Raw genomic sequence first — 57,376 nt, 5'->3', positions numbered from 1 at the left:
TATCCCTGTTTCCTTATCTCATCAGAAAATGACATCTGCATACTCTGCATTGGATGCTTTTTTCAACCCCTCCGGTTCAAGCTTTAACTGCATCCCCAGTTTCCCGCCACTGACATACATGTATTCCAAACACTGTGCCGTTTCATTTATAATAGTAGGAAAAGCTTTTTTCATTCCCACCGCCGTACAGCCGCCCCTGACATATCCAGTCACAGTTGTGATTTCTCTTACCGGAAGCATTTCAAGCGACTTCTCTCCTACTGCTTTTGCCGCTTTCTTTAAATCCAGCTCTGCCTCGATTGGAATTACAAATACATAATGTCCACCGCTTTTCCCTGTTGTGACAAGTGTCTTATACACCTCTTCATGGGGTAAGCCTGCCTTGTCTGCGACCGTAATCCCATCGATGAACTGTTCACATTCATAAGTCTCATATTCATAAGGAATTTTCATCCGGTCGAGGATACGCATTGCATTCGTTTTTAACTCCTTTTTACTCATATGGTTCTCCTCCTTGATTCTTTTCCAGTGTAAAGTCTAAGCATTTTCAAATCAATCAAACAGGCTGAGCTGCTCTATTTGATAGGGACGTTTATAGCTTGAGATGATATCCTTCATATTATAAAGGATTCCTGCCTTCTGACATTCTTCTGAGAACATCTTCCAAAGCTGCCTGGCCCTTTGACTTCTGCATTCATACATCGTTCCAAATCTCTTCTGATATTTTTCAACAAGTCCTTCTCCCGGGAATATTTGATTTAGTTTTTCATAATACCATTCCCTCTGGTTTTCCCGTAATGTGACACCAAATGCAGGGTAAATAAATCTAGCTCCCGCCTCTTTCGCCTCATGGATGATTCCTCGTATATTTTCGTCGCTATCCTCGATATATGGAAGCACGGGCATCAAAAGGATTCCTGTATAAATCCCCTTTTTGGAAAGCTTTCGGATTAATTCAAAACGCTCAGATGATGGATTCACGCCCGGCTCCAGCTTCTTGGCAAGAGAATCGTCGCAGGTAGTAATTGTGACTTTACATAAAACGGGAGAATGCTCCTTGATATCACACAGTACATCGATATCCCGCTCTAAAAGTGTGCTTTTTGTTGCAATCGCAACCCCAAATTCAAATGCATTGCATAGTTCCAGCGCATGACGAGTCAGAAGCAGCTTTTCCTCAAAAGGATTATACGGGTCGCTCATTGCTCCTGTTGCAATCACTCCGCGTTTGGTCTTTCTGCGCAGCTCGTCCCGAATAATCTCCAATGCATTTTCTTTTGCCCGCACTGTATCGAACGCCTCCACACCATAACAATTCGAACGACTGTCACAATATATACATCCATGGCAGCATCCTTTATATATATTCATATTATACTCCGTTCCAAACCAATACTCTGGTCTCTTGGAACGTGTAATAATCGTCTTTGCCGGAATATATTCCATTGTACTAGATATCCTTTCTTTTTTTGAATTCCTTTTGAATTTCGCATCCTTCACTCTTTACCCAAAGGACTTTCTTTACTTTTACGATAGATATTATAGAATTCCTATGTGAAATATCATCTGTCAGAAGCAATTATAACACAGAAATAACACATAATTCATGATGTATACAATTATACAATATATTTTTTCTGTTTTCCATTACTTCCCACAGAGAAATAATAGCGTTTTTTACATTGTATACATATATACAATATTTCTTCTCTATCTTTTCTATTTCTCTGATTAAACCACATGTAATAACATAAATTGTATTATTGTATACAATATAAAATAAACAAAAAATATAAGCTTTTGGCAGAGTAATGCTGCTACTCTGCCAAGCTTTCATGTAAAGGTCTGCGCACCTTTTTCCGTGTCAGTTCAACTAACTGCAGTCCTGTCACATCCACCAGGGTAGACTGAATAGGATCTTTCGCAAGGAACTGGCGCAGTGCTTTTAATAATTCCTTTTCGGCCTCTTCATCGTCCAGATTGATAAAATCTACGATTACAATTCCAGACAGATTGCGAAGACGCATCTGTTTTGCAACCTCCTTTGCGGCCTCAAGGTTGATTTTAAGATAAGTATCCGTTGGATTTTTCTTTGCAATACATTTGCCGGAGTTGACATCGATCACCGTCAGAGCTTCAGTATACTGGATTACAAGATAAGCACCGTTCTTCAGCCATACTCTCTGCCCCAAAGCGCGGTCTAGCACCGTTTTGGTACTGTACAGCTTAGAAAGGGGAAGGTCAGCATTGGTGTAACACCTGAGCTTATCCAGATCTTCCGGCTGTTCCTTCTCATAGTAATCCCGAACCTGCTCATAAAGCTTTTGACCTTCTATCACAATCTCTGTCAATCCTTCAGTATACACGTTTTTCAAATCCGTAATATATGCAGGAGGTGCCTGCAGAAGACATGAAAAACAGGTTCTCGTACCTGCATTCTTACGAAGTTCATAGTAATTTTCTTCTAATTCTTTGATTTCCTTAAGAACAGCAGAAAAATCCGCATCTTTTGCATTTGTGCGGATGATCAGTCCGTATTCTTCATTTTTCAGCGGTTTTAAACGTTCCTTTAAGTCTTCCCGGACTGACTTAGGCAGCTTTCCAGATGTCCCTATCCGGGTGTTTCCTGTGGTCAGGATTGCATACCGCCCTGTAAAGCTTAGATTACTGCTTACCGTGGGGACTTTGGTCTTCACCGCCTCCTTGCTGATCTGAACGACCAGTTCATCTCCAATGCAAAGCGGTTTTTTCCCAATTTTATGCGTGAATACAGCATTTGCAGCCTGGCTCATATCATAGTAGCATTCGACGCCGCTCTCAATTTCAATGAAAGCGGCCCCAATATTAGCTACAATATTCTTTACTTTTCCAACATATATATTCCCCAGGACATGGCGGGTGGTTCGGCTTGTATCTGCAGGTTCACAATGGATTTCTACAATCTCATCATCTTCCATAAGAAACATCCAAATTTTGCTGTCCTCTTCCATCATAAGGATCTTCCGTGAAATCATGCTGGTTCCATCTCCGTTTCTGTTCCCGACATCTGTGTACATTGGGTACCTTTTTCAGGCGTTTGGGGTATCTCTGTTCCCAGATTCTCCAGGCTGACCAATTGACGTGTTCCATCTACACCTGTATCTGCATACATTTCCAGACGGTGACAGGCAAAAGAGACCTCTTCTGGATTGATTCCCATATACCCGCAAAGAGCCTCCATGACAAGTCCTGGTTTCAGATTCTCAACACTCCCGGATGCCACCTGCATATAGAAGGTGATCTGTCCTCCATTTTCCTCCACCGGTCTGAACTGATATATCATCGGTTTGATATCTACTTCCTTCTCACTGCGCTTTGTCTGCTTCATGATACGGATTTCAGGCTGTGCAATGAACTCCTTAGCTCTATCCAGCCAGTTTTCCGGAAATTCGCCTTTGACCAGAGTCGTCCGGTAATCGGCGGCGGCAACGATTGCCATGCCTGTCATCTTCTTTTCCTCCGCGATCTGGCGGAAGCTTAATACCTCGATTCCCTCCACCATGACCTGGTTCAACTGCCGCACAGCAGCCTCACTGGAAATCGGCTCTTTTAACTCAATATCAAAATATTCTCCATCGCTTGTGAGACCGATTCCAAGTGGATTAGCAAAAGACATAATCATATGAGGACTATACCCTCCCGTAAAGGCTATCGGTATCTCTGCCCGTCTCATAGCCTTCTGAAAGAAACGCATTACATCAAGATGTCCGATAAATTTTAATGCACCATATTTTCTGAATTTAATTCTTACCTTCATAACAGACACCTCCTCCAAATTGTGCGGCACCGCAGCCAGAACACTGAACTCTGCAGTTCGGCGTCACGGTCCCTTCCATCGCTCTCTCCCATTCTCGTTTGAGGAAATTCTTACTGACCCCAATATCAATAAAATCCCAAGGAAGCAGCTCGTCCAATTCTCTCTTGCGGGTCGTGTAGAATTCGATATCTACTCCTGTATTGGCGAATGCCTCCATCCATGGTTCGTTGTGGAAGGTCTCTGTCCATGCATCGTAGAGACAGCCTAACCTGTAGGCTTCTTCAATTACTTTTCCAACTCTTCTGTCTCCGCGGGCAAACACACCTTCCAATACCGTGACATCTGCTTCATGCCAGTTATATTTCAGACTTTTTCTATTCAGTTGTTCCTGGAATTCATGCTTCACAATGCAGGCGCGGCGGATATATTCCTCACATGTATACATGGATGCCCATTGGAAAGGGGTAAAAGGTTTCGGTACAAAAAAGGAGGAACTTGCTGTGATCTGGCATTTTCCATGTCGTTCTTCCTTCGGAATTTCATAATATCTTCTTGCAATCTTATCGGCAAGCCTCGCGATGTCCTTCATATCCTCCTCGGTCTCCGTAGGAAGTCCCAGCATGAAATACAATTTCACCTTAGACCAGCCGCCCTCGAAGGCCTGTCCTGCACCCTCAAGGATGATTTCCTCTGTCAAGCCTTTATTAATGACATCCCGCAGACGCTGTGAACCTGCTTCCGGTGCGAAGGTCAGACTGCTCTTGCGGATATCCTGCACCTGGCTCATCACATCCAGAGAAAACGCATCGATTCGCAGAGAAGGCAGAGAAATGTTAATTCCCTCCCCCTTAAATTCCTTGATCAAAAAGTCTACCAGCTCTTTCAGTTGAGAGTAATCACTAGAACTTAAGGAGCTTAGGGATATCTCTTCATGCCCCGTATTCTTCAGCATAGTCTTTGCATATTCCTTCAAGGTCTCAACATCTCGTTCTCTTGTCGGACGATACAACATTCCCGCCTGGCAGAACCTGCACCCACGGATACAGCCTCTTTGTATTTCTAAAACGACTCGGTCCTGTGTCGCCTTAATAAAAGGCACTACAGGTGCTTCTGGATAAACGGCATTCGTCACATCCTTTACGATTTGTTTCTTAATAGTAGAGGGAACTCCCTCCCGGACTGGTCCAAAAGACTTTAAAGTGCCGTCCTCATGATACTTCGGTTCATAGAACATCGGTACATAAAGCCCCTCAATGTTAGCGGCCTTGAGGAGGAATTCCTCTCTGCTTACGCCTTTTGCCCGGCTTGATTTATAAAGGTCAAGAAGCTCATCATAGACCTTCTCCCCTTCCCCAATATAAAAGATATCAAAGAATTCTGCCAAAGGCTCTGGGTTATAAGTACATGGCCCACCTCCGATCACGATTGGATCCTCCCAGGTCCGATTCTTTGCATACATTGGAATCTGTGACAGGTCCAAAAGCTGAAGAATATTTGTATAACACATCTCATATTGGATGGTGATTCCAAGAAAATCAAACGCCCGGACCGCCTCCTGCGATTCCAGGGCAAAGAGAGGAATCTTCTGCTCTCTCATCACCTTATCCAGATCTACCCAAGGGGAATATACCCTCTCGCACCAGACATCCTCACGACGGTTGAACATATCATATAAAATCTGGATTCCAAGATGCGACATACCGATCTCGTACACGTCCGGGAAAGCCATGGCAAAGCGAACTTCCACCTTATCCTTATCTTTCATCACCGAATTGAACTCATTCCCAATGTAACGGGCCGGTTTTTCAATACTTAATAATATTTCATCACTTAAAGCTAGTTTTCTCATATGATTCCTTTCGCTTTCTGTATATTCAGCAAATTCCGAAGGCCTTTCTGAAGTTAATAAGCTGTCTTTCCAACCTGCATGAGTGTTTACTTTCTTTGCAGACCTATCGGTCATATACAATCCTACATATTATATAACATTTCCTATGAGAACTTCAAGCATAAAAGGGAAGCTTAAACTTTTCCTTGACAAGTATCTTCTAAGTGCATAAAATGAAAGTAATCACTTGCATGGAGGATGTTAATTTGGACGATACAAGCCAGAAAATCGTTGATGCAACGATGTCCTTGATCCGCGACAAGGGCTATGTGGCAACAACAACGAAAGATATCGCGCATTTGGCCGGTGTCAATGAGTGTACCTTATTTCGAAAATTTAAAAATAAAAAGGATATCGTATTGCACGGTATGGAACAGGAAAAGTGGCGGGCAGATGTAACCCCTGAGATTTTTCAGAACGTGACCTGGAATCTCCGGTCTGATTTGGAGATGTATATGAATGCCTATATGGACAGGATCACCCCAGACTTTGTGAATCTTTCGATTGGTCTTCGGGCGCCGCAGTTATATGAAGAGACTGCCTCTTTGATTATGAAGATTCCACAGGCCTTCCTGGATTCGCTGATAGAATATTTCCATGAAATGGACCGGCGCGGAAAAATCAGTCACCCTGATTATGAGAGCCTGGCAATGCAGATTTTTTCATCCACGTTCGGATATACATTTTTAAGTGCATCTTTCCATCAAAATCTATCAAAAGTAACCCGTTTGGATTTCATCAAAAGTAGTGTAGACATTTTTGTGAAAGGGCTGTCAGATGGTACTGTATAAGCAGTGCCATTTCTTATAAAATCAATGCAAGTAAGTGCTTGCATGTAAGGAGGAAATTATGAAAATGAGTGGTGCAGAGCTTTTCGTAAAGGCTCTTAAGGAGGAACATGTCGATACACTATTCGCTTATCCAGGCGGACAGGCAATTGATCTTTTTGATGCTCTATATGGTGAGGAAGCAATCAACGTCATCCTGCCCCGGCATGAACAGGGATTAGTCCACGCCGCTGACGGCTATGCCCGTTCTACAGGAAAGACTGGTGTCTGTCTGGTCACCAGTGGCCCTGGGGCAACAAACCTGGTCACAGGAATTGCAACTGCCAATTATGACAGTGTCCCTCTTGTCTGTTTTACGGGTCAAGTACCGACTGCATTAATTGGAAAGGATGCTTTTCAGGAGGTGGACATTGTAGGTATCACCTCCAGTATCTGCAAATATGCGGTTACAGTCCGTGACCGGAACGATTTGGGCAGAATCATAAAAAATGCCTTTCATATTGCCCGCTCTGGCAAACCAGGAGTGGTGGTCATTGATCTTCCAAAGGATATTCAAAGAGCATATGGAGATGATGTTTATGTAGCGGCAGGTCGCAGAACTTATATACCATCCCCTTCTCTCTGTATGGAACAGATTCAGAAGGCTGTGAAAACCTTAATGCAAGCGCAAAGACCTGTTTTTCTTATTGGAGGCGGGATCAATATCTGCCATGCACAAAAGGAAATGCTCACCTTGGCAGAAAAAACCGGGATACCTGTCATTACCACGATCATGGGCAAAGGTGCAATCCCCAGCACACACAGCCTTTATGTCGGAAATCTTGGCATCCATGGTTCCTATGCTGCTAATACAGCCATCAGTCAATGCGATGTCCTCTTCTCCATCGGCACGCGATTTAATGACCGTATTACAGGGAAAACGGAGCAATTTGCCTCCCAGGCCACGGTAATCCACATTGATATTGAGCCTGCTTCTATCTCACGGAATATTGCTGCGGATATTCCCATTGTTGCAGATGCAAAGGAGGCCCTGCCTGTCATCATTGAAATGGTACATCCCCTTGCTATCGGTGAATGGATTGAAAAAATACGAAAAATGCAGGAGCAATATCCGATTTCCATGAAAACCCAGGGACTTACTCCTGAGAAAATCATGAAACAGATCAACCAGATTTTTGATGATGCTATTATTACAACAGATGTCGGACAGAACCAGCTATGGGCAACCCAATTTCTAAATCTTGATGGGAGCAGACAGAAGCTTCTGCTGACCTCCGGCGGTCTGGGCACAATGGGGTATGGCCTGCCTGCCGCCATCGGTGCCAAAATTGGAAATCCGCAGAAGGATGTGCTTGTCATTTCCGGCGATGGAGGAATACAGATGAATATCCAAGAACTGGCGACCGCGATTGTCTACGAACTGCCCGTCACGATCTGTATTTTGAATAATGGATATCTGGGAAATGTACGCCAGTGGCAGGAAATGTTTTTTTACAGGCGCTATTCCAGTACCTGTATGCGCTTCCGCAAGAGCTGCTCCCTCGATTGTAACAGACCTAACAAAAGCTGTCCTGAATATACTCCCGACTTTATCAGGCTGGCTAAAAGCTATGGGGCCAAAGGAATCCGGGTTACAGATGAATCGCAGATCAAGGCAGCCCTCACCACCGCTAAAAATACGCCGACGGTTCCCACCGTTATCGAATTCATCATTGACAGAGAAGCAAACGTCCTGCCGATCGTCCCGCCTGGAAATGCAATTGAAGATATGGTCATGGAAGACAATCTCTAAAGGCTCTTCCAGACCGCTTCTATATCTTTCATATCCATCTGCTTCTCAATCTGGTTCACGATCTGGTCACTGCTTACGTTCGCCACATTGATTTTTCCATAATCTACCCAGACATAGCAGATAAAGCATAGGATTCCAAGGGACAGCCGGAAGAAAAAACTTCCCTTTGACTGCTGTGTAGTTCCATCCTCATAAAGGTCATGATAAATATTGCCATACCTAGGATGGACTGCCGGGATGAAAGAATCCTCATTATATAACTTCTTTGTCTGGCGCAAGAGTTCACGGCGCCGGGCTTCTGAATCGTTCATACGATGTACCTCCTTTGGTTCTAAAAAGGGCATATGATACGCTTAACATATCATATGCCCTTTTAGGGTTCGCTAGAACTATCGATCCGCCAGTTCGTTCGTGATATCTTCCCATGTAATTCCACGTTCTACCATCAGCACCATGGCATGATACAAGAAATCTGACATCTCATATTTAATTTCTTCCGGGTTCGGATTCTTTGCGGCAATGACAATCTCTGTCGCCTCTTCTCCGACCTTCTTAAGAATCTTATCGATTCCCTTATCAAACAGATAATTCGTGTAAGAGCCCTCCTTTGGATTCTGTTTCCGGTCCATAATGGTCGCATATACGGACTCAAATACCTGGAGTGGGTTCTTCGCATCATAATCGCTTCCTACAATCGGCTGGAAAAAGCAGGTATGGTTTCCTGTGTGGCAGGCCGCACCCACCTGCTCTACCTTTGCAAGAAGAGTATCTTTATCGCAGTCAATGGTCAATGTCTTCACGTACTGGAAGTGCCCGGAAGTCTCTCCCTTGACCCACTGCTCTTTCCTGCTCCTGCTATAATAAGTCATCCTGCCGGACTTCACTGTATGTTCAAATGCTTCCTCATTCATATAAGCCATCATCAGAACTTCATTGGTCTTGTAATCCTGTACGATGACCGGAAGGAGTCCGTCTGAATTCAGCTTGAACTCTGAGAAATCCATCATACTTTCAAAAGAGGTCATCTTAATTCCTTCTGCCGTACAGATATCCTTAAAATAATTGAAATCCATATCCTTCTGACTGATGAACATACCGGAAACGCCCTTTACTCCATCACATTTCAGGATCTTCAATATCTCCTCCTGCTCCATGGTGTCTGTGACTACAACACAAGGAATCTGCGTCACATTCATAACAGAATTCAGATCCAGTCTATGCATGAAAATAATCTCAGTACTGTACTCTTCAATCAAATGCTGCTGCTTGAACAGCGCATCAAAATCATTGAGTGATACTGCAATCCGCTCTTTTCCAAAACGCTTGGACACTTCCTCGATCAGCTCAATGGACAAATGCTTGGAAAAATTCAGCATGGCCCTCTTTGCACCAGCATACAGGATCTTTTTGACATCCTCCTGTCTGCGGATATTACCACCGGCTACCATCGGGATGCTGATGACCCGGTTGATTTTCTTCATCAGGTCAATTGCCTCCTCATGCTCCTCATCGGAGTTGGACAGATCAAAGATGATCAATTCATCTGCCCCCATCTCCCCATATTGTTTTGCGAGGGTAACTACATCCTCCGCAATGACTTCTCTATCATCAAACCATTTTACAGCTTTCCCTCCATCGATCAGAATGCAGGGAGTCAATCTCTTATAGCTCATTTATCATCTCTCCTTTAAAGGCTGCCCTTCGTGGACCACACCTCTTTCATTCTCGGCTCCTCCATTGTCGCCATATCCAGTGCTTTTCCAAATGCCTTAAACAATGCCTCCGCCATATGGTGGTTGTTTCCTTCCTCCATAATCTTTAAATGAAGGTTCATTGCTGCGCTGTAAGACACGGCATAGAAGAATTCTCTGATCATCTCCGTATCCAGGCCGCCAAGACGTTCAACCGTAAAAGGAGCACTGTACTTTAGATACGGCCTTCCGGAAAGGTCTATGGCACTCAATGCCAGCGTCTCATCCATCGGGAGCATGAAATAACCGTATCTCTTGATTCCGGCCTTATCCCCCAATGCATTGGCGATTGCCTGACCGAGTACGATACCCGTATCCTCGACTGTATGATGGCAGTCTACATCCAGGTCCCCTTTTACTTTTACTTCCAGATCGAACAGCCCGTGTCTTGCAAAGCCATCCAGCATGTGATCAAAAAAGGCGATTCCTGTATCAATCTGATTCTTTCCTCTTCCATCCAGATTGATGGTCAGAGTAATCTCTGTTTCCTTCGTCTTCCGCATACAACTGCCTGTTCTGTCCATCATACATACCTCCTGTCTTTTGTCACTCTAACTACCTGTTCTATTCTGCCTTCTCAAACCGAACTTTGATCGAATTGGCATGGGCGGTCAATTGTTCCGCCTCTGCAAATCTCTCAATGTCCTGATGCACTGCCTCAAGTGCTTCTTTTGAATAAGCAATGATACTGGATTTCTTAATAAAATCATCCACAGATAATGGGGAGAAAAACTTCGCCGTCCCATTGGTCGGAAGGACGTGATTCGGTCCCGCAAAATAGTCGCCCAACGGTTCACTGGAATATTCTCCGATAAAAATAGCGCCCGCATTGCGAATCTTCATCATGACCTCATAAGGGTCTTTTGTTACAATCTCCAAATGTTCAGAAGCAATCTCATTCGCCGCATCAATCGCATCCTCCATCGTCTCTGCGACCAGGATATGTCCATAATTATCCAGAGACTTCTGGATAATCTCTCCTCTGGAGAGCTCCTTTACAAATGCATCGACCTGCTCAGATACTTTCTTAGCCAGCTCCTCGCTCGTCGTGACAAGAATGGCTGACGCCAGCTCATCATGCTCTGCCTGGGAAAGAAGGTCGGCTGCAACGAATCTAGGATTGGCCGTCTCATCGGCTAATACAAGAATTTCACTCGGCCCTGCTATGGAGTCAATGCTGACATGGCCATACACCGCCTTCTTGGCAAGGGCAACATAGATATTGCCTGGTCCTACGATCTTATCCACCTTCGGGATGCTCTGCGTACCATAAGCCAGAGCCGCGATTGCCTGCGCCCCGCCTACTTTATAGACTGCTGTCGCCCCGGCCTCTTTTGCGGCAACCAGTGTGGTCGGATTGACCTTCCCGTCTTTCCCTGGCGGAGTCGTCATGATAATCTCTTCCACCCCGGCCACTTTCGCAGGCATAATATTCATTAATACAGAGGATGGATAGACCGCCTTGCCTCCCGGCACATAAACACCGACCCGCTTAAGAGCCGTCACCTTCTGTCCCAGGAGCGTTCCGTCCGGCTTGCTGTCAAACCAACTGTACTGCATCTGTTTTGCATGATATGCCTCAATATTCTTTAAAGATTTCCGAATAATCTCCAACAGGGAATCCTCGACCTGCGCATAGGCCTCCTGAATCTCCTCCTGTGTTACAAGAATCGTGTCTGCATCCACCTTTGCCCCATCGAACTTCTCTGTATAGGCAAATACGGCCGCATCCCCTTTTTCCTTGACTTCATCCAGAATCCCACGGACGCTCGCCTCATACTGCCCATAGTTATTCGGGCTGCGCTTCAAAAGATCATCCAGAAGATTCTTTTTTGTACTTTCATCCAACTTCTCTATCCGCATTATTCTTCCTCCTGTAGTAATTTTCTCAGGTTCATGATCAATTCCCTGATTCTGTCATTCTCCATCCGCATACTTACCGGATTGACGATCATACGCGCAGAGAGCGGGCAGACCTCCTCCAATACGACCAGCCCATTTTCCTTAAGGGTAGAGCCGGTCTCCACGATGTCTACGATGACCTCGGAGAGTCCCACGATCGGAGCCAGCTCTATGGAGCCGTTCATCTTAATGATCTCTACAGTCTGATGCTTCTTATTATAAAAATAATCCTTCGCGATGTTCGGATATTTGGTCGCTACACGAATCAACTCATGGTGCCTTAACAGTTCTGCCGCATCCTCATGGCCGCAGACACACATCCGGCACTTCCCGAAGCCTAAGTCCAGGACTTCATGCACCTTGCGTCCTTCCTCGACGATCGTATCTTTTCCGACCACACCAATATCTGCTGCGCCATATTCTACATAAGTCGGCACATCCGGTCCTTTTGCCAGGAAAAATTTCAGCTTCAGTTCCTCATTTACAAAAATCAGTTTCCGGGAATTCTTATCCTTCATTTCCTCACAGGTAATTCCCAATTTTTCCAACATCTCCAATGTCTTGCTAGCCAGACGCCCTTTTGTCAGGGCAAATGTTAAATATCTCATACTCTGCATCCTCTATTTTCTCTTTCCAGCATTGATCAGCTTTTCTTCCCCTGTCCTTAGGTTGACCATCTCGATCGTTAAGTCCTCCTTGAGATACAGCATGCTCACGGCCTGAGTCCGCTTTCCGTACTCCAGATAGGAAGCCTTCTCGTCTTCTTCGCCGCGTTTATGCATCTCTACACATTTTCCTTTCCCACGGAAATTCTTTGCCAGGGAGATGGCCCATTTCTGGGTCGCTTCTGTATATACGATCAGGTGGGTATGAGTGACCTCCACCGCAATTTTCTGACGGCTCAGGGCATTCATCAGCTCATCCACGATAATTGCGAATCCGATAGAAGGGGTATTCTTTCCGAATTTCTCCAGAAGCTGATTGTAGCGTCCTCCACGTACGATTGCATCTCCTGTTCCATATGTATAAGCACGGAAAATAACTCCCGTATAATATCCATAGCTTCCGCTCATGCTCAAATCGAAACTGATATGGTCCTCCACCCCGTAAAGCGTGAGCAGCTCATGCATCTGTTTTAAATGGGTGATCGCCAACTTAGCACTGATCGTAGGAGCTGCCTCCAAGGCCTGATCCAGGATTTCCACCCCGCCCATCAATTCTGGTAACACCTGGAACGCCGCTTTGATGTGGTCCTCCACCTCCTGGTTGTCCAGTATTTCTTCCACACCAAAATAGTTCCGATTGGTAATCAGATGGTGGACCTCTGCCTTGCTCTCATCATCCAGTCCTGCAGCATCCATCAGGCTCTGTATAAAGTCTACATGTCCGATATTGACCTGAAATTCTTCCAGGCCGACTCGTTTGAGCCCGTCCACGACCATGGCGAGCATCTCCACATCCGCCTCCAGGGAATCCTCGCCGATCAACTCGGCCCCCATCTGCGTGTTCTCCTTGAGGCGTCCCTGATAACTGGAATGGTTGATGAAGGTATTGCCTACATAACATAACCGAATCGGAAAATCTTCTCCCTCAAAGAGGGTCGCCGCTGCTCTGGCCACAGAAGGTGTAATATCCGGGCGCAGTGCCAGGGTATTCCCTTCTCTGTCAAAAAATTTATAAAGCTCCCTGGAAGAAATCGTTCCGATCTCTTTTCTAAATACGTCAAAATATTCGAAAGTCGGTGTCTGGATGTCCTGATAGCCATAGCCGTGCAGCACATCCAAGAGCTTCTCCTGGGTCACGAGTTTCTTTTTGCATTCTGTATTGTAAATATCCCTGACTCCCTCAGGTGTATGTAATTTCTGTTCCATCATTCACTGCCCTTTCACTTTATCGTGCTAATACGTTAAATTCCTTTGTAAATTATACGCAGTTTCTCTCCCATTGTCAATCCCTGGCGTCCAAATCCTTCTGGATATAATCCAGATAGGGAACAAAACAGTTATTTTTCAGCTTCATAAAATAGGCCGGATCCAGCTCTTCATAGCGAAAACTCTTGCGTCCGCCCTCCAAAGCCCTGTCCCAAAATTTCTTAATTTCTTCAAAGCGCATGTAATATAATTCGTTATTGCTGCTGTAGTAAATGATCAGGAAGGAGATTCCCCCCTGCTTTTCAAACTTTTCCATAAAGACCATCTGGTGCTCATGGACATTCTGCAGCGGGAAGGTGTCCACACTGCATTCCTTTGCATCAAAACAGACCGGAATGCCCTGTACAGCACCGATATAGTCGACCGTACTGATCTTATCAAAATATGCCAGAGTGATGTGGCGCCGCTCCTTATCGATGCGGACCGGGGTAATGGGGGTCGGAATCTTCTGGATCAGTGCCAGCCCCATCTCCTCATACCGCTCATTCGTGCGGTTGATCAGGTCCTCTAAGGTCGAGCCTCTAAGCCCTCTGGAATTCCATGTTCCCATATTATAAAACTCCTTTATCCCTTGCGATTTTCTGGAATTCCTGCGGAAGCGCAGCCGTGAATTCCTTGTTGGACAGATTTGAAAGCGCCCCGTCCAGTGACGGAAAAACAAGCCTATATGCGTGCAGGAGCTGATGCTTTAACCCGTACGCCTCCCGATACCTAGCATTGACCCTTTTGTCTCCATACTTATGGTCTCCCACAATGGGATGTCCCACGGATGCCAGATGAGCACGAATCTGATGGGTCTTTCCTGTAATCAGATGTACCTCGATAAGAGTCACACCATCCCCGATCTTTTGCGGCCTGTATTCGGTCTCAATGGGGACACTTCCCGGCTCTTCCGTCTTAAGGATGCATACCTGATTTGTCTTCTCGTCCTTTTTCAGAAAGCCGCAGATTCGGGAAGACTCCTTTACCTGACCCTGCGTCAGGCATAAATAATATTTTCCTAATGTCCGGTCCTTGAAAAGACGGCTCAACTCCTGCAGACCTGCCAGACTCTTTCCTGCCGCAATCATACCGCTGGTATTCCGGTCCAGACGGTTACAGACGGAGGGCTTAAAGGTACGCATCTGTGCCTCTGTGAGCTGCCCCGATGACAACAGGTAAGAAATCAGGTGCTCTACCACAGACACATCCGTATCTGCCGCTTTCTGGGAAAGCATCCCGGCAGGTTTGTTGATCAGGAGAATATTGCTGTCCTCATAGATGATATCCAGCTTTTCTCCCTTCCCCTTATGTTCTACAGGCATCTTCACAGGGCTGCCTGAAAACTTTTCAATTGTCTCATCCGAAAGAAACAGCTTTACTTCATCCCCCGGATTCAATTTTTCATTTCCAGATGCTTTCTTTCCGTTGAGTGTGATATTTTTCTTGCGCAGCATCTTATAGAGAAAACTTTTCGGCGCCTCTCTCAGATACTTTGCGAGCAGCTTATCCAGCCGCTGTCCTGCTTCATTCGCATTGATGATGATCTGCTGCATAGATCTGATCCTTTCCCATAATTTACATAGAGATATTCAAGATGACTCGTGCCATCTTTTCCTCGAGATTTCTGGTGTCATTTTTTTCTACTGCGGCGATAGAATCAAGCCCCTCGGCTCTGGCAAGAAACGCAGTATAATTATTCAATATTTTCACGGAGGCATCCGGGAACTGGTTTTGATTCAGGATTCCCCGGATGTGAGCCGCCGCATATTTCAAATCTACCTTCTCACTGTCTGTGTAACCAAATATAGTATTGCCGGACAACACAATACAGTTGATCGGCATGACTTTCTCACGGCTTGTCACGATCATATCATAAATCACGGTAATGTGACTGGTCTTGCTTTGAATCTCCTCTGCCCGGATCGTCGCAATGGAGGGGTATGGGAACCGGGTAATTACGCCGACTAAGGCTTTGGACGCCGGGAGGCATCCGACCACCGCCACGATCGTCAGCAGATTTTTCTTTGAGTGCGTCTGGCTGTAGCCCAGGAAAAAGATTGCCGCTACCAGTGCAAAATAAATCACCGTTCGGATGATCTCCACTTTTTTCTTATATTCTAAAAACCCTGGATTCCCCTTCATTACCTTTTTCATGTCGTAATTCTCCTCAATTTTGTCTCTCGTTCTTTAGTGTTTATGAAAAATGAATTCTATGACCGCGCGATGCGGAAGAATCTTTGCTCCCAATCTGGCTGCCTTCATCACAGGTCCGTAGACGGAAACCTCTTTTTTCTTCCTGGTATCTAAAAGAGCTCTTTTTACGACCCTCTTCGGGTCCGCCATCACCGCATCCTTCCACATATTTGGAAGCCTGCCGGAGACATCAAAGAACTCCGTATCTACGGGACCCGGACAGACTGCTGTCACATAGATTCTCTGGCTTTTTAATTCCGCGCCAAGTGCCCTGGAAAAGCTTAGGACATAGGATTTTGTCGCCGCATAGACGGCAAAGGACGGCTGCGGGCAAAAAGCGGCTGCAGAGGCCAGATTGACGATACGCCCGCCGAACTTGATATAAGGCAGGCAAAGGAGTGTCATCCTCGTCAATGCCCGGCAGTTCAGGTCTATCATCTCGACCTGAGAATCCGGCTCCCTATATGCAATTTCCTTAACAGAGCCTGTTTTCCCAAATCCGGCTGCATTCACCAGCATCCGAATATCCGGTTTTTCTTCCTTTAAAGCCTGGTCAAGATCCTGATAGACCTGATCCTTTTGCAAATCTCCTTGGAAGATCCGGTAGGGCAGGACCCCATCCCCGCTCAATGATACCAGGCGTTCCCGTCTGCGGGCAATGACCCATATCTCATCTAGACCCTTGTAAAAATAAGGAATCTGGCGGGCAAATTCTCTCCCCATCCCTGCTGAAGCTCCGGTTACAATTGCAATCTTCATCCTTGATACCTTCCCTTCCTAAGACTTTCCTGACTTCTTTTTCTGAAGGCTGCGGATCGTCTTTTTTCTGCTTGTTTTCGGTCCTACATTCGTACCGGTCTGTTTTGGTCCTTTTTTCTTTGCCTCACTGGTAAAACGCCTCGGGCGAATCAGACACTTTTCCCCGAATCCCACAAGATCCATGCGCCCGGCTTTTTTCAGCGCTTCCATCACCAGATCATAATTGTCTGGATTCCGATACTGGATCAATGCCCTCTGCAATGCCTTTTCATGCGGATTCCTCGGCACATAGACCTTCTCCATTGTACGCGGGTCCAATCCTGTATAGTACATACAGGTGGAAATCGTGGACGGAGTCGGATAGAAATCCTGCACCTGCTCCGGCATGTATCCCAGGTCACGACAGTATTCTGCCAGTTGAACTGCCGCTTTCATGTCGGAACCTGGATGGGAGGACATCAGATACGGCACCAAATACTGCTCCCTGCCCAGTTTTTTATTCATCGCCTGGAACTGTCTTGTGAACTCTTCATAGACCCGGTTCGCAGGCTTTCCCATCTTACTTAAAACTTCATCCGCCACATGCTCCGGGGCGACCTTTAACTGCCCGCTGACATGATATTCACAGAGCTCCTTGAGAAATGTCTGCTTCTGATCTGCAAGCAGATAATCAAAACGGATTCCTGAACGGATGAATACTTTCTTCACTTTCGGTATCTTCCTCAGCTTTCGAAGCAGCTCCACATAATCCCTGTGGTCTGCATCCAAATTCTTACAGGGACGTGGATAGAGGCACTGCTTTTCTTTACAGACGCCATGTTCTAACTGCTTTTTACAGGAGGGATGTCGAAAGTTCGCCGTCGGGCCGCCCACATCATGAATATATCCTTTGAAATCCGCCTCCTTCGTCAGAAGCCTTGCCTCCTCAAGCAGTGATTCATGGCTGCGTGTCTGAATGATCCGGCCCTGATGAAAGGTCAGCGCACAGAAATTGCAGCCGCCAAAACAACCGCGGCAGCTAATCAGACTGAACTTGATCTCTGCGATTGCAGGAACTCCATCCGCTTTATAAGACGGATGATAGGTCCGCATATAAGGCAGCGCATAAATATCATCCATCTCTGTCTGGCTTAGAGGTCTGGATGGAGGATTCTGGACAACATACAGATGGTCTCCATACGGCTCTGCCAGCCGTTTTCCAGTAAACGGATCGGTATTTTGATATTGAGTATAGAAACTTTTTGCATAGACCTTCCGGTCCTTCTTAAGCTCCTCAAAAGAGGGGAGCACAAGTACATCATATACAGAATCCAGGCTTTTCGTCTTCACTACTGTTCCATCCAGATAGGTCAGGTCTTCCACCGCGATCCCGGAATCCAGTGCTTCTGCAATCTCCACGATGGAACGCTCTCCCATACCATAGGAGATGATATCTGCCCCGGAATCCAATAAAATCGAGCGCTTCAGCTTATCTGACCAGTAATCATAGTGGGCAAGTCTGCGCAGACTTGCCTCGATGCCTCCTAAAATAATCGGCGTATGCTTGTAAGTCTGACGAATCAGATTGCCATAGACCACCGCCGCATAATCGGGTCTTTTCCCCATCTCGCCGCCTGGTGTGTAAGCATCCTGCCGACGTTTTTTCTTTGACACAGAATAATGGTTCACCATGGAATCCATGTTGCCGGCAGACACAAGGAACCCTAGTCTTGGCTCGCCATATACCGCCACACTCTCTTTCTTCCGCCAGTCCGGCTGTGAGATGATTCCCACACGGAATCCATGTGCCTCAAGTACCCGGCTGATAATCGCGTGTCCAAAAGACGGATGGTCCACATACGCATCACCGATCACATAGACGAAATCCACCTGATCCCATCCGCGGTCAATCATATCCTGTTTACATAATGGTAAAAACCCGTTGTTCATCTTTTCTCCTTACCGTACGGCCTGCGCCGTTTTTCCTTCCATACCAATTGAATCTGCGCAACAATCACTGTGGTATCTCTTGCATATCTCATAAGTATGGTTCTTAATATCATAATAATCCCGGATGAAATAATCCGCTTTTCTTTTCTTCTCTGCTTCATCCGGCCTGGATAATTCATCATCCACTGCACAGACAGACATACCGGCATTCTTTCCTGCCTCGATGCCCTTTACCACGTCCTCAAAAACAAGGCAGTCTAAAGGATTCACCTTGAGGTCCTCTGCCACCTTCAGATAAACATCCGGTGCTGGTTTTCCAGCCGCCACCTCGCATGAAGTCCTGACAGCTGAAAAGTATTCCTCGATATGAAGTGCCTGTAAGACCGCATCCACCAATTCTCTTGCATTGCTGGTGGCAATCCCCAGCAGTATCCCGCGGGAACGCATCTCTTCTAAGAATTCGCCCGCTCCTGGCTTGAGAGGAACCCTTGTCGTATATAATTCCATCGTCATCTTGGTCCACTCTCTGCGCACATCATCGAGTGTACAGTCCAACGTCGGAAATGTGTCCAGAAAATATTGTGCGGTCTCTGTGTAGCTCATGCCTTCAATATCTTTATTGAAACTCTCCGGCGGGGTCAAATGGTACTTCTCCATATATTCCACATCCACAGCCGGCCAGATCCACATGGAATCTACCAGAGAGCCGTCCAAATCGAATATCACTGCTTTTTTATTCTCTAACATAACGTTTCAATCTCTTCCTTTGTCAATTCTCTGTATGCTCCACTCTCCAGACTTTCATCCAGAGAGAGACTTCCCATTCTAAGCCGCTTCAGATAAAGGACCTCTTTGCCAACTGCCTGGAACATCCGCTTTACCTGATGGAACTTTCCCTCCCGGATGTTAAGCTCTATCTCTGAGACCTCACCAGCCTTTAAGATACGAAGCTCTCCCGGCAGTGTATTCTTCTCTTCTCCGATGTCCAGTCCTTCTGCAAATGCGTTCACATCTGCCTCTGTCACCAGCCCTTTGATTTTTGCATAATACACCTTATCCACATGCTTTTTGGGTGACAAAAGCCTGTGGGCAAGAGCCCCGTCATTGGTAATCAAAAGCAGACCTTCCGTATCCTTGTCCAGCCTTCCCACCGGGAATAGGTCCTTTCGTTTTTTACTGTCAATCAGATCCACTACCGTTAAGTCCCGCTTATCTTCTGTGGCTGATACGACACCAGCCGGCTTGTTCAGCATATAATATTCATACTCTGTATAACAGACGGCCTGTCCCTGATAAACGACCTGGTCCGTCTGTGTATCGATCTTTGTCTCCGGCTTCTTCACAATCGTGTCATTGACACTGACCATGCCCTTTGTGACTGCCCTTTTCACTTCGCTCCGGGTCCCAAGCCCCATGTCAGCCAGATATTTATCTAATCTTAACTTCATCTTACTCTCCATATATACAGGACTTAATAGGTTCCCTGCCCCATCCACCGCCATCCCGGCAGATATTTATTCTTTAGCGTCTGGTTGGAAAGCTTTCCGAATCCAAGTGGATATCCGTCCACGCAGACCAGATACCAGCCCTTCGCTTTACGATCCACCAGATCCTCGACATCCAGCGTATCTCCCTTTAAATACTTCACGACACGTTCATCTTGAAGCGGCAGGTCCAAAATCTTTGCATATTCCTCTTTTTTTAGGCACATAGCAAGCGCCTGACTAGGCTCGAACCGGTTCTTTTTGAGTTCCCCCAGAAGTAGCCCGGAACGTAAGAACCGTACCCCTTTCAGGTCTGGAAGACCCTGAGGCATATAATAGACACGCTCTCCATGTATATCCAGGCAGGCTGCATCCAGCTCCCAGTCCACATCGTCAAAGAATTCCTCCAGCTCCTTAGGCAGCTTTTTCTTCTGTAATCCCTTTAACACTCTGTTTGATGCAGCCCTTTCCTCCAATTTTCCCTTTCGAAGGAGTGCCAGATAATGTCCCTCTCCCTTCATTTTGTGCGGGAAAATGCGGACTGTATTTAGAAGATCCGGATTTTTACTTACGGAAACCTCCGGCATCCCCTGTGCAAAGCCCTCATAGGATTCCATTCGGCAGATTTCAAATTCAGGATACTTTGAAAGTAGATATTCGATCGTCTGTTCATTCTCACTGGGGTCAAAGGTACAGGTGGAATACAATAGCATCCCGCCCGGCTTCAACATCGCTGCGGCCTGCGTGATGATGCTCCTTTGAAGCTTGGAAAAAAACTCTGGTCCATGTTCTTCCCATGCCTTTACCATCTTCTTATCCTTACGGAACATCCCTTCCCCGGAACAGGGGGCATCGATCAGAATCTTATCAAAATACTCCGGGAAATACTCTGTCAGCTTTCCCGGCTCTTCACTCAATACCATCATGTTCCCGATTCCGAATAACTCCAGATTTTTCAAAAGGCCCTTGGCCCTTGAACTGCTGATATCATTGGCAATCAGAACGCCCTCTCCCAACAGTCTGGCCCCCAATTCTGTGGCCTTTCCTCCTGGAGCGGCACAGACATCCAGCACCTTATCGCCCGGCTCTATGGGAAGACGGTCTGCCGGGGTCATAGCACTCGGCTCCTGCAGATAATACAGCCCAGCAAAATAATAGGGGTGCTTCGCCGGCTGTGCTGTCTCCCCGTCATAATAGAAGCCATTGTGTATCCATGGAATCGGTTCAAGCGGCCAGGGGGCAATCTTTAAAAATTCCTCGACCGTAATCTTGTTCGTATTCACTCGAAGCCCATAATGGCGCGCTTCATCGAAACATTTTATATAATCTTCATACTCATCCTTTAACAGGCTTTTCATCTTTTCTTCAAATGCTTTTGGTAAGTTCATATCATTTCCTCCACATGGAAATGATTATATCATACCTTGTTCGGCAGTACAAGTTAAGGTGCATAGACACATTTTATCTTTCTATTCTCGATAAAACGCAGTACCCAGTAAGGATCTACGCTGATTTCCTCATCCCCGTGGAACAGATAGATACCTACGTGGAGGTGCACTGGAAAATTCCCGGTCGTCCCCTCTTTCTTGCTATATCCGGTATCCCCCATATACCCCAGAAGATCCCCGGCACGTACCGTATCACCCTCCTTAATATCTGCATAAGAATCCAGATGTGCATAATAGAAATATGTTCCGCCCGGTGCCACGATTCCAAGCCGCCAGCCTCCTTGTTCCAGCCAGCCCTTATGGCGTACGACACCATCCGTCATACTGACCACCGGATACAGGCCGCGCACATTTTCATCCGCCATGATATCGGTTCCTTCATGTCCCCGCTTTCCTCCGTAATTTCGTTCAAACATCCAGGAATCCACATAAGAAACACCGTAATCCTTCCCTCTGGAGGGCTGGGGAATAGGAAAATACCGGACATCATTCCAGATTCCGCGGCACTGCTTAAGATAACTGTCCCAGCCGTCACGCCCTGCCCATTTGTCCTCCAGCCCTAAAAAGGTTTCTTTCTTAAGCCCTGCATCTAACCTGTCTCTTCCAAAATCTGTTTCCAACAAATAAAGACCCAGGTCCTTGCCCGGGTCTTTTGTATTCTGTATGTAACTTAACACTTCCTCATTCAAGGTCTGCCTTCGAAAGCCATCCTTTGTCACTGTATCCTCACTCAGCCTTGAAAATCCTCCCAAAAGAAGGACTTCATGTATACCAATGGAAAGAAACAATGCCAAAATCAGGTTCAGCAGCACCAGGTTGTGCAGTCTTCTCTGCCTCATGTCTGGAACAACCCCTTTTAAACTGATCATTCCAATATATGAGCCACTGTCTGTCCTACTTGCATTCTTTGAGAATTTCCTTCATCAGATTCCACATTCTGCCTGTAGAAGCAATATCCAGACGCTCATTCACGGAGTGGATATCAGCCATCTTCGGGCCGATGGAAACGCAGTCTAACTCTGGCTTCTTTCCAGAAAGCAGTCCGCACTCTAAGCCAGCATGGATTGTTGAGATATTCGGCTTTCTGCCATATACTCTCTCAAATACATCCGCAACGATCGGGCGGATCTTTGAATTCTCTTTGTACATCCAAGCCGGATATGCACCTGAAAGTTCATAGGTCCCGCCGAGGAACTCTGCCCAGCCGATGAATGCTTCTTTTAATTCTTCCAATTTAGAAGATACAGAGCTTCTGATCAACAGGACAAAGGAAACCTTTCCTTCCTCTGTCGTAACAACACCAAGGTTGTCAGAGGTCTCTACCAGTCCCTTTAAGGAACGGCTGAATCCATAGACTCCATTCTGGCAGTTATTGATAAAGAAAATAACTTTCTTCATATCCATATCCGTCATAACAGACTTTTCTGCGTTCTCTGTCTTATTCACGATCACATCCAGATCTGGCTCATCAGCACCAAATTCCTGCTTCCAGATATTCAGCATATTCTCGATGATCACTTCTGCCTTGATACTGTCATGTACTACAATTGTAAACTTACAGGAAGATGGGATGACATTATCCTTTGCTCCTCCCTGGATATCTGAAAGAGCAATATCCATGGTCTCGTTCAGACGGTTCAAAAGACGTCCTGCAAGCTTGTTCGCATTCCCTCTCTGCTGGTCGATCTCCTGCCCTGAATGTCCGCCCTTTAATCCTCTGATCACGACTTCCAGACAGTCACCTGTCATTGACTTTCTTCCGATCGGCAGATTCAGGCGGAAGCTTAATCCTCCGGCACATCCTGCAATGATCGTATCCTCATCCTCAGAATCCAGGTTGATCAGCATCTTTCCATTGATCGGTGACAAATCGATTCCTTCTGCACCGCCCATTCCCACTTCTTCGTCCACAGTAAAAATCGCTTCCAAAGGTGGATGTGGAATATCATCGCTGTCCAGCAGAGCCAGAGCCATCGCTACGGCGATACCATCGTCTGCCCCCAATGTAGTGTCCCTGGCCTTTACAAATCCATCCTCAACATACAGATCTAGTGGATCTTTTGTGAAATCGTGGTCAGAAAGCTCTGTCTTCTCACATACCATATCCAGATGTCCCTGAATGATGACCGGATCACTCTCCTCGTACCCTTCTGTACCCGGCTTTTTGATGATCACATTGTTGATCTCATCCTGGATCACTTCAAGACCTCTGTCATTCGCGAACTTCACACAGTAGTCACTGACTTCCTTTGTGTTGAATGTCCCCCTCGGAATCTGGCTGAGCTCCTCAAAATAATGAAATACTTCCTTTGGTTCTAAATTGTCTAAAATTGGCATTGTTTCATTCCCCTTCCTGTATAAATTCCTGCTACTATTTTGTCATAATATTCATAAAAAATCAACCAATTTCATATATCTTTACTAATATTTATTGTTAAAAATCACGGGAGGCCTTTCATGAAGCGTAACCTGCCTGGAATCGGGATCGTGGTGCTGTTTGCCGTCATGCTGATTTCTCCGAAGGCAGTATTCAATGGGGCGAGTGAAGGTCTTCTTCTCTGGTTCCAGATCATACTGCCGACCTTATTTCCATTTATCATCATTACCAATCTGCTTCTTAGCACAGACAGTATCCATTACATATCCAATGCCGTCGGAGCCGTCCTCTGCCGGCTTTTCAAAGTTTCCGAAAATGGGAGCTTTGCTGTCATCGTCGGTTTTCTTTGCGGCTACCCGATGGGAGCAAAGGTGACTGCCGATCTGATCACCTCCGGCTATGTTACCCGTGAAGAAGGGCGCTACCTGCTTTCCTTCTGTAATAATACAAGTCCTGTCTTCATTCTGAATTTCATTGTATGGAAAACACTCAGAAGGGAAGAACTGCTCGTGCCCTCCCTGCTCATTCTTCTTGGTACCCCCATGCTGATGAGCCTTATCTTCCGCAGGTTCTACTTAAAGGGACGACGACAGTTTGAATACCCAGATATGAAAAAAGAAGCGAAGGATGAGAAAACAGATTGGAATTTTCGAATCATGGACACCTGTATCATGGACAGCTTTGAGACCATTACGAAAGTAGGCGGATATATCATACTTTTTTCTGTCATCCTGGAACTTGTCCGATCCATTCCCTGGCAGATACCAGCAGTCACCTGGCTTCTTCCTTCCCTGGAAGTGACCAATGGAATCGTACTGATCGGAAAGTCTGCTCTCCCTCTGACCGTACAATATCCGGCGATTCTTGCCCTGACATCCTTTGGCGGCTTCTGTGCTGTGGCACAGACACAATGTATGATTCAAAAGACCAGCCTCTCGATTTTACCTTATACAATAGAAAAGCTGGCAACCGCTATGGTCACCAGCCTGTTTGCATTCCTCTATATTACATTCTGCTGATTACATCTCACCTGACATATCCTGTGGGATATACTCACCGCCGTTTTCATCTGGAACTTCCAGTTCTGCACGGTTCGTGCGTACGACGTCGTAGCACTCCTGAAGAGAATTGATCAGTCCGTCATACTTCGTTGTATAGCTGTCCAGTGTATGTCCGATGATACTCTCTGCATTCGCGAGCAGGTCATCTGTATACTGGATAGCACCGATCCGAATCGCATTGGCATCCTCTGTTGCATTATCGATGATCTCCTGTGCCTGGGCGGTTGCCTGTGTCACGATCTCATTCGCCTGCGCGTATGCCTGCTGCATGATCTCATGCTCACTTACCAGCTCTGTGGTCTGCACCTGTGCCTCTTCGATCATAGCGTCTGCCTTCGCCTGCGCATCTGCCAGGATTGCATCCCGGTTAGCGATGATCTTCTGATATCTCTTAATCTCATCTGGCGTCTTCATCCTGAGTTCCCGCAGCAACTCATCCAGATGTTCCTTATTCACGATGATCTTGGTCGTGGACAATGGCTGAAACTTACAGTCTCTGTCAATGTACTCCTCGATCTCTTCAATAATCTGCTCAATGCGGCTGCTCATAGTTACACTCTCCTTTTTACTTTCATCTTTTTCTCCAGTTCCACAGCAACAGCCTCCGGCACAAATTGTGATATATCTCCCCCAAAAGCTGCAATCTCCTTGACGGTGGTGGAACTTAAGTAAGAATATTCAATACTCGTTGTCAAGAACATCGTCTCGACACTTGGTTCCAGTTTATGATTCGTCTGGGACATCTGTAATTCATATTCAAAGTCCGTAATCGCTCTCAGTCCCCTGATCACGACATCAGCCCCCTGTTGTCTTGCAAAGTCAATCAATAACCCATTGAATAGGACAATCTTCACATTACCCAGATCTTTGGTTACTTCCTCTAACATTTTAACACGTTCTTCCGCAGAAAACAACGGCATTTTCGCATTATTGTTCAGTACTCCGACAATTAATTCATCCACGATTTTACAGGATCTTTTGATGACATCCAAGTGCCCGTATGTAACCGGGTCAAAGCTTCCCGGGTAAATTGCTCTTAACATATTTCTTCCTTTCCAGCCTTTTCCATGAAGACATGCTTATTCGTTTTATAGACTTTTTCCTTGAGAAGATGAAAACCAAGCTCCTCCAAATAAGAAAAATCAGTTTCTTTTGACGCTTCTACAATGATCAATGTATCCTCGTACACAAGCTGGGAATCCGCCAGGTACTCCAATACCGTCTTCTCAAATCCTCTGTCATAGGGCGGGTCCATGAAGATAAAATCAAACACCTTCTCGCCCTCCAACTGATACAGCGCCGTCATGACGTCCCTTGTCATCGTCACTGCTTTATGCTCCAGTCTTGTGAACTTTAAATTCTCCTTGATGCATGACATCGCCTTCGGGCTGTTCTCCACGAATACAGCTTCCCTCGCGCCTCGGCTCAACGCCTCTATCCCAATTCCGCCGCTTCCCGAGAATAGATCTAAAAAGATGCTGTCATAAATCTCTGGAGCGATCATATTGAATAATGTCTCTTTAATCCTGTCAGTTGTCGGTCTTGTATCCAGCCCATCTAATGTCTTAAGTTGTAATCTTTTGGCACTTCCTGCAATGACTCTCATTTGTTAACACCCTCATTCTTCTAACTATGCTGAATTTTAGCAGAAAAAAGCACCTAGGTCAATCCTAAGTGCTTTTTCTTACGAAATTTGCTTATTTACCAGCCATCTGTCTTTCCTGCTGTTCGATCATTTTCTTGACCATATATCCGCCAACTGATCCATTCTGCTTAGATGTTAAATCTCCGTTGTAACCGTCTGAAAGCGGTACTCCCAGCTCACTTGCTACCTCGTATTTGAATTTGTCCAGTGCGCTTTTAGCCTCTGGTACGGCTGCTCTGTTTGATGAACGACTTGCCATGATTATTTCCTCCTTCTCGTAACTTTTCTTCGTTACATTTTCAGATTTTTTAGTAACACTCTTGTGTGTTACAACCATAGTATATGGAGGATTCGTTGTTTTACTCTTGGAAGTTCCTGCCTGTTTTTACGTTTTTTGTAAAATGATCACAAGCAGCCTTTTATCTGACTTAAAGCGTTGTCTCCAACATGATTTCGGACATGTAGTGCTGAATATGTTCTTTCAATTTGATATGATCTTCCTGTTTCAATTCAGGGTCCTCAGCAAGAAGCCTCGACGCTGCCTCATTTGCTTTTTGAAGGATCTTTGCGTCCTGAAACACATCTCCCAGACGGAAATCCAGAAGACCGCTCTGTCGGATTCCGAACAGATCGCCCGGGCCTCTCAGACGCAGGTCCTCGGATGCAATAAAGAATCCGTCGTTTGATTTATTTAATATCTCCAAACGTTCTTTTGTCTCTTTTGCCTTGGAGGCACTCATAAAAATACAGTAGGACTGATGCTTTCCTCTTCCGACTCTTCCCCTGAGCTGATGGAGCTGTGCCAGACCGAAGCGTTCTGCATTTTCAATCATCATGACTGTGGCGTTGGGCACATCTATCCCCACCTCGATTACCGTTGTGGAGACAAGGATCTGAATCTCATTTCTGCCAAATGCTTCCATGATCTCATCCTTTTCTGCCTGCTTCATCTTTCCGTGCAGATATGCGATCTGAATACCGCTGCCAAGCGATTCCCGAAGGAGCTGGGTATAATCGATGACATTTTCTGCCTCCATATTCTCGCTTTCCTCCACCATCGGACAGATCACATAGCACTGTCGTCCGGCCTCGACCTGTTTCTGCATGAAATGATATGCCGTGTTCCGATATCCAGTATCTACCACACAATTTTTAATCGGCAGACGGTTCTTCGGAAGCTCATCAATCACAGAGATATCCAGATCACCGTACAGAATGATTGCTAATGTCCTCGGAATCGGTGTGGCACTCATGACCAGTATATGCGGCATCTGCCCCTTTCCAGCCAGCCTTTCCCGCTGCTTCACTCCAAAACGGTGCTGTTCATCTGTCACCACCAGGGCAAGATTTTTATATACGGCCTTCTCCTGAATCAGCGCATGCGTTCCAACAATGATGTCTGCCTCCCCGGAAGCAATCGTCTCATAGACACCGCGCTTTTCTTTCGCCGTCATAGATCCTGTCAGAAGAACTGTCTTGAGTGGAATTTTATACTGTGCGAACATCAAGCTGATATTTTCATAATGCTGCTTGGCAAGTACCTCCGTCGGAGCCATCAGGGCTCCCTGATATCCATTCAACCCTGCATACATCAGCCCTAAGAGTGCCACGATCGTCTTTCCAGATCCTACGTCTCCCTGAACGAGCCGTGACATAACATGGGGACCTGACATATCCCGTTTCATCTCCATCCATACTTTCTTCTGTGCACTGGTCAGCTCATATGGAAGGGCATTCAGGAACATTTCTATCTTTTCCTGCTCCTCGAACTGAAATCCATTGACCGCTTTATCTTCTCTGCTTTTTAAGAAGCGCAGAGACAGAATAAAGACCAGAAATTCCTCGAAGACAAGACGTTCCCTTGCATGGTAGAATTCTTCTTTATCCTCTGGAAAATGGATTCCCTTTACGGCATAATCGTACTCTGCCAGTCCGTATTGAATGCAGAGATCCGCAGGGAGAAATTCCTGTTTTGAATCCAAGAACTCCACTGCCTGTGACATCGCCTTTTTCACCGCATTATTCGTAAGTCCTGCCGTGAGCGGATAGACTGGCTGCATAGTATTACGCTTCTCCTCATACTTTACACTGGGATAAAAAATCTCAGGATGCTCCATCACAAGTCCATCCCGTTTTCTAACGATGCGTCCTCTTAAGGTGATCACACCGCCCCGTCCGAGCGTATTCCTAAGGAACGGCATTCGAAACCAGATCACCTTCAATGTGCCCGTGATATCCTTGAGATACAGGGTCGTGACCTGCATATTACGGTTTTTGCTCACCTGGACCTTACCGAAAATCGCTCCAGTGATCGTGACTGTCTTTCCCTCCTGCGCCTCTCCAATCGAAACAGGGTCATCATACACGTCATATCCACGCGGATAATAACGCAGAAGGTCACCAATCGTATATACACCGGCCTTACCAAATAATGCTTCTGTTTTTTCACCGATTCCTTTTAAGGAACTGATTTTAGAATTTTCATTCATCGGCTTTTTTATTCACCTGCCTGTTAAATTCTTTTTCATGAAACTGCTGTTTCTAACATTTTTCGATATATTAGATAAGGATAACATGCTGGTCATCCTAAAAGCTGGAAACGGGTCAGCGCCCTATAAGGGAACTGGCCCGTTTTATCTCCATCTTTCTGTGTATCTTCTTATTCTACGGATAATACGTAATAGTAGATCGGTTGGCCGCCTGAGTGAGCATCCACATCTGCATCAGGGTACAATTCCTCGATCTCCTGTGCAAAACGCATAGCATCCTCTTCCAGAATATCCTGACCATAGTACAGACTGATCAGCTCTGTATCATCATCTACCAACTGTGCCAGCATCTCTTTCGCGGTCGCCTCGACAGACTGTCCAACGGAAAGGATTCCTGCATCGCCGATTCCCATGATATCGCCTTCATGAATCTCCTTATCATCAATCTTAGTGTCTCTGACAGCATAGGTCACTTGTCCGGTCTTCACGTTCTTGATTTCCTCATTCATCGTCTCGAAGTTCGTGTCCACATCTGCCTCAGGCATGTAATTAATGATTGCTGTGATTCCCTGCGGCACCGTCTTAGTCGGAATGACGAGGATATCTTTGTCCTTCGTCAGCATCTGTGCCTGGTTTGCCGCCAGGATAATGTTCTTATTATTTGGAAGAATGAAGATATGATCTGCATTCACCTCATCGATTGCTGTCAGCATGTCCTCTGTGCTCGGATTCATTGTCTGGCCGCCTTCGATGATATAATCAACCCCCAGCTCTCTGAAGATTTCATTCATACCCTCACCGATGGATACAGCAATGAAACCAACAGATTTTCTCGGCTCCTCTTTTCTGCGCTCTTCCTTCTGCTTAGCTGCAAGCTTCTCGGAATCACGAATCAGCTTCTCCTGATGCTCTTCGCGCATATTATCAATCTTCATTCTGGAAAGCTGTCCATAAGTCAACGCCTTCTGGATCGCCAGACCCGGATCATTCGTATGCACATGTATCTTCACGATATCGTCATCTGCAACACAGACGATAGAATCACCGATTGATTCCAGATAAGCCTTAAATTCTGTCTCATCTTTATCATTAAATTCCTTCTCGACCATAATGATGAATTCTGTACAGTAACCGAACTTGATATCTGTCTCTGCCTGTGCTCCTGGCTTTACCATGGTCGTACCGGAACTAGCTTCGATTGCAGTGTAGTCGATCTCTTTTCCCTGGAATGCATCATATGCACCGTTGAGTACTTCTAATAACCCCTGTCCGCCAGAATCCACAACTCCTGCTTCTTTGAGAACCGGCAGCATCTCCGGTGTCTTGGACAATACATATTCTGCATGCTTGAGTACCTCCGGGATAAAGACTTCCAGGTCATCCGTTGTCTCTGCCATCTCGGCCGCCTTCTGTGCAACTCCCTTAGCCACTGTCAGGATGGTTCCCTCCTTTGGCTTCATGACCGCTTTATATGCCGTCGCGCGGGCACGCTCACAAGCTCTGGCCAGAATCGGTGCGTCAATCTCTTTATACTCCCGAATCTCCTTTGTGAATCCACGCAGAAGCTGGGACAGGATTACACCGGAGTTTCCTCTTGCCCCGCGCAGGGAACCAGAAGAAATCGCCTTGGACACAGTCATCATATCTGGATTCTCCAAGCCGCTGACTTCTTTCGCAGCAGACATGATGGTCAATGTCATATTCGTCCCTGTGTCTCCATCAGGAACAGGAAACACATTCAGTTCATTAATAAATTCCTTTTTTGCCTCCAGATTTGCTGCCCCCGCTAAAAACATCTTCGTAAGCAGCTCTGTATTTATCGTTTTTGTTGCCACGACAAGTATCCTCCTTAATCAATCACTCTGACACCTTCGACGAAGATGTTTATTTTCTCTACAGTCATACCGGTAAACTCTTCTACCTTATACTTTACATTGTTCATCAGATTGTCAGAAACTGAAAGAATATTCACTCCATATGCAACAATCACGTGAAAATCCAGCGTCAGGATGTTCTCGTCAGAAATCTCAACATGGATACCGTGGGACAGGCTCTCTTTCTTCAAAAGCCTAACCAGGCCATCCTTCATATTAACCGCAGCCATCCCGACGATTCCAAAACACTCTACCGCCACGGAGCCTGCATACTTGGAAATTACATCTGGATTGACTGTAATGATTCCAAGATCTGTACTCATGCTACCTTTCATCATATATTCCCTCCAATTCTTATATGGATTCCTGCAAATCTACACCAGCAGCGAAAAGCCGCTGACCCGCCCGTAATAAAAAAACGCGCAGTATGCCCCATTAGGCATAATCAACAGAAGTATTATACTCTCTTTATTCAAAATTTACAATATAGATTCGTAAAGTGCTGCTAAAACGTCAAGAATCTGCTCCTCTGAAATACTGCCGCTGTTCAGACAGAGGTCATATTGTGTCATATCTTCCCATCTAAGATCTGTAAAATAGTTATAATAATATCTCCGCTGTTTGTCAATCTTTTTGATCAAAAGTGAGGCTTCCCGCTCATCAATAGATGCTCTTTGCATGATTGTCTCCACACGCTTCTCAAAAGGTGCATGGATAAAAACGCTCCTGCAGCCTTCGCAGCCCTTTAAAATATCGTTCGCACATCGTCCTACGATAATGCAGTCTTCCTTTCTGGCCAGATCTTTGATAATCTCCATCTGTGTATAGAAAAGCACATCATTCATCGGTTCAAAACGGAACTGCTTCGACATCTGTACATCATCCTCGACTGGATAACGCCATGGGTTTGCACGTTTTTCATCCACTTTGAGAAGTTCTTCATAAGTAATGTTCTGCATCTCGCCCGCAATCTTGATCAATTCCTTGTCATAATAATGAATCCCGAGCCTTTCAGATAATTTCTTTGCAATCTCATGGCCGTTGCTTCCATACTGTCTTCCAATCGTAATCACCCGTCTGCCCATAGTCTTCCCCACTTTCCGCCCAGTTCAATGGCTGCTTATTCGTTTTTTTGTATACCTTAATTTTATCATGAAACCCAGGTTATGTGAACATCCAATTTACGAAGCTGGTTCTTATGCCTTGAAACTATTTTTCTTTACACTTGATTCCATAATTCCCTCTGCTGCCTGTTTCATAACCTCGGTAGATTTCATATTTGATACCATCTATTTCTACTTCATCGTCACCTGTAAATGTACAGGCAGACCCATTTTCCTCACAATATTTTGTGATGGCATCCATTGTTTTATCTAATGTTGGATAATTTGTACTATCTTCATAGGGAACCCAAAACGTCTTTTTAAACACAACTCTTCCTCCTTTAATCTTCTTTCTGAAATTCTTTTCTAAGCACCTCTTTCGGTGGTTCGATTTCATTGGCAATTGTATGCTCTGTCAATTCCGAAAGTAATTTAATCTTTTTATTGATCACCGGCCTCATGCAGTTCGGAACATGCTCCTGATGTGCCCTGTGTATTGCCACGCATTCCTTGCAGTTTCCATGATAACGGCAGGCTTTCTGGCAGGGGCAGTGATCCTTTTCCCGATACTCCTTACGAAAGGCGGCCGCAAACTCTTCCTGCAGTCTTAGCCCTTCCTGACGGTTTCCTTTATGGAACTGCTCCATCGCGTCCAATTCTTTCTGATTCCCTTCTATAACCATATATGTATACCCTCCATAAATGTTATTTCATTTCGGCTTTCTTATGCCTTTTGTTTCAACTCCAGCATGGCCGCATAGTGTCTGATAGTAAATTGCTCTGGTGCAATTTCAGTTCTTCTGTTGGCACATTAAGATATTCAACCTTCTGGTTCAGTTCCTCCGACATTTTCCTTGCTTGCATGATCTGATTCTCTGCAATATCTGTTCCTACCCACTTAGCACCATACTGATACATATTTCTTGGTAGGACAACCCGTTCCTGTCCCTAAGTCCAACACGTTCTGTCCTGCAATACATAGATTTCTGTCGAGAATCTTCTTATAGAATACATCTGGATAGATGTCCCTGTATTTCGCATAATCTGCGGATGTCTTTCCCCAGTCAAAGGCCTTCCCTGAATCAATGCTGCTGTTTTTAATTTCCATCCACGCCTTCTCCTATTCTTTTTTAAGTCTGATTGTACTGTATGATACAGCAGCTACACCAACGAGCATCATCAGTCCGTCAATCCTCACGATCATATCAGACAGAGGTGAGAAAAAGAAATGTACCCCCATTATCAATAACGTGAAAACTAAAACCATTGCACCTGCTATCTGGATTTTTTTCATCATTTTCTTCTCCCTCTCTCATCTATATTTTTCTACTTTAATTGTAACACAAAAATCTCAACATGTCCGTCTTATTATCCGTTTAACTCTCTACCTGCTCCAGAATATCACACGCTTCCCCATATCCTGCATTTCTGGCAAGCTGCTGCATCCCTTCGAGCACTTCCTCCTCCGAATAATTGTGCTGTTTTAAAAATTCTTGTCCTTTTTGACTTACGTATTGATAAAACAGAAGGGCCGCTGCAACTTCCTCATTGCTGTCATAATCAATTTCGTCCAGAAGAAGATTCTCCGCCTCATTGATCTCGCCCCGGTCGACCATGGCTTTATAATCACCTAATTTCTTACCTGAGACTTCATACTTATTCTCATCTTCCAGTTCGACCTGTACATATTTTTTACCCAACATTAAGGAAAAAAGAACTCTTGCAACCTCCTTGATCATCCTCATGATATAGTCTTTCTCATCACTATAAAGCATAACTGTCACCTTTCCTTTCTATAGCAGTCTCAGATCCCAATGCTTTAAACTCACAGATATCGCATTCTAAGCTTTTATATGCATATTAGTATCGTGATCCAGTAATTTCCGCAATTCCTGCAGGAGCGGATTCTCTGAAAAATACTGTTTCCCATAATCCAGGTTAAATTCATAATCAAAATCTGGTGGATTCTCCCCTTGATTATGCTGTATAATCGTCTCCGCCTTATCCAGTGCCTTCACAAGCCTTGCCTCGGTAGTTCTATTCTCATTATATTCCAACCAAAGCTTAAAGAGTTCCTCAGCCTGGCTTTCTGGCAGCAGGGATAGCACCCTTTTTGCATCCTTCTCTTCTGCCTCATGTTTTTCACCTTCATCTGGATTCGAGGCCGCTGAAATATCTCCTATATATAGTTCTCCTAAGTCATGTACTAAACACATCATCAACGTTTTGGAAAGATCAACTTCAAAGGATGGGGCCAGAAGCCCTGCCAACAAAGTCAGTCTCCAACAATGTTCTGCCGTACTCTCCCTGCGGCCAGAGCTCCCCCAGGCCTCGCGCAGAACTGATTTTAATCCCTCCACCTCTTTGATGAACATGATTTGTTTTTCTAATACAGCAAAATCACCATTCTTCTTATCTATTGTCATAAAACAATCTGCCTTTCTTCCTATTTTTCCCTAAATTTTATATATTCATAGAATACACCCGACACACTAAACTATCAACCTCTTTACAGAGCAAAAGACTCTTATAAATATGATCTTTCGACCATACTGATTCCATCCTATGTAATAATTTGTAAAATTTAGAAAAAAGACTTGCAATAGAATAACCTTTCTGCTAAAATAACAGTGTTGTGAGTCTGTATGGACTATTTCAGATTGTTAGGAGGTGCAATGATGGCTAAATGTGCTATTTGTGAAAAGGGTGCTCACTTCGGCAACAACGTAAGTCACTCTCATAGAAAATCACCAAAAATGTGGAAATCAAATGTGAAGTCCGTTAGAGTGAAAACAGAAGGCGGATCTAAGAAAATGTACGTTTGTACATCCTGCTTAAAATCAGGACGCGTAGAACGCGCTTAATGAAAAGCATTTAACTGACACGGAGGTACTCACTTAGGTGGGTACTTTTTTTGTGCTCAAAAATACACCCAAAAGGTATATCATACCGCCTAATGTATAAATTCATATTACTGCATAAGGGACAAAAAAAATTGGAAATATACAAGATACAAATTGTATATTTCCAAGATTATTTTTGTATTCACTTTTCATTCTATCCGCAAAAAAGATTGTATCCTACCGCAAGGCTGATAAAAATGATTATCAGACCTATGGCATTAGGCAGGATCAGCATGAGAAACATTCCAATTGCGAACCAGATTAATGCGAACCCTATTACTTTTTTCATGAGATACCAGGCTCCCGGCAGGATGTTTGGTATATTTTATGCAGAAACGATTAGATCTGTGCATCATTTTCGTCTGCATCCTCAGAATTCAGGATGTCCATCACATCTTCCTCTGTTACTTTATCCTCTTTCCTCGTTGTAAACTTATCTACCATCTCAGGTACCATATCCAATATCTTTGTAATAGTATCCTGATTCTTAATGTTGACTAATTTAGTAGTTCCATTTTTAATGACAAGAACTGCACTGGGGGTCACTTTTCCACCCATACCGCCCATTCCTTTGTTTTTCTTATCCGCAAGAAAGGAACCCGCACCGATTCCAAAGGATACATCCACCAGCGGCAGGATGGTGGTATCTCCTACCTGGATTGCATCTCCCACCACGGTCTTAGACGTCACAACACCGTCCATTCCCTGAAATAATGCCTCTACTGTTGCTTTAAAGTTGTTTTCTTCTGCCATGCCTGAATCCTCCCTTGATTCTATAATTTAAAATTCCTTATATGCTTGAACGTGATTCGAACATTTTTGTTCCATACCAGATGCCATAGTAACGCGGCCATCGGAAACACTCTAATCTTGCCTGATATAAAAAGCTGCCCATTCAATACCTTATTTTCAAAATCAGGCTGAATATTTACATGTTCACCTACGAACGGATATATCATACTTAAAGCCGCCAGTACCTGCCCTGTCAAATATGGGTCCGTAAAACCATATTCAATATCCGCTTCCATCTGCTTTGGCTTTAGACGTCGAAGAATTCTCTTTAATTCTTTCAGGACCACAGCCAATGCGTTACGATGTACTTCATCCGTAATCAGATCAGTCAGTTTTTCTTTCTTATCCGCCAGTGATTTTATAGTATCACAGATTTTCTCAAATGTATATTTGAACTTCTCAAAAAGCTTCTGGATTTTTATTTCCAACCTCTCAAAGAAGCTCTTCTTAGGAGGCTTGGCTTTGACAGCAGTTTTTTCATTCTTTGCCTTAGCGCTTGTACGGGACTTCCTTGTACTGGTATCCTCCTTCGAAACTGTTTCTTTGAGAACTGTTTCTTTGAAAGGAATCGCCTCAGGACCTTGGGTCTCCAGACCAGCTTTCCCCTCTGATAATTCTATTTCAGACGGAACTGCCTCCTGTGTTGGGGGCAGGCTGCGTTCTTCTTCCTGATCTTTTAAAAGCTCCTCCATCTTACGTACATCAGAAACAAATTCCTTGGACTCCGTATGAACCTCTTCATCCTGGGATGCTCCTTCCTTTGTCTTTTCTGGGCCTGCATTGTCGAAATCTTGCGTTTCCATCTCTTCCTCTTCCCGGATTTTTTTCCAGGCGATTCGAACGACCCAGTCCAGATTTCCCTTATCATACTCTACAAGTCCACCGACCAGATGAAACAGCCAGGAGAATTGAATCTTCCCATACAGAGAATCCAGATCTCCTTTGCATTTTCCCTCAATATGGTAACAAAGGGGCACAAAAAGGACAATACAAATAAGCAATACGATCAGTCCTAGTATTGCAAGCAATATCCATCCTATAATTTTCAGAATCAACAGGATTATATGTAACATCTGCCTTTACACTCTGCCTTCCTCATATTCTTTTTGACGCTTCTCAATGTATCCCCGTATATCCGTACCTTTGGTCTTTTCATAAATCTCTGTGACTATCTGCTCAATCATATACACAGCATCATCATATCCATTCGCGATTCCCACCACAAAAAGGGGAGTGTCTTCGTAGATATGCTGTTTTAAAAGCAGGGAAGAATAAAATTCCAGATGGTTCTGTCTTCCCTGTGCAAGGGTAATCACATAAATCGAGGGCTGCGCTTTATTTTCTAAAAGCTTCCTGCACACCTTTTCCTTTTTCTTTTCCAATTCTTCACTGACGTATAAATCAAAGTAAAAAGTCATCTGCATATTCTTCACCACTTTTGGTCACATATTATTGATAGTAATAAGCATCCAGCACCTGTTTTGCGATAGGCACTGCCTTTGCACCGGCGTTCCCATCATACCCTTCGATAATGACACTGATGACCAACTCTGGATTATCTACATTGGTAAATCCCATGAACCAGGAATGGGTCTTCTCGCCGTCATCCATACTGTACTCTGCTGTTCCGGTCTTGCCCGCTGCTGTATAAGACTGCCCGCTCAACATGGTGGCTGTACCTTCATCTACGACTGCCTTCATATAATCCTTGAGCTGTGCTGCCTCATCCGAAGTCATCAGCTTCTTATAGCTCTTTGGAACATTCTTGCGCACTTCTGCCCCGCTGTAATTCGTCACCTTCTCCACAAGATATGGTTCCATCAGTGTTCCTCCGTTAGCGATAGCAGATGTAATCAGAGCCATATGGTAGGGGCTGACCAGCGTCTCGCCCTGCCCCATCGCAGTCATCATCATCTCTGCACCGGTGGATTTCTCATTGATCTTAAAGGAGCTCTTAGAATAATCCAGTACAGATGGAAGCTTCTTATTAAATAAAAGGTCTTCTGCCGTTTTCCGGTACTCGGTCTTATTTAAAGACAGACCAATATTGGCAAAGGAGGAGTTACAGGAATTTGCCATGGAGCTTCTCAGATCCTCCAGCCCATGTACTGTACTGTCAAAGCAATGGATCGTTGTTCCATCTGCAGTGATCTCACCCGCACAGTCATAGCTGTAATTTGCATAATCACTGTGCTCCCTCATATATTCCAATGCCGTGACCACCTTAAAAGTAGATCCTGGTGCATATTGTCCCTGTGTTGCCCTGTTCAAAAGAGGGCTGTTGCTGTCATCTGCATTCAAGGCATCCCAGTTCGCCTCCACGCTATTGGGGTCAAAGGTCGGACCAGATACCATAGCCAGAATCTTACCTGTTCCCGGTTCCATCACCACGATTGCGCCCTTGTTGTCTCCCAAAGCATTATACGCAGCCTGCTGAAGGTCGGCATCCAATGTCGTGACAACCGTATCTCCCATATTCTTTTCATCCTTAAATTCATTCATCAGCTTTTCTACAAAGAAGGAATCCGTTGTCAGCAGATTGAAGTTCTCAATCGATTCCAATCCACATTTCCCTGTAGATGGATAACTGAAACCGACCACATGTGCGAACGCAGCTCCATAGGGATAGCTGCGCAGCTCACTGCCGTCTTCTCCGACCTGTGTCTCTGCAAGAACATTGCCTTTCTTATCTACAATACTTCCCCGGATGATCCGGTCTGCAAATGCATCCTGTCTTTCGTTATACGGGCTGTTTACAATGGTCTTCGCCCGCACAATATTAAAATAAACAATATAAGCCATCAGAGCCAGGAACAGTGCTACAAAAAAATATGTGACCCTAGCGAATTCTTTGTTGCGGAACTTCTTCGAACGCGGGCTTTTTCTTTGGCTGCTGTCTTGGCGGCTGTTTTTTCCTCGGCGCCCTTCTCGGCGGCTCATTTCTTCGTAATTCTCTCTCTCTTCTCTTCTCAATAATCTCTTCCTCGTCTTCTCTTAAAATATACAGGCCCTGTATAATCCCAAACATGATCATTGTACTCAGCATGGAGCTTCCTCCATAGCTGACGAGCGGCAGTGTCACTCCCGTAGAAGGGATGAACTTCGTAACTCCACCGATTGTCAGGAATACCTGGAAAATATAGCAGGTTCCAAGACCAAGAGCTATTAATTTATAGAACTGGTTGCGAATTGCCATCGCAATATTTAAAAACATCACATAACAGCTTACGCATACCAGAATCAGACATAACGCAAATATCAGTCCCAGCTCCTCCGAAATCGCGGAGAAGATAAAATCCTCCTCAGCTACCGGAATACTGTCAGGAAGGCCCTGATAAAGCCCCATACCGAACCAGCTTCCGGTTCCGATTGCAAACAATGACTGTGCGACCTGATAGCCGCCCTCGCTATAGGAAGCAAAAGGGTCCTGCCATGCAGAAACACGTACCTTGATATGGCTGAACAAATGATAACCGACCACCGCAGCCACACTGCCGCCGCCCACGCCTGCAATCGCATAGAATGGATTCCTGGTCGCTACATAAAGCATAACCAAATATACCACGAACATAATCAATGCTGCCCCTAAATCTGTAGAAAGTACAAGGATCAGCACATGTGCCGCAGCAATTGCCGTTGTGATCACTACATTTTTAAATGTCGTGGACTTATTTAAGCTTGCTGCTACATAAAAAACAAATAAAATCTTCACGAATTCCGAAGGCTGCACACCAAACCCGGCAATCGTGAATCCCAGCTTTGCCCCGTCTGAAAGCTGTCCTAATACCGCAACGGCCCCCAATGCAAGGATTCCCACTCCTGCATAGATATAGCCCCAGTCCTTCAAAAAGCGCAGCTTTCGAATCAGAACCGGAACGGCAAGTCCAATGGCAGTGCCAATGACTGCAAAAATAAACTGCTTCACGGCCTTTTGATATGTCAGCCTCGTAATCATGATGAATCCGATACTGAGCAGCATGCACATATTATTTACAATCAATCTCGATACTTTCGGATATAAGACCCTGTACAGCACCAAGATCGCAATGAGCAATATCACCTGTGCCAGATAGAACAGCACAAGCTTCTTCTCCTCTGTCTGCAGGTACATGACCAGATAAGCAGTGAATTGAATCAGGAACATCAATATATTCTGCCTGATCAGGATCCATTTCTTATCCTCCTCATATACCTTGGCAAATACTGAAAAGCACGAAAAAGTATAGACGGCCATCAGTATGATGATAATATACTTTGATAATTCTACAATAACATTAACCATTTTTCACCTGCTTCTAAGTTATTCCCCGTTTAAAATGTCCTCTTATAAAATCCGTATCAGCAAGATTAGCCTGATGACCCCTGTAGTACAGATCACCACACAGCTTCAAGATACGCGCAGTCTCCTTGGCATCCTCTAAAGTAAAGGAGAGCCTGATTCCTGCCGGATTCAGCTTCTGAATAGCTCCCCTTAGGTCTGCAAGGAAAAGTACGGAGGTATGGTATATCATATTATAACAGAAATTGCAGCAATTGCGGACCGGCAGTCTTTTCTGATACCGGTCTGTCATCCAGACGATCCCTGGACACTTCGTGCATCCTTTTGTCGTCTTTGTGATACACTGTGCAGATATCATAGCCGGAAGCCGTCCATATAGGATCAGCTCTGCTTCCTGTAATCCCAGACAGGCCAATTCTCTCTCATTGAGCTCCGCCGGAGCTGTGAAAGAAAATACCCCCTGCTTCTTCCAGAATTCCTTTGCCTCCTGATTGAATACATATAGATTATGGTCCAATATGACCGTCTTGTCAAATCCATGTTCCCTTAAAAAATGAAAACTCTCATAATTGCGTATCAGAACGCCGTCAAAATCAAATGCCAGAAAAGCCTTGTATTCCCTGTCAAAAAGCTCCAAAGCATCCTTCCTGAAAATATGCGGCATGGCAAGAAAAATTTCCTTTCCCTGTCTTTTACATTCCTCTCTCAAGGAAATCAACTCATGATCCTCGAACAGACGGGCAGAAATATTGCTGTCCATATAAATTCTGGATACATCGCCGGACTCTGCTGCAGCCTTGAACTGTTCTTTGGATTCTACTGACACAAAGAAACCTGGCATTTTTACCGATTCCCTGGAAAGATCCCGGGCAGCTTGTGTCTGGCTGTACTTAGCATCCGTGTTTGAATAAGTGCCTTCCTCTTCTGTCACATTTCTGTGAAACGAAGCACATATTTTTTGTTCCAATTGTTCCAACGCCCTGCGTCTCAATTCATTGATTCTCTGCATGGGCAGGAAAATATTCCCTTCTGTTACAATCTCCAAATTTTCAAAATAAAATTCTGTGTTGCCTGTTTTCTTTAACTGCTTTTCCAGACGCGCCTGGTCCAATGGCTGATTCTTAGCCGTTTCTGTGAGTTCTTCCGAACAGACTGTCACCGAAATACTGCCCTTTTTCACGGTCAATACTGCCGGTTCATTTACTTTTACAGTCAGCTTCCCTTCTATTGGTTCCTGTATTGTGCCTGCCCCATAGCTCTCCTGTATCTCATCTAACAGCTCTTGGTTTCGAAGTCTATATAAGACTGTCCCTTTAGTATACTGCTTACCGCGTGGAACAAGAATCTGTACGATTTCATCCTTTTGAGCCCCTTTTCCAAACGTATAATTATTCTTTGTATCCGAACTTCCTCTTGGCCCATCTAATTCCAGGATGTCCCCCTTGTGAATCTCTGTCAGGGCTTTTGCGCTTAACTCCCTGCCTCTCTGAGAAAGGACCTTCACTGCCGCGACACCTGCATGGTTCGGACGCTTCAGGGAAAGCATGTCCCGCCCATTGTGCTGCTGATAATATCCTTTATTGAAACCTCCCCGGTTATAGATATCCATCAGCTTTACTTTATCCTTCTCTTCTACGGTGAACCCTTTCTTTCCTTTTTCTAAATAAAGGTCCGTATACTTCCTGTACAGGGAAGTTACTAAAGCCACATATTCCGGCTTTTTCATCCTTCCTTCTATCTTAAACGAATCAATGCCCGCCTCTGCCATCTCAGGAATCAACTCTAACGTACAGATGTCTTTCAGACTCAGAACATACTCTTTTTTTCCATCGACGGTATATGGAAGTCTACATGGCTGTGCACACTGCCCTCTGTTGCCGCTCCTTCCACCGATCAGACTGCTTAACAGACACTGTCCAGAATAACAATAGCATAATGCACCATGTACAAAGCATTCGACCTCCATCCCTGTTCTATCCGAAATCTCCTTTACTTCATCCAGAGAAAGCTCTCTGGATGGCACGACACGCTCTGCACCTTGCTCTTTCAAAAAAAGAGCGCCCTCTGCATTTGTTAAAGTCATCTGCGTGCTTGCATGGATGGATAATCCTGGGAAATGCCTTCTCACATAGTTCAGCACTCCCACATCCTGTACGATCACTGCATCCAGCCCGCCTTGATATAAAGGTTTAAGATACTCATACAATGTATTCAGCTCTGTGTCCTTTAGAAGAGTATTCACGGTCAGATAGAACTTCCTGCCGTGCAGGTGTGCATAATCGATTGCCTCCAAAAGCTTCTCTTCTGTAAAATTATCTGCAAATGCTCTTGCACCAAAACGAGGGCCGCCTGCATAAACTGCATCCGCCCCTGCTCTTATTGCCGCCAGAAAACTCTCATATGAGCCGGCCGGCGCCAATATCTCTATTTGCTTCTTACCTTGATTACCCCTTGTCAAATCTGCTCCTCCACAAATGAAATAAGCTGTCCTTATGACAGCCTATTTTTATTTCCTGCGATTCTTCATCTCGGTCTCTAACTTCACGATCTGCATCTGCAGGTCGTTGTTCTCTTCCTTCATCTTCGCCAGTTCTTTCTCAGCATTTTCAAGCTTGATCTGGACTGATATCAGTTCGTGCTTCAAGTCGTACATCTCTTTATCTTTCAGTTCGATATCATTCTCAAGGGAATCACCCTGCTTCTTCGCTTTAAAGTAGTCGTCTGCGATATTCAGGGCAAGGAGTACGTTCCGGGTATCCGAACTCTGCTTGCGGTACCCTTCGCTGTTCGCACATTCTGTAATTTTATGGTTCAGATAGGAAGAAACTTTTTGAAGATATTCTTCTCCTTCAAAGCCGCTTAATGTATATACTTTTCCTCCAATTAAAACTTCGGTGTAATGTTTTGCTGAACTCATAGCATCCTCCTCGCGTTTCTTACCTGTTATTATAAACTATATGAAAACAAAAACCAACCATTTTTTCAAGTTATTTCCTCTAATTCCGGTGATTTCTTCCTGTTTATCTGCCAGGCAGTTCCCTCTACGGGCCATTTCACGTATGAACCGGGTATCCGTCCTATGAAATGGCATCCCCACTATTCGCTGTATGGGATTCCCAGGTGGGCATATGCAAATTCAGTTGCCACCCTTCCCCTTGGGGTACGCTGTATGAATCCGGTCTTTAACAAATATGGTTCATACACATCTTCCAATGTTCCTGCATCCTCTGATATGGATGCCGCCAGTGTATCCAGTCCCACAGGTCCGCCCTGGAACTTCTCGATCATTGTCAGCAGGATGTTCCTGTCGATATGATCCAGACCATGCTTATCTACATCCAGCAAATCGAGTGCATAGTTCGCCACTGCCTCTGTGATCACACCGTCATATTTCACCTGAGCAAAATCCCGCACCCTTTTTAAGAGACGGTTCGCAAGCCGCGGAGTTCCTCTGGAACGCTTGGCAAGTTCCAGGGCGCCCCTCTCATCGATCTCCACGCCCAGTACCTGGGCAGAACGCAGAATAATCGTCTTCAATTCCTGTTCTGTATAGAATTCCAGATGATTCACGACACCAAAACGGTCGCGCAGAGGTGCCGTCAGCATTCCTGCCCTTGTGGTGGCACCGACCAGTGTGAACTTGGGAAGATCCAGGCGGATGGACCGGGCAGTCGCCCCTTTTCCAATCATGATATCAATCGCATAATCCTCCATAGCTGGATAAAGTACCTCCTCCACCTGACGGTTCAGTCGGTGAATCTCATCCACAAAAAGGACATCATTCTCCTGAAGATTGTTCAGAATAGCTGCCATCTCCCCTGGCTTCTCAATTGCCGGACCAGATGTGATCTTCATATTGACTCCCATCTCATTCGCAATGATCCCTGCAAGCGTCGTCTTACCAAGTCCCGGAGGGCCATAGAACAATACGTGGTCCAGAGCCTCCCCGCGTTCCTTGGCCGCCTTGATATAGATCTTCAAGGTCTCCTTCGCCTTCTCCTGGCCGATATAATCCTCCAGAAACTGTGGACGCAGACTGCTCTCGATTTTTACATCTTCTTCCAGATTTTCCGTTGTGATAATTCGTTTTCCCATATGCTCCCTCTATCTTTACCTAGGCGGATATTAAAATAATTTCTTCAGCGCCTCTTTTAATAAATCTTCTACCGTCGGATTCTCAAGTGTCACCTGCTTCACGGCACGCAGACTCTCCGTGCTGCCATATCCCAGCGCTACCAATGCCTGCACTGCCTCAGACTGAATACTGCTGTCACTGAAAGCGGCCGGCACCGAATCATTGCCGATTGCATGATCCAGGACATCTGCAATATCCAATTTGTCCTTCAACTCAATGATCAGCTTCTCCGCCGTCTTCTTTCCAATCCCCGGAACAGCAGAAATAGCCTTGACATCTCCTGCCAGAACTGCATACCGAAGGTCATCCGGGCTTAACTTCGATAAAATGCTTAAGCCCCCTTTCGGTCCGATTCCACTGACACCGATCAGTAATTTAAAGATTTCCAGGTCATCCCTTGTCAGGAAACCGAACAACTGCATCGCATCCTCCCTGACATTCAGATATGTATGAATCTTGACCTCGCTGCCCGTAGGCGGAAGCAGCGCCATGGCCTGTCCCGGCATATAGATACCATATCCCACGCCACCGACGTCCACGATCACTTTCTCTTTTTCCAGAGCGGCCAGCTCGCCGCGAATATATGAAATCATCTTTCAATCTCCTGTCTTTTTAATTTTGCAGGTTGAGCCTTCGTATCCTTTTTAACACCTCATTGGATACAATACCAATCAGCATCCCGGTCACTGTTCCGGCAATCAAAAGCACGGGCAGGTAATACCCGACCCGGTACGTCTCCACCACTGCCATGGCCACCACCAGCTGTCCAATATTGTGGCACACGCCTCCAGCTATGCTGACCCCCATCACACTAAAGGTTCCTCGCTTCTTCAAAAGAGCCATCACTGCCAGGCTTAAGATGCCTCCTGCCAAACTGTAAATGATTGCAAACAGATTGCCGAATAAGAATCCTGACAGCACGATCCTAACGACCGACAGAAGAAGTGCATCCTTCGGCCCTGATTTATACAGCATGATGACAATCATCAGATTAGCCAGTCCCAGCTTGATTCCCGGAACTCCGAATTGAATCGGAATCAGCATCTCCACATAACTAAAGATCAGGGCAAGAGCTGTAAATACTCCAAAATATGCCGCTTTATTCTTCACTGCCCTTCCTCCTACTTCGCTACTGCATCCAGTTCACTCTTCTTACCGCCCTCGATCGTCACCACGATCTTATTGGGAAGACAGATAATGCTCTCTCCATCCCTGGAGATTGCCTTCTGATGCACACAAAGCTTATCAGGACAATCCGCATCCTTCATATCTGCCTGTCCATCCTGGATCACCAATGTATTCGTTCCATTAATATTGATGGTCTGATCAGCCGCCAGATCATAAGTGCCATATGCTTTCCCATCTACTGTTATCACGACTTCTGCACTTTCGTCTTTTCCTTTCAGGAAATGGTATCCTATGAAAGAAACTGCCAGAACCAATATGATTCCTATCAAAATAAAATCATTCTTTTTCATTTCAGCCTCCGACCATTATCATAGCACACAGCCTTTTAGAATGCAATCACATGTTCGATTGTAATTTTCACTCAAAATGGTTATAATAAGCAGGTTCCAAGTGAAAGCGATAGCAGAAAGAGGATTCTATGAAACGATTAATAAAGCATTTTCTCCCCTGCCTTTTATTGGCAGCTTGCATCTTCTCACTGACAGGATGTACCAAGCCTCCTGCTGGAGAATCTCTGGAAGCATTCGGCACCTATTTTGATACGATCATCTCGATTAAAATTTGGGGTGGAGAGGAGGCACTTTTGGATCACTGCAAAGAGATGTGCTCCCGGTACGAGCAGCTTTTCAGCCGTACGATTCCAACCAGCGATATCTCCCGGATCAATGCCGCAAAAGGCCAAAGTGTAGAGGTGGACGATGAGACCATCGAACTGATCAAGAAAGGGCTTTACTACAGCGAAATATCTAACGGCAGCTTCGACATCACGATTGCACCACTAAGTGAGCTCTGGGATATCAAAAATAATCCGGGCAACATTCCAGATGCCGCATCCATCGAGGAAGCCAAAAGCCATGTGGATTACCGCAAGGTAAAAGTAGAAGGAAATACCGTTACCCTGGAAGATCCAAAAGCAGCGATCGATCTGGGCGGAATCGCAAAAGGCTTCATCGCAGATAAGCTGAAAGCATACCTGAAAAGTGAAGGAATCGAGCATGGGCAGATTGATCTGGGCGGCAATCTCCTCACCATCGGAAGCAAGACAGATGGCAGCGACTTCCATATCGGCATCCAAAAGCCCTTTGCCAAGACTAATGAAGCCATTACAACGGTCGATATCCATGATCAGTCTGTCGTCTCCTCTGGCACCTATGAGCGCTATTTTAAGAAGGACGGTAAGATCTACCATCATCTGCTGGACCCCAAAACGGGATATCCATTTGATAATGGTCTTCTCCAGGTCACTATCATCTCTAATCAATCCGTAGATGGTGACGGGCTGAGCACCACCTGTTTTGCCCTGGGACTCGAAGAAGGAACCAAACTGATCGAAAGCCTCGACAATATCCAGGCGATCTTTGTAACAGAGGACTACAGTCTGCATTATGCGGACTGATATGTCCCTGCAGCATCATTTTCTCCAGAATAAAGCAATGCCTGTCTGTATCCCACAGAATGGATTTTCATCCACCCTGCACGGTACAGACAGGCATTTTTATACTCTGATTTACTTCCCGTATTTCCTATGAAATCGGAATCTTTCTCGGTGTGATGATCTTTCTCGGGCACTTCTCTGCGCAGATACCGCAGTTCGTACACTTCTCCGGATCAATATGTGCCAGGTTATCTGTCACTGTCACAGCTCCTGCTTCACAGTTCTTCACACACAGACGACATCCAATACAGCCGACCAGGCAGACATCCATAAGAGCCTTGCCCTTGTCGTTGGAATTACACTGTACAAATGTTTTCTGATCATATGGAATCAGCTCGATCAAATGCTTCGGACATGCGGCAACACATTTACCGCAGGCTTTACACTTCTCTTTATCGACAACTGCAATCCCTTCTACGATATGAATGGCATCAAACGGACATGCCTTGACACAGGTGCCAAATCCAAGACATCCATAATCGCAGCCTTTCGGTCCGCCATCCTGCATCATATTCACCATGGTACAGTCCTCGATACCGAAATACTCATACTCATCCTGTGCCTTCTCGCAGGTTCCTGCACACTTCACAAATGCAGTCTTACGTACCTGCTCTCCGGCAGCTTCGCCCATGATCTCACCGATCTTGGCAGCAACAGGTGCACCGCCGACTGGACATCCGCCGACCTCTGCTGTACCAGCAACGATTGCTGCAGCCAGACCGGAACATCCTGCGAATCCACATCCGCCACAGTTATTGCCCGGAAGCACGCCCATGATTGCTTCTTCTCTCTCATCGACCTCCACGGCAAACTTCTTTCCGGAAATTCCAAGGAAAACACCGATGAATAATCCGGTTCCGCCGACGATTACCGCAGCTATTAAAATTCCTGATATACTCATGTCTTATTTCCTCCTAAATTAATCCTGAAAATCCGAAAAATGCGATTGCCATCAATCCTGCTGTAACAAGGACGATTGGAGTTCCCTGGAACGATTCTGTGATATCATTATGTTCGATCTTCTCTCTGATACCGGCCATCAATACGATTGCCACGAGGAAACCGAATGCTGTTGCGATACCATTGACTACACCCTCCAAAATACTGTAAGACTTCTGAACGTTCGTCAGAGCCACACCAAGTACTGCACAGTTCGTTGTGATCAGAGGAAGGTACACGCCCAGCGCATTGTATAACGGCGGCATAGCCTTCTTTAGGAACATCTCTACGAACTGTACCAGAGCTGCAATGACGAGGATGAAAACGATTGTCTGCAGATACTCAAAGTGTGTCGGTATCAGGATAAATTTATAAATCAGACCTGTAACAAATGATGCAATTGTAATAACGAAAATAACAGCACCGCCCATTCCGCCTGCGGTCTTTACATTCTTAGAAACACCGAGGAACGGACAGATTCCAAGGAACTGGCTGAGTACAACGTTATTGACGAATGCAGAACCAACTGCAATTAAAAGTAATTCTTTCATTTTGCTCTCCTCCTATTCCTTCCTTATTTTGCTGCTTTCTTTTCCGGTGTCACATCGATGAACATGCCACCGCCGCATCTATCCTTCTTGCCGCAGCTCTCGCAGTTTGCACCACATCCAATCTTGTCTGCGATCGGGTCGCCCTTTGCTGCTGCTTTTTTCTTGAACTTGTTCTGTAAGGCGGTCAGGCCTGCCAGTACAAAGAAAGCACCAGGAGCCAGGATGAAGATGGTGATCGGCTCATAAGAGGATGGAAGTACCTGAATATTAAAGACCTTTCCAGAACCTACCAGTTCTCTGACAATACCGATTGCGGTAAGACCTACTGTAAATCCAAGTCCCATACCAATACCATCAAAGATGGACGGAACCACCGGATTCTTAGATGCATAGCTTTCAGCTCTTCCCAGGATGATACAGTTTACAACGATCAGAGGGATATAGAGTCCCAGTGAATCATACAGGCTCGGAACGAAGCCCTGCAGCAAGAACTGTACCATAGTTACGAAAGATGCAACAACAACGATAAATGCCGGCATTCTGACAGAATCCGGAATAATCTTTCGAAGCATGGAAATCAGCATATTGGATAATACAAGTACAACGGTTGTAGAAAGTCCCATACCGATACCATTGATCGCCGAGGTAGTGACCGCAAGTGTCGGACACATTCCCAGCATCAGTACGAAGGTAGGGTTTTCTTTGACCAGACCGTTAAACAGTCTTTCTGTATACTTATTCATTGACACTACCTCCTAACACATTTTGAAAATAGATCAGGGCAGAGTCCACAGCATTTGTTACCGCGTTGGTCGTGATCGTAGCACCACTTAATGCATCGATCTTGTCATCGCCCTTTTCCCCGGTCTTTGTATAAGCGAACTTCTCCACCTGCTTATCCTTGAACTGGTCCTTAAATGCAGGTTCAGTCGCCTTCATGCCAAGTCCGGCCGTCTCACTGATGGTGAGCATCTCAATGCCCTTTACGGTTCCATCGCTCAAAATTCCTACAGAAATCACGATATCTCCGCCATATCCTTCATGGGATGTAACCGTGACAACATAGCCCATATCTTCGCCGCTCTTATCTTTTGCAACAGCGACCTCTGTAATATCGTCGGATGTGTATCCGCCGTCCTTCAATGCCTTAGCAGCCTCGCTCGCATCGAAATCTGCATATTCCTCAAAGCTGTCTGCATCTGCCAGTACAGTTCTGTACGCATCCTGCTTTGCATTTTCCTGTGCTGTCGCGATCGGTGCCTTAGTCACTTCGTAAACAAGACCCAATAAAGTTCCAGCAACCAGAGTGATTATCGTAAGTATTAAAGTATTCTTTATAATCTTATTCATTATTTCTCTCCTCCTTTACCGAATGGTTTTGGAAGAGTAATCTTCTCGATCAGTGGTACTAAAAGGTTACTGATGATGATCGCATAGGATACACCCTCTGCTGAACCACCGAACAGTCTGAACAGACCAGTCAAAAGTCCCAGACAGATACCATATACGATCTGTCCGTTCTTTGTGATCGGAGAAGTCACATAATCCGTTGCCATAAACCATGCCCCAAGCATCAGACCGCCTCCGCAAAGATGTGCAGTAATATACTGCGGGTCAAATCCATGTCCCCCGAAAATCGTAATAAAGATTACAAATGTTACAATATATGTACCAGGAATTCTTAAATCAATGATTCCCATCAGCAGAAGGAACATCGCACCGATCATAATCGCGATGACAGATGTCTCACCAATGGTACCGCGGATATTACCAATAAGCATATCCATAGTGTTAACAGCCTCTCCTGCCTTTAATTCAGCAAGCGGAGTCGCTCCTGTCACACCATCATAAACAAAATATGTCATGCGTCCTGTAAAGGAGATCAAAAGGAAACATCTAGCTCCCAGTGCAGGGTTCATGAAGTTCTGCCCCAGTCCGCCAAAGAGCTGCTTTACTACGATAATTGCAAACACAGAACCTAAAGCACCCATCCATAACGGAAGTGTCGGAGGCAGGTTCAGAGCCAGTAAAAGTCCTGTAACAGCTGCACTGTAATCATGAATCGTAATCGGCTTATGCATCAATTTCTCATAGATATATTCAGCAAGCACCGCCGTCAAGGTCGTAACAACTACTAAAAGCCATGCGTTCTCATGTCTGAAATTATAGATTCCAAAAACCGTAGCCGGCAGAAGCGCAATCAGAACGTAAAGCATGATATTGCTGGTCGTTACCTTATCTCGTATATGCGGTGAAGATGATATGTTATAATTCTCGTTCAATTTTCTCACCTCTCTCGTTATTTCTTCTTTCTGTTTGCCAGAGCTATCTTACGCATAGAACCAATGGACTGCTTCAGCGGTCTCTTGGCCGGACATACATAGCTGCAGGAACCACATTCCACACATTCCAATCCGTTCTGGGACGTAAATGTCTCTTCATCGTGTCGCTCCGCATAATCTGCAAGTCTGGACGGAATGATCCGGCTCGGACATACCTCCACACAGCGTCCACAATTGATACATGCACTTGGCTTATACTTTGCGACCTCATCTTCTGTAAATGCCAGAATGGAGGAAGAAGTCTTTGTAATCGGAGTATCTAAGGTCATCATAGCAAATCCCATCATAGGTCCGCCTGAAATCACCTTCTTCGGATCGTTCTTAAATCCTCCTGCAGCCTCCACAAGCTCCTGCTGGTTCGTACCCAGAAGTACCTTGAAGTTGCCTGGCTTCTCCACTGCATCTCCGCTGACTGTTACCACACGCTCCATCAGAGGTTTTCCTTCGATGACTGCGCGATGGATGCTGACCAGAGTCTCTACATTATCTACAATGCATCCTGCATCGGCCGGAAGCATTGTGGAATTGATTGCACGCTTTGTGACCGCATAGATTAATTGACGCTCTGCACCTTGAGGATACTTTGTCTGAAGCGTCTTTACCTCCATACGCGGTTCATCCTTTACAGCCTCTTTTAATTTTTCAATGCAGTCCTTTTTATTATCCTCTACTCCAAAGAGCCCTTTTGCATTCGGGAACAAGGAAAGAACTACTCTCATTCCGCTTACAAGCTCCTCTGTGTTCTCCAACATTCTCCGGTAGTCCGCTGTAATATAAGGTTCACATTCGGCACAGTTCGCTATAATATATTCAATCTTGTCTGGTTCCTTTGGCGAAAGCTTTACTCTCGTAGGGAATCCTGCACCGCCCATTCCGACAATCCCAGCCTCCCCGATCATGCCGATGATCTCTTCTTTGCCAAGTTCATCAAATGGTTTTACCGCAGGGTACTCCACCTCTGCATACTCCCCATCATTCTCAATCACGATACAGTCTACTTTACTGCCCGTTGGATTGAAATGCTTTTCCAGACCTTTGACTGTACCTGAAACAGATGCATAGACCGGAGCAGATACAAATCCGCCAGCTTCTGCAATCTTCTGGCCTTTTAACACATGGTCGCCCTTTTGCACGATTGGACTCGCAGGGGCACCGATATGCTGTGAAAGCGGATAAACCAAATTACCTTTCGGCAGTACTTCGGTAATCGCCTGATCCTTTGCCAGACTTTTACCGTCATTTGGATGAATTCCACCTTTAAAAGTTAAAAGTCCCATTCTTTACTACCTTCCTTTCTCTTATCGCAATACTTGTATTGTACTAAAAATTGTGTCTAAAATCCAGTAAATTAGGTCACATAATTGCACATAAATCCATACATCTTGATGTTTTTTTAACATTTGTCGCAAAATAAAGATAGAGGCTTTCCGGCCTCTATCTTATATCTATCATATCTAGTATAGATTTATTCCTATTCTTCTGTCTCAGGAACTTCCTGTGCTTCCGGCTCAAGTGCCTTCATACTCAGGCTGATCTTTCTGTCGGCCTCGTTCAGGTCAACGATCTTAGCTGTAATCTCCTGTCCAATAGAAAGTACATCAGAAGGTTTCTCAACATGTGCTCTGGAAATCTGTGAAACATGAAGCAGTGCGTCCACACCTGGTGCAAGCTCAACAAATGCACCAAAGTCTGTCATACGTGCAACTTTTCCTGTGATCACCTTACCTGCTGCAAAGTCTTCTGCTGCATTTGCCCACGGATTTGTCTCCGGGAACTTCAGACTTAAAGCAACCTTGGTATCGTTGATATCTTTTACAAGTACTTTTAATGTATCTCCTACCTGGAAGACTTTCTTCGGATTCTCTACTCTTCCCCAGGACATCTCAGAGATATGTAACAGCCCGTCAACACCTCCAAGATCAATGAATGCGCCAAAATCTGTTACATTTTTAACAGTTCCTTCGATTGTATCTCCTACCTGAAGCTTAGCGAACAGCTCTTTCTGCTTCTCTGCTCTCTCTGCTACAAGTAATTGTCTTCTGTCACCGATCACACGGTTTCTTCTTGGGTTGAATTCGCTGATAACAAATTCAATCTCTTTTCCTTCGTATTTGCTCAGATCCTTCTCATATGAATCTGAAACAAGGCTTGCCGGAATGAATACACGTGCCTCTTCTACTGTCGCACATAATCCGCCGCCGAGAATCTGAGTAACAGTTGCTTTCAGGACTTCTTTGTTCTCGAAAGCTTCTCTTAATCTCTCATTGCCCTTCTCTGCTGCAAGTCTCTTATAAGTCAGGAGAACCTGACCTTCACCGTCATTCACCTTTAAAACCTTCACTGTCATAGGATCACCGACTTTGATGACTGTTGTCAGGTCAAGTGACTGATCGTTAGAATACTCACTCTTTGTAATGATACCATCCGCCTTATATCCGATATTCAGGATAATCTCATCTGGCTTCACGTCAATGACTGTACCCTCAACTACCTCTCCATTATGAATTGTTTTAAATGACTCGTCTAACATTTGTTCAAAAGATAATTCTGACATTGCTTTGAACCTCCTCAATTATATTGTTGGGCGTGGATGCCCCTGCTGTAATACCTACTGTTTCCACTGACCCTAATTGATTCAAATCCAAATCGTCAAGTGTCTGTATATAGTACGTATCTTTACATGCTTTCTGGCAAATTTCAAATAACTTCTGGGTGTTGGAACTATGTTTGTCACCAATCACGATCATAGCATCCACCTCTTCTGCAATACTCCGTGCTTCAGCCTGACGCTCTTTCGTCGCATTGCAGATTGTATTTAAAACACTTACATCATAACCCTTTTTTGAAAGAATTTCAACTAAATCTTTAAATTTATTGTAATTAAATGTCGTCTGTGAGACAATACACACCTTTTTCCCCGGTTCGACCGAAAATTTTTCTGCATCCTCAGGGGTCTGCACTACTGTCACCTCATCACCGGCCCAGCCTCTTATCCCTTCCACCTCCGGGTGGTCGGGATTTCCGATGATGACGATATGTTTGCCCTCACTGCTTTCTTTCTTTACGATCTTATGAATCTTCTTCACAAATGGACAGGTCGCATCGATAATTTCTAATCCGTTGTCTTCCATTTCCCTGTAAATCCTCTCGGGGACACCGTGGGAACGGATAATGACGGTCCCTTCGCAAAGCCCTTTAAGCTCCTCTTTTGTCCGCAGAACCCGGACTCCCTTTTTTTCCATATCCTTCACGACTTCCTCATTGTGAATGATGGGGCCGTAGGTATAGATAGGATGTTCTTCTCCCTTTTCCTTATCAAGCTGCTGATACACGGTTTCCACAGCCCGTTTCACACCAAAGCAGAACCCCGCTGTCTTCGCTCTCTTGACTTCCATAACGCCCTCCTTTCTATGACTGTTCCAAACTGCAGAATCGATTTTTCTCTTTTGGAGTTACATCCCTAAAAAATCCCGCCTGTTATCTGCAGTGTCTTGTAATCTCAGCCACGACTTCCTCGATGGTCATCTCAGAACTGTCTACAAGTATCGCATCCTTAGCCTGCTTAAGCGGAGCCGTCTCACGGTTCATATCTCTTCTGTCGCGTTCTTCGATATCATGAGCGATTTCATCATAATCGCAGTCAATGCCTTTTTCCTTCAATTCATCATAACGCCTCTTTGCCCTCGTTACAACACTTGCTGTCAGGTAGATCTTGACATCTGCATGAGGGAGGATATTCGTTCCGATATCCCGTCCGTCCATGATCACATCCTCTTTTTCTGCAAGTCCTCTTTGGAGCTCCAACAGCTTTTGACGCACCTGTGGGACTGCAGAGCTTAAAGATGCCATATTACCGACGCGTTCTTCCCGGAGCATGGACGTAACATTTTCACCGTTCAGATAAACCTGCTGTACTCCATCCTCATATTTGATGCTGACGAACGCGTCCTCACACGCGTCAATGATTCCCTGTGTATCCTCTGGCGCGATTCCCTTGTTGAGGAAGTGGACCGCCATTGCACGGTACATCGCGCCGGTATCTACATAGATATATCCCTTTTCCTTTGCTACTAATTTCGCAATTGTACTCTTTCCGGCTCCTGCCGGTCCGTCTATCGCAACATTATAACCCATTTCACTTCTCCTCATTCTACTTTATGACTTTTTCTGCTATTGAATTGAAATCCCTGCAAGGTAAGCCGTGGACCACGCGATCTGCAGGTTGAATCCGCCCGTCAGGGCGTCCAGATCCAGGACTTCGCCGATAAAATAAAGTCCTTCGACCAGCTTTGATTCCATGGTTCCCGGATCGATCTGTTTCACATCCACGCCGCCTTTTGTGATGATCGCTTCTTTAAAATCTCGAAGCTTTACCAGTGTCATTTCAAAATTCTTGATCTCTGTTACAAAACGGTGTCGTTCCTCTCTGCTGATCTCGTTGACCTTTTTCTCTGGATCGATTCCGCTCCTGGCAATCATAACTGGTTTCAGCTTTGCCGGAAACAGCTTGTCCACCGCATTCTTGAACTGTTTATTCCGATTCTCTTCGAAGTCACGCAGCACCCGGGCATCTAACTGCTCAAAGGACAGAGCCGGCTTTAAGTCGATCACGAGACGCAGGCCTCCCTCTTTCAGCTTTTTCCCTATAATACTGCTGGCACTGATGATGATGGGACCACTCACACCGTAATGGGTGAACAGCATCTCTCCGAATTCTTCATAGACCTTCTTCTTTCCTTGATAGATACAGGCATTCACATTCCGCAGAGAAAGGCCTTGAAGTTCCTTTACATCCTCTTCCTGCGTCTCAATTGGTACGAGCGAAGGAGAAAGCTCTGTGACCCGGTGCCCTGACTCTCTGGCAAACCGATACCCGTCCCCTGTGGAGCCTGTAGACGGATAAGAGACCCCGCCCGTCGCTACGATACAGGCATCCCCTCTGATTTCTTCCCCATTCAAAAGAAGCAGACTGTGAAAACGTCCTTCCCTTGTCCTGATTTCCTTTACTCCGCTATTTAAATGAACAGCCGCATGGACCCGCTGTAATTCCCTGCTCATGGCAGATATTACATCGGAGGAATGATCCGACACAGGGAACACACGATTCCCTCGTTCAACCTTGGTCCTGACGCCTAATTCCTCAAAGAATTCCACAGCCTGTTCATTCGTAAAGCTGTAAAAGCCGCTATAAAGGAATTTGGGATTCGTCGTTACTGATGCAAACAACGTATCCATATCACCGGCATTCGTGATATTACATCTTCCCTTGCCGGTGATAAAGAGCTTCTTTCCCAGCTTTTCATTTTTTTCATATATATGCACTTCATGTCCGTTACGTCCGGCAAATATTCCCGCCATCATGCCGGCAGCGCCACCGCCGATTATCAGTACCTTACTCATTCGCTTTCCCTTCCATCTCTTTTGGTGCCATTGGCAGCTTATCACTGACATGATTCAGTTCATCCCCACTGTATACCTGATATTCATCCCAGATTTCTTCCAGTGTCTCAAGCGTCGTCACGACCTCCTTCTGCTTCTTCATGCAGAGTGCCACCACGAGTGCATTCACAACGCTAAGTGGGGCAACAAGAGAATCCACGATAGACGCCATATCACTTCTGGCGATCAGATTACAGGAAGAATACAGCGTCATAGGGGAATGAACACTATCTGTCAGGGTGATCACCTTAGCTTTCCGGTTGCTGGCAAATTCCAGTGCCTTTAAAGTGCGCATGGAATACCGGGGAAAACTGATTCCAATAATCACATCATCTTCATTAATACGGATTAACTGTTCAAAAATCTCACTGGAACTATTCGTATTCACTGCCGTCACATTTTCACAGATCAGATTCAGATAAAAGGAAAGGAAAGCAGCCAACGGTGCACAGCTCCTGATTCCAATCACATAGATTCTCTTTGCATTCAGAATCGTATCGATTGCAAGCTCAAATACCTTCTGATCGATTCCCGCAAGTGTCAGCTTGATTTTTTCAATATCTGACTGAAGGACCGTTGCAAGAATCTCTGACTGGCTGATTCTTCCATACGTCACTTCCATGCGCTGGATAGAGTTCAGCTTGTTGCGGACCAGCTCCTCCAGGGCTTTTTGAAATCCCGGATATCCCTTGTATCCCAACTGGGTAGCAAAACGCACCACCGTAGATTCACTGACTCCGACAATCTCACCCAGTCTCGCCGCGGTCAAAAAAACGGCCTTATCATAATTTTCACAGACATAATCAGCAAGGCGTTTCTGTCCCTTGCTGAGCTTCTTATATCTTTCTTCAATCCGAAGCAGCAATTCATTTGTACCACTCTCGTTCGTGCTCACTTTATTTTCACTCACAATCGTTCCTCTTCCTGATTTCATTTTATATAGAAAACCTTCGTTTATATCGGTTCATAACATTCTGATTATACAATACCGGCTTTTCGATTTCAAGTCAGAATATGCAGCCTATGAATGCTAAAACTTCAAAATTCATAAATAAGAAATAAGACGGGCATTTGACACATGAATCGAGCCAGAAGTACTTCAAAGCCTTATAGTAGGCTTATTTTTTTGTCAACTTTTTCGATTTATAGTCTAGTAATATTTGGTAATATATGGTATACTA

62 protein-coding genes and 1 pseudogene are annotated in these 57,376 nt (G+C 45.2%); 5 read left to right on the top strand and 58 right to left on the bottom strand.

What is annotated here, in order from left to right:
- Positions 1–21 precede the first annotated feature (21 nt).
- From ybaK to HGO97_RS13070, 5 genes are all read right to left on the bottom strand, one after another.
- Positions 22–501: a Cys-tRNA(Pro) deacylase gene (gene ybaK, locus HGO97_RS13090; protein ID WP_216242379.1), complete on the bottom strand. Its 480-nt coding sequence runs from the start codon at positions 499–501 to the stop codon at positions 22–24.
- Between the two features lie 51 nt (positions 502–552).
- Positions 553–1,446, bottom strand: a complete 894-nt coding sequence (locus tag HGO97_RS13085) for an SPL family radical SAM protein (RefSeq protein ID WP_216242377.1) — start codon at positions 1,444–1,446, stop codon at positions 553–555.
- A gap of 371 nt (positions 1,447–1,817) precedes the next feature.
- On the bottom strand, positions 1,818–3,011 hold the full coding sequence (locus HGO97_RS13080; RefSeq protein ID WP_216242590.1) for a ribonuclease E/G: 1,194 nt from the start codon (positions 3,009–3,011) through the stop codon (positions 1,818–1,820).
- On the bottom strand, positions 3,011–3,796 hold the full coding sequence (locus HGO97_RS13075) for a TIGR03936 family radical SAM-associated protein (protein ID WP_216242368.1): 786 nt from the start codon (positions 3,794–3,796) through the stop codon (positions 3,011–3,013). Before HGO97_RS13075 ends, HGO97_RS13080 begins: the two co-directional genes overlap by 1 nt.
- Positions 3,780–5,645, bottom strand: a complete 1,866-nt coding sequence (locus tag HGO97_RS13070) for a TIGR03960 family B12-binding radical SAM protein (protein WP_216242365.1) — start codon at positions 5,643–5,645, stop codon at positions 3,780–3,782. The genes HGO97_RS13075 and HGO97_RS13070 overlap by 17 nt, the downstream gene beginning before the upstream one ends.
- Positions 5,646–5,890: 245 nt before the next feature.
- Between HGO97_RS13070 and HGO97_RS13065 the strand changes: the two genes are divergently transcribed.
- Positions 5,891–6,475: a TetR/AcrR family transcriptional regulator gene (locus HGO97_RS13065; RefSeq protein WP_216242356.1), complete on the top strand. Its 585-nt coding sequence runs from the start codon at positions 5,891–5,893 to the stop codon at positions 6,473–6,475.
- A 58-nt stretch (positions 6,476–6,533) separates the two neighbouring features.
- The gene (gene ilvB, locus HGO97_RS13060; RefSeq protein WP_216242354.1) at positions 6,534–8,264 is read left to right on the top strand and encodes a biosynthetic-type acetolactate synthase large subunit; all 1,731 of its coding nucleotides are present in this window, start codon (positions 6,534–6,536) and stop codon (positions 8,262–8,264) included.
- On the opposite strand, the gene HGO97_RS13055 is transcribed toward ilvB, so the two are convergent.
- From HGO97_RS13055 to HGO97_RS12980, 16 genes are all read right to left on the bottom strand, one after another.
- The gene (locus HGO97_RS13055) at positions 8,261–8,575 is read right to left on the bottom strand and encodes a hypothetical protein (protein ID WP_216242352.1); all 315 of its coding nucleotides are present in this window, start codon (positions 8,573–8,575) and stop codon (positions 8,261–8,263) included. The two genes, ilvB and HGO97_RS13055, sit on opposite strands and share 4 nt — an antisense overlap.
- Before the next feature lie 78 nt (positions 8,576–8,653).
- Positions 8,654–9,937, bottom strand: a complete 1,284-nt coding sequence (gene hisIE / locus HGO97_RS13050) for a bifunctional phosphoribosyl-AMP cyclohydrolase/phosphoribosyl-ATP diphosphatase HisIE (protein ID WP_216242350.1) — start codon at positions 9,935–9,937, stop codon at positions 8,654–8,656.
- 14 nt (positions 9,938–9,951) lie between these two features.
- Positions 9,952–10,542, bottom strand: a complete 591-nt coding sequence (gene hisB / locus HGO97_RS13045) for an imidazoleglycerol-phosphate dehydratase HisB (RefSeq protein WP_216242348.1) — start codon at positions 10,540–10,542, stop codon at positions 9,952–9,954.
- 37 nt (positions 10,543–10,579) lie between these two features.
- On the bottom strand, positions 10,580–11,878 hold the full coding sequence (gene hisD, locus HGO97_RS13040) for a histidinol dehydrogenase (RefSeq protein ID WP_216242346.1): 1,299 nt from the start codon (positions 11,876–11,878) through the stop codon (positions 10,580–10,582).
- The gene (hisG, locus tag HGO97_RS13035) at positions 11,878–12,525 is read right to left on the bottom strand and encodes an ATP phosphoribosyltransferase (protein WP_216242344.1); all 648 of its coding nucleotides are present in this window, start codon (positions 12,523–12,525) and stop codon (positions 11,878–11,880) included. Before hisG ends, hisD begins: the two co-directional genes overlap by 1 nt.
- Positions 12,526–12,537: 12 nt before the next feature.
- Positions 12,538–13,788 (bottom strand): ATP phosphoribosyltransferase regulatory subunit, encoded by a 1,251-nt coding sequence (hisZ, locus tag HGO97_RS13030; protein ID WP_216242588.1) that lies wholly within the window; start codon positions 13,786–13,788, stop codon positions 12,538–12,540.
- 76 nt (positions 13,789–13,864) lie between these two features.
- Positions 13,865–14,398, bottom strand: a complete 534-nt coding sequence (locus HGO97_RS13025) for a Holliday junction resolvase RecU (protein WP_216242342.1) — start codon at positions 14,396–14,398, stop codon at positions 13,865–13,867.
- A 1-nt stretch (position 14,399) separates the two neighbouring features.
- A complete protein-coding gene (locus tag HGO97_RS13020; RefSeq protein WP_216242340.1) occupies positions 14,400–15,383 on the bottom strand; it encodes an RluA family pseudouridine synthase in 984 nt (327 codons plus the stop codon).
- 22 nt (positions 15,384–15,405) lie between these two features.
- Positions 15,406–15,984, bottom strand: coding sequence for a hypothetical protein (locus HGO97_RS13015; protein ID WP_216242337.1), 579 nt, complete (start codon positions 15,982–15,984; stop codon positions 15,406–15,408).
- Between the two features lie 33 nt (positions 15,985–16,017).
- Positions 16,018–16,782: an SDR family NAD(P)-dependent oxidoreductase gene (locus HGO97_RS13010; RefSeq protein WP_216242335.1), complete on the bottom strand. Its 765-nt coding sequence runs from the start codon at positions 16,780–16,782 to the stop codon at positions 16,018–16,020.
- A gap of 18 nt (positions 16,783–16,800) precedes the next feature.
- Positions 16,801–18,711 carry a YgiQ family radical SAM protein gene (locus HGO97_RS13005; protein WP_216242331.1) on the bottom strand — a complete coding sequence of 637 codons (1,911 nt, stop codon included), beginning with the start codon at positions 18,709–18,711 and terminating at the stop codon, positions 16,801–16,803.
- A 9-nt stretch (positions 18,712–18,720) separates the two neighbouring features.
- The gene (locus HGO97_RS13000) at positions 18,721–19,458 is read right to left on the bottom strand and encodes an HAD family hydrolase (protein WP_216242329.1); all 738 of its coding nucleotides are present in this window, start codon (positions 19,456–19,458) and stop codon (positions 18,721–18,723) included.
- Positions 19,452–20,159: a pseudouridine synthase gene (locus HGO97_RS12995; protein WP_216242327.1), complete on the bottom strand. Its 708-nt coding sequence runs from the start codon at positions 20,157–20,159 to the stop codon at positions 19,452–19,454. The genes HGO97_RS13000 and HGO97_RS12995 overlap by 7 nt, the downstream gene beginning before the upstream one ends.
- A gap of 23 nt (positions 20,160–20,182) precedes the next feature.
- The gene (locus tag HGO97_RS12990) at positions 20,183–21,583 is read right to left on the bottom strand and encodes an RsmF rRNA methyltransferase first C-terminal domain-containing protein (RefSeq protein ID WP_216242325.1); all 1,401 of its coding nucleotides are present in this window, start codon (positions 21,581–21,583) and stop codon (positions 20,183–20,185) included.
- Positions 21,584–21,636: 53 nt separating this feature from the next.
- On the bottom strand, positions 21,637–22,512 hold the full coding sequence (locus tag HGO97_RS12985; protein ID WP_246597436.1) for a M23 family metallopeptidase: 876 nt from the start codon (positions 22,510–22,512) through the stop codon (positions 21,637–21,639).
- 25 nt (positions 22,513–22,537) lie between these two features.
- Positions 22,538–23,980: an aminoacyl-histidine dipeptidase gene (locus HGO97_RS12980; protein WP_216242322.1), complete on the bottom strand. Its 1,443-nt coding sequence runs from the start codon at positions 23,978–23,980 to the stop codon at positions 22,538–22,540.
- Between the two features lie 120 nt (positions 23,981–24,100).
- Between HGO97_RS12980 and HGO97_RS12975 the strand changes: the two genes are divergently transcribed.
- A complete protein-coding gene (locus tag HGO97_RS12975) occupies positions 24,101–25,039 on the top strand; it encodes a transporter (RefSeq protein ID WP_216242320.1) in 939 nt (312 codons plus the stop codon).
- On the opposite strand, the gene HGO97_RS12970 is transcribed toward HGO97_RS12975, so the two are convergent.
- The 14 genes and pseudogenes from HGO97_RS12970 to HGO97_RS12905 all read right to left on the bottom strand — a co-directional run bounded on the left by HGO97_RS12970 (position 25,040) and on the right by HGO97_RS12905 (position 34,618).
- Positions 25,040–25,630 carry an ATP synthase subunit B family protein gene (locus HGO97_RS12970; protein WP_216242318.1) on the bottom strand — a complete coding sequence of 197 codons (591 nt, stop codon included), beginning with the start codon at positions 25,628–25,630 and terminating at the stop codon, positions 25,040–25,042.
- 2 nt (positions 25,631–25,632) lie between these two features.
- Positions 25,633–26,124: a pantetheine-phosphate adenylyltransferase gene (coaD, locus tag HGO97_RS12965; protein ID WP_216242300.1), complete on the bottom strand. Its 492-nt coding sequence runs from the start codon at positions 26,122–26,124 to the stop codon at positions 25,633–25,635.
- Entirely contained in the window at positions 26,118–26,687 is a 570-nt protein-coding gene (gene rsmD, locus HGO97_RS12960; protein ID WP_216242298.1) for a 16S rRNA (guanine(966)-N(2))-methyltransferase RsmD, read from the bottom strand. The genes coaD and rsmD overlap by 7 nt, the downstream gene beginning before the upstream one ends.
- Before the next feature lie 91 nt (positions 26,688–26,778).
- On the bottom strand, positions 26,779–26,985 hold the full coding sequence (locus HGO97_RS12955; RefSeq protein WP_009004297.1) for an alpha/beta-type small acid-soluble spore protein: 207 nt from the start codon (positions 26,983–26,985) through the stop codon (positions 26,779–26,781).
- Positions 26,986–27,154: 169 nt separating this feature from the next.
- A complete protein-coding gene (gene recG, locus HGO97_RS12950; RefSeq protein ID WP_216242295.1) occupies positions 27,155–29,215 on the bottom strand; it encodes an ATP-dependent DNA helicase RecG in 2,061 nt (686 codons plus the stop codon).
- 170 nt (positions 29,216–29,385) lie between these two features.
- A complete protein-coding gene (locus HGO97_RS12945; RefSeq protein ID WP_216242293.1) occupies positions 29,386–31,050 on the bottom strand; it encodes a DAK2 domain-containing protein in 1,665 nt (554 codons plus the stop codon).
- Positions 31,051–31,064: 14 nt separating this feature from the next.
- Complete coding sequence (locus HGO97_RS12940; RefSeq protein ID WP_216242579.1) at positions 31,065–31,424, bottom strand: Asp23/Gls24 family envelope stress response protein; 360 nt, start codon at positions 31,422–31,424, stop codon at positions 31,065–31,067.
- Positions 31,425–31,568: 144 nt separating this feature from the next.
- Complete coding sequence (locus HGO97_RS12935) at positions 31,569–32,186, bottom strand: cytidylate kinase-like family protein (RefSeq protein WP_330654255.1); 618 nt, start codon at positions 32,184–32,186, stop codon at positions 31,569–31,571.
- Positions 32,187–32,298: 112 nt separating this feature from the next.
- A complete protein-coding gene (locus HGO97_RS24025) occupies positions 32,299–32,520 on the bottom strand; it encodes a DUF4318 domain-containing protein (RefSeq protein WP_216242291.1) in 222 nt (73 codons plus the stop codon).
- Between the two features lie 13 nt (positions 32,521–32,533).
- Positions 32,534–32,875 (bottom strand): LPS biosynthesis protein, encoded by a 342-nt coding sequence (locus tag HGO97_RS12925; RefSeq protein WP_216242289.1) that lies wholly within the window; start codon positions 32,873–32,875, stop codon positions 32,534–32,536.
- Between the two features lie 165 nt (positions 32,876–33,040).
- A pseudogene (locus HGO97_RS12920) lies at positions 33,041–33,300 on the bottom strand (class I SAM-dependent methyltransferase); the annotation flags it as partial.
- Between the two features lie 12 nt (positions 33,301–33,312).
- Positions 33,313–33,489, bottom strand: coding sequence for a hypothetical protein (locus HGO97_RS12915; protein WP_216242609.1), 177 nt, complete (start codon positions 33,487–33,489; stop codon positions 33,313–33,315).
- A 79-nt stretch (positions 33,490–33,568) separates the two neighbouring features.
- The gene (locus HGO97_RS12910; RefSeq protein ID WP_216242284.1) at positions 33,569–33,967 is read right to left on the bottom strand and encodes a DUF6483 family protein; all 399 of its coding nucleotides are present in this window, start codon (positions 33,965–33,967) and stop codon (positions 33,569–33,571) included.
- 66 nt (positions 33,968–34,033) lie between these two features.
- Positions 34,034–34,618: an HD domain-containing protein gene (locus HGO97_RS12905; RefSeq protein WP_216242282.1), complete on the bottom strand. Its 585-nt coding sequence runs from the start codon at positions 34,616–34,618 to the stop codon at positions 34,034–34,036.
- Between the two features lie 252 nt (positions 34,619–34,870).
- Between HGO97_RS12905 and rpmB the strand changes: the two genes are divergently transcribed.
- Complete coding sequence (gene rpmB / locus HGO97_RS12900) at positions 34,871–35,056, top strand: 50S ribosomal protein L28 (RefSeq protein WP_025657513.1); 186 nt, start codon at positions 34,871–34,873, stop codon at positions 35,054–35,056.
- Between the two features lie 193 nt (positions 35,057–35,249).
- Here rpmB and HGO97_RS24020 read toward each other — a convergent pair whose 3' ends face one another.
- The 12 genes from HGO97_RS24020 to HGO97_RS12845 all read right to left on the bottom strand — a co-directional run bounded on the left by HGO97_RS24020 (position 35,250) and on the right by HGO97_RS12845 (position 45,779).
- Positions 35,250–35,384, bottom strand: coding sequence for a hypothetical protein (locus HGO97_RS24020; protein ID WP_281419954.1), 135 nt, complete (start codon positions 35,382–35,384; stop codon positions 35,250–35,252).
- Between the two features lie 50 nt (positions 35,385–35,434).
- Positions 35,435–35,848: a GerW family sporulation protein gene (locus tag HGO97_RS12895; RefSeq protein ID WP_216242280.1), complete on the bottom strand. Its 414-nt coding sequence runs from the start codon at positions 35,846–35,848 to the stop codon at positions 35,435–35,437.
- 20 nt (positions 35,849–35,868) lie between these two features.
- A complete protein-coding gene (locus HGO97_RS12890) occupies positions 35,869–36,960 on the bottom strand; it encodes a DUF2953 domain-containing protein (protein WP_216242278.1) in 1,092 nt (363 codons plus the stop codon).
- Between the two features lie 6 nt (positions 36,961–36,966).
- The gene (locus HGO97_RS12885; RefSeq protein ID WP_216242276.1) at positions 36,967–37,311 is read right to left on the bottom strand and encodes a hypothetical protein; all 345 of its coding nucleotides are present in this window, start codon (positions 37,309–37,311) and stop codon (positions 36,967–36,969) included.
- A 25-nt stretch (positions 37,312–37,336) separates the two neighbouring features.
- Positions 37,337–38,689 carry a peptidoglycan D,D-transpeptidase FtsI family protein gene (locus HGO97_RS12880; protein WP_216242274.1) on the bottom strand — a complete coding sequence of 451 codons (1,353 nt, stop codon included), beginning with the start codon at positions 38,687–38,689 and terminating at the stop codon, positions 37,337–37,339.
- A 37-nt stretch (positions 38,690–38,726) separates the two neighbouring features.
- On the bottom strand, positions 38,727–40,169 hold the full coding sequence (locus tag HGO97_RS12875; RefSeq protein ID WP_216242272.1) for an FtsW/RodA/SpoVE family cell cycle protein: 1,443 nt from the start codon (positions 40,167–40,169) through the stop codon (positions 38,727–38,729).
- Positions 40,170–40,182: 13 nt separating this feature from the next.
- Entirely contained in the window at positions 40,183–42,624 is a 2,442-nt protein-coding gene (locus HGO97_RS12870) for a U32 family peptidase (protein WP_216242270.1), read from the bottom strand.
- A 48-nt stretch (positions 42,625–42,672) separates the two neighbouring features.
- On the bottom strand, positions 42,673–43,083 hold the full coding sequence (gene zapA / locus HGO97_RS12865) for a cell division protein ZapA (RefSeq protein ID WP_216242268.1): 411 nt from the start codon (positions 43,081–43,083) through the stop codon (positions 42,673–42,675).
- Positions 43,084–43,262: 179 nt separating this feature from the next.
- Positions 43,263–44,261: a Holliday junction branch migration DNA helicase RuvB gene (gene ruvB, locus HGO97_RS12860; protein ID WP_216242266.1), complete on the bottom strand. Its 999-nt coding sequence runs from the start codon at positions 44,259–44,261 to the stop codon at positions 43,263–43,265.
- A 30-nt stretch (positions 44,262–44,291) separates the two neighbouring features.
- Positions 44,292–44,894 (bottom strand): Holliday junction branch migration protein RuvA, encoded by a 603-nt coding sequence (ruvA, locus tag HGO97_RS12855; protein ID WP_216242264.1) that lies wholly within the window; start codon positions 44,892–44,894, stop codon positions 44,292–44,294.
- 19 nt (positions 44,895–44,913) lie between these two features.
- On the bottom strand, positions 44,914–45,411 hold the full coding sequence (locus HGO97_RS12850) for a Gx transporter family protein (protein WP_216242262.1): 498 nt from the start codon (positions 45,409–45,411) through the stop codon (positions 44,914–44,916).
- 11 nt (positions 45,412–45,422) lie between these two features.
- On the bottom strand, positions 45,423–45,779 hold the full coding sequence (locus tag HGO97_RS12845) for a NusG domain II-containing protein (protein ID WP_216242260.1): 357 nt from the start codon (positions 45,777–45,779) through the stop codon (positions 45,423–45,425).
- Positions 45,780–45,907: 128 nt separating this feature from the next.
- Between HGO97_RS12845 and HGO97_RS12840 the strand changes: the two genes are divergently transcribed.
- A complete protein-coding gene (locus tag HGO97_RS12840; RefSeq protein WP_216242258.1) occupies positions 45,908–46,885 on the top strand; it encodes an FAD:protein FMN transferase in 978 nt (325 codons plus the stop codon).
- Between the two features lie 127 nt (positions 46,886–47,012).
- On the opposite strand, the gene rnfB is transcribed toward HGO97_RS12840, so the two are convergent.
- The 11 genes from rnfB to HGO97_RS12785 form a co-directional block, all read right to left on the bottom strand.
- A complete protein-coding gene (gene rnfB, locus HGO97_RS12835) occupies positions 47,013–47,825 on the bottom strand; it encodes an RnfABCDGE type electron transport complex subunit B (RefSeq protein ID WP_216242256.1) in 813 nt (270 codons plus the stop codon).
- Positions 47,826–47,838: 13 nt separating this feature from the next.
- Positions 47,839–48,414: an electron transport complex protein RnfA gene (locus HGO97_RS12830; RefSeq protein WP_216242254.1), complete on the bottom strand. Its 576-nt coding sequence runs from the start codon at positions 48,412–48,414 to the stop codon at positions 47,839–47,841.
- Between the two features lie 23 nt (positions 48,415–48,437).
- Positions 48,438–49,157 (bottom strand): electron transport complex subunit RsxE, encoded by a 720-nt coding sequence (gene rsxE, locus HGO97_RS12825; protein WP_216242252.1) that lies wholly within the window; start codon positions 49,155–49,157, stop codon positions 48,438–48,440.
- Positions 49,150–49,764 (bottom strand): RnfABCDGE type electron transport complex subunit G, encoded by a 615-nt coding sequence (locus HGO97_RS12820; RefSeq protein ID WP_216242250.1) that lies wholly within the window; start codon positions 49,762–49,764, stop codon positions 49,150–49,152. The genes rsxE and HGO97_RS12820 overlap by 8 nt, the downstream gene beginning before the upstream one ends.
- A complete protein-coding gene (locus HGO97_RS12815; RefSeq protein ID WP_408610858.1) occupies positions 49,764–50,630 on the bottom strand; it encodes an RnfABCDGE type electron transport complex subunit D in 867 nt (288 codons plus the stop codon). The genes HGO97_RS12820 and HGO97_RS12815 overlap by 1 nt, the downstream gene beginning before the upstream one ends.
- An 83-nt stretch (positions 50,631–50,713) precedes the next feature.
- The gene (rsxC, locus tag HGO97_RS12810; RefSeq protein WP_216242248.1) at positions 50,714–52,033 is read right to left on the bottom strand and encodes an electron transport complex subunit RsxC; all 1,320 of its coding nucleotides are present in this window, start codon (positions 52,031–52,033) and stop codon (positions 50,714–50,716) included.
- Between the two features lie 194 nt (positions 52,034–52,227).
- Positions 52,228–53,310 carry a 30S ribosomal protein S1 gene (gene rpsA / locus HGO97_RS12805; RefSeq protein ID WP_216242247.1) on the bottom strand — a complete coding sequence of 361 codons (1,083 nt, stop codon included), beginning with the start codon at positions 53,308–53,310 and terminating at the stop codon, positions 52,228–52,230.
- Complete coding sequence (gene ispH, locus HGO97_RS12800; protein WP_216242245.1) at positions 53,291–54,151, bottom strand: 4-hydroxy-3-methylbut-2-enyl diphosphate reductase; 861 nt, start codon at positions 54,149–54,151, stop codon at positions 53,291–53,293. The genes rpsA and ispH overlap by 20 nt, the downstream gene beginning before the upstream one ends.
- A gap of 82 nt (positions 54,152–54,233) precedes the next feature.
- The gene (cmk, locus tag HGO97_RS12795; protein WP_216242243.1) at positions 54,234–54,890 is read right to left on the bottom strand and encodes a (d)CMP kinase; all 657 of its coding nucleotides are present in this window, start codon (positions 54,888–54,890) and stop codon (positions 54,234–54,236) included.
- 36 nt (positions 54,891–54,926) lie between these two features.
- Positions 54,927–56,156 carry a BaiN/RdsA family NAD(P)/FAD-dependent oxidoreductase gene (locus HGO97_RS12790; protein WP_216242239.1) on the bottom strand — a complete coding sequence of 410 codons (1,230 nt, stop codon included), beginning with the start codon at positions 56,154–56,156 and terminating at the stop codon, positions 54,927–54,929.
- Positions 56,149–57,105: a MurR/RpiR family transcriptional regulator gene (locus HGO97_RS12785; protein ID WP_330641335.1), complete on the bottom strand. Its 957-nt coding sequence runs from the start codon at positions 57,103–57,105 to the stop codon at positions 56,149–56,151. Before HGO97_RS12785 ends, HGO97_RS12790 begins: the two co-directional genes overlap by 8 nt.
- Positions 57,106–57,376: the final 271 nt, after the last annotated feature.

Origin of the sequence: Faecalicatena faecalis (assembly GCF_012524165.2) — a bacterium.
Classification (GTDB): domain Bacteria; phylum Bacillota; class Clostridia; order Lachnospirales; family Lachnospiraceae; genus Faecalicatena_A; species Faecalicatena_A faecalis.
The sequence above is the reverse complement of the archived record's forward strand: the minus strand, read 5'-3'. Positions and strand labels throughout refer to the sequence as shown.

Coding starts and splice junctions, on each gene's coding strand:
- ybaK (WP_216242379.1), bottom strand. CDS start 501: ATGAGTAAAAAGGAGTTAAAAACGAATGCAATGCGTATCCTCGACCGG.
- HGO97_RS13085 (WP_216242377.1), bottom strand. CDS start 1,446: ATGGAATATATTCCGGCAAAGACGATTATTACACGTTCCAAGAGACCA.
- HGO97_RS13075 (WP_216242368.1), bottom strand. CDS start 3,796: ATGAAGGTAAGAATTAAATTCAGAAAATATGGTGCATTAAAATTTATC.
- HGO97_RS13070 (WP_216242365.1), bottom strand. CDS start 5,645: ATGAGAAAACTAGCTTTAAGTGATGAAATATTATTAAGTATTGAAAAA.
- ilvB (WP_216242354.1), top strand. CDS start 6,534: ATGAAAATGAGTGGTGCAGAGCTTTTCGTAAAGGCTCTTAAGGAGGAA.
- HGO97_RS13055 (WP_216242352.1), bottom strand. CDS start 8,575: ATGAACGATTCAGAAGCCCGGCGCCGTGAACTCTTGCGCCAGACAAAG.
- hisIE (WP_216242350.1), bottom strand. CDS start 9,937: ATGAGCTATAAGAGATTGACTCCCTGCATTCTGATCGATGGAGGGAAA.
- hisB (WP_216242348.1), bottom strand. CDS start 10,542: ATGATGGACAGAACAGGCAGTTGTATGCGGAAGACGAAGGAAACAGAG.
- hisD (WP_216242346.1), bottom strand. CDS start 11,878: ATGCGGATAGAGAAGTTGGATGAAAGTACAAAAAAGAATCTTCTGGAT.
- hisG (WP_216242344.1), bottom strand. CDS start 12,525: ATGAGATATTTAACATTTGCCCTGACAAAAGGGCGTCTGGCTAGCAAG.
- hisZ (WP_216242588.1), bottom strand. CDS start 13,788: ATGGAACAGAAATTACATACACCTGAGGGAGTCAGGGATATTTACAAT.
- HGO97_RS13025 (WP_216242342.1), bottom strand. CDS start 14,398: ATGGGAACATGGAATTCCAGAGGGCTTAGAGGCTCGACCTTAGAGGAC.
- HGO97_RS13020 (WP_216242340.1), bottom strand. CDS start 15,383: ATGCAGCAGATCATCATCAATGCGAATGAAGCAGGACAGCGGCTGGAT.
- HGO97_RS13015 (WP_216242337.1), bottom strand. CDS start 15,984: ATGAAAAAGGTAATGAAGGGGAATCCAGGGTTTTTAGAATATAAGAAA.
- HGO97_RS13010 (WP_216242335.1), bottom strand. CDS start 16,782: ATGAAGATTGCAATTGTAACCGGAGCTTCAGCAGGGATGGGGAGAGAA.
- HGO97_RS13005 (WP_216242331.1), bottom strand. CDS start 18,711: ATGAACAACGGGTTTTTACCATTATGTAAACAGGATATGATTGACCGC.
- HGO97_RS13000 (WP_216242329.1), bottom strand. CDS start 19,458: ATGTTAGAGAATAAAAAAGCAGTGATATTCGATTTGGACGGCTCTCTG.
- HGO97_RS12995 (WP_216242327.1), bottom strand. CDS start 20,159: ATGAAGTTAAGATTAGATAAATATCTGGCTGACATGGGGCTTGGGACC.
- HGO97_RS12990 (WP_216242325.1), bottom strand. CDS start 21,583: ATGAACTTACCAAAAGCATTTGAAGAAAAGATGAAAAGCCTGTTAAAG.
- HGO97_RS12985 (WP_246597436.1), bottom strand. CDS start 22,512: ATGATCAGTTTAAAAGGGGTTGTTCCAGACATGAGGCAGAGAAGACTG.
- HGO97_RS12980 (WP_216242322.1), bottom strand. CDS start 23,980: ATGCCAATTTTAGACAATTTAGAACCAAAGGAAGTATTTCATTATTTT.
- HGO97_RS12975 (WP_216242320.1), top strand. CDS start 24,101: ATGAAGCGTAACCTGCCTGGAATCGGGATCGTGGTGCTGTTTGCCGTC.
- HGO97_RS12970 (WP_216242318.1), bottom strand. CDS start 25,630: ATGAGCAGCCGCATTGAGCAGATTATTGAAGAGATCGAGGAGTACATT.
- coaD (WP_216242300.1), bottom strand. CDS start 26,124: ATGTTAAGAGCAATTTACCCGGGAAGCTTTGACCCGGTTACATACGGG.
- rsmD (WP_216242298.1), bottom strand. CDS start 26,687: ATGAGAGTCATTGCAGGAAGTGCCAAAAGATTACAACTTAAGACATTA.
- HGO97_RS12955 (WP_009004297.1), bottom strand. CDS start 26,985: ATGGCAAGTCGTTCATCAAACAGAGCAGCCGTACCAGAGGCTAAAAGC.
- recG (WP_216242295.1), bottom strand. CDS start 29,215: ATGAATGAAAATTCTAAAATCAGTTCCTTAAAAGGAATCGGTGAAAAA.
- HGO97_RS12940 (WP_216242579.1), bottom strand. CDS start 31,424: ATGAAAGGTAGCATGAGTACAGATCTTGGAATCATTACAGTCAATCCA.
- HGO97_RS12925 (WP_216242289.1), bottom strand. CDS start 32,875: ATGGTTATAGAAGGGAATCAGAAAGAATTGGACGCGATGGAGCAGTTC.
- HGO97_RS12915 (WP_216242609.1), bottom strand. CDS start 33,489: ATGATGAAAAAAATCCAGATAGCAGGTGCAATGGTTTTAGTTTTCACG.
- HGO97_RS12910 (WP_216242284.1), bottom strand. CDS start 33,967: ATGCTTTATAGTGATGAGAAAGACTATATCATGAGGATGATCAAGGAG.
- HGO97_RS12905 (WP_216242282.1), bottom strand. CDS start 34,618: ATGACAATAGATAAGAAGAATGGTGATTTTGCTGTATTAGAAAAACAA.
- rpmB (WP_025657513.1), top strand. CDS start 34,871: ATGGCTAAATGTGCTATTTGTGAAAAGGGTGCTCACTTCGGCAACAAC.
- HGO97_RS24020 (WP_281419954.1), bottom strand. CDS start 35,384: ATGAAAAAAGTAATAGGGTTCGCATTAATCTGGTTCGCAATTGGAATG.
- HGO97_RS12895 (WP_216242280.1), bottom strand. CDS start 35,848: ATGGCAGAAGAAAACAACTTTAAAGCAACAGTAGAGGCATTATTTCAG.
- HGO97_RS12890 (WP_216242278.1), bottom strand. CDS start 36,960: ATGTTACATATAATCCTGTTGATTCTGAAAATTATAGGATGGATATTG.
- HGO97_RS12885 (WP_216242276.1), bottom strand. CDS start 37,311: ATGCAGATGACTTTTTACTTTGATTTATACGTCAGTGAAGAATTGGAA.
- HGO97_RS12880 (WP_216242274.1), bottom strand. CDS start 38,689: ATGGCTTATATTGTTTATTTTAATATTGTGCGGGCGAAGACCATTGTA.
- HGO97_RS12875 (WP_216242272.1), bottom strand. CDS start 40,169: ATGGTTAATGTTATTGTAGAATTATCAAAGTATATTATCATCATACTG.
- zapA (WP_216242268.1), bottom strand. CDS start 43,083: ATGAGTTCAGCAAAACATTACACCGAAGTTTTAATTGGAGGAAAAGTA.
- ruvB (WP_216242266.1), bottom strand. CDS start 44,261: ATGGGAAAACGAATTATCACAACGGAAAATCTGGAAGAAGATGTAAAA.
- ruvA (WP_216242264.1), bottom strand. CDS start 44,894: ATGATTTCATATATTCGCGGCGAGCTGGCCGCTCTGGAAAAAGAGAAA.
- HGO97_RS12845 (WP_216242260.1), bottom strand. CDS start 45,779: ATGAAAAAGAATGATTTTATTTTGATAGGAATCATATTGGTTCTGGCA.
- HGO97_RS12840 (WP_216242258.1), top strand. CDS start 45,908: ATGAAACGATTAATAAAGCATTTTCTCCCCTGCCTTTTATTGGCAGCT.
- rnfB (WP_216242256.1), bottom strand. CDS start 47,825: ATGAGTATATCAGGAATTTTAATAGCTGCGGTAATCGTCGGCGGAACC.
- HGO97_RS12830 (WP_216242254.1), bottom strand. CDS start 48,414: ATGAAAGAATTACTTTTAATTGCAGTTGGTTCTGCATTCGTCAATAAC.
- rsxE (WP_216242252.1), bottom strand. CDS start 49,157: ATGAATAAGTATACAGAAAGACTGTTTAACGGTCTGGTCAAAGAAAAC.
- HGO97_RS12820 (WP_216242250.1), bottom strand. CDS start 49,764: ATGAATAAGATTATAAAGAATACTTTAATACTTACGATAATCACTCTG.
- HGO97_RS12815 (WP_408610858.1), bottom strand. CDS start 50,630: ATGCTTTACGTTCTGATTGCGCTTCTGCCGGCTACGGTTTTTGGAATC.
- rsxC (WP_216242248.1), bottom strand. CDS start 52,033: ATGGGACTTTTAACTTTTAAAGGTGGAATTCATCCAAATGACGGTAAA.
- rpsA (WP_216242247.1), bottom strand. CDS start 53,310: ATGTCAGAATTATCTTTTGAACAAATGTTAGACGAGTCATTTAAAACA.
- ispH (WP_216242245.1), bottom strand. CDS start 54,151: ATGGAAGTCAAGAGAGCGAAGACAGCGGGGTTCTGCTTTGGTGTGAAA.
- cmk (WP_216242243.1), bottom strand. CDS start 54,890: ATGGGTTATAATGTTGCGATAGACGGACCGGCAGGAGCCGGAAAGAGT.
- HGO97_RS12790 (WP_216242239.1), bottom strand. CDS start 56,156: ATGAGTAAGGTACTGATAATCGGCGGTGGCGCTGCCGGCATGATGGCG.